We start from the raw sequence: 57,671 nt of genomic DNA, 5'->3' as shown, positions 1-57,671 counted from the left end.
GATTGACGTCCTTGTCCAGCGACAGCTTCACCGCCGCGTAGAACGTCCCGTCGGCGCGCTGGACGGCGTCGATGCCCGACACACTACCCACGGTCACATCGTTGACCATCACCGGTGAGTTTTGCGGCAGCGTCGCCACGTCCGGCAGCTCGACGGTCACGGTGTAGGAACCCTCGCCGTGCCCGGCGGTGCCCGGCATGTCCAGCGAGTTCAATCCTCCGAATTCACACCCGGACACCAGCACCGTCAGGGTGCCGAGGGCCAGCGCAGGCCGAATGACCTTGCGGATCATGAGCCTCCCCCCACGGTCGGAACGGGACCGGGTGCCGGACCCGAACCCTGTGCCGCAGCGGGACCGGGTGCCGGACCTGCACCCTGCGCCGGAGCGGTAGGCAGGAACATCGACGCCAGATCAGCTGTACCCGGACCGATCGGCGGCGGCGTCGTTCCAGGGGCGTTCTGCCACTGCAGGTACGGCACCGGCGTCTGGGCCTTGGCTTCCGTCGCCGGGGTGTCGTACTGGATCTGGCCCTTGTACGCGGTGATGCTGTTGATGGGGTGGAACAGCAGCGGTGGGAAGTTCATGGCGATCCGCTTGAACACCGGGCCCATCCGCTGGCGGCAGATCTCCGCGCGCTTGTAATTGTCCGGGTTCGCGCCGACGTCGAAGGTGCCACCGCAGATAAACTGGACGGGATTAGAGAAGTTCGGCAGCGTCAGCAGACCGCCGACGGTGCCCTGCGCGGGGTTGTAGATGTTGTAGAAGTTGGCCAGACCGTTCGGCGTGATGTGCAGGACCTGCTCGATGTCGTCGCTGTGCTCGGTGAGCAGGTTGGTGAAGTCCGCCAGCTTGCCCACCTGATCGACGAGCGCCTTATTGTTGTCCCCCAGTAGGCCTTTCACGTCTGACAGGGCCTGATTCAACGTTCCGAGCGTGTTGTCCAGGTCGGCGGAGCTGTCGGCGAGTACCTGCGACACCGACGCAACGTGGTCGGTGAACTGCACGATCTGCTGGTTGCTGTTGGACAGAGCGTTGACGAGCACCTGCAGATTGCGGACCGTACCGAAGAGGTCGGTTCTGCTGTCGCCGAGACGACCCGCAGTCTGGGACAACTCGCGAATCGCCTGCCGGAACGACTCACCGTTGCCATCCAGGGTGTCGGCGGCCTGGTCGACGAACGCCTTGAGTGGGCCCTGCACGGAGTTCTGCTGCGGACCCAGCTGGCTGCTCAGCTGGGTGAGCTGCTCCTTGACCTCGTCCCACTCCACCGGGACAGCGGTGCGGTCCGGCCCGATCTCGGCGTCGTCCGCCATCACCGGGCCACCGGTGTAGGCCGGTGCCAGCTGGATGAACCTCGCCGCGACCAGGTTCGGAGAGATGATCAGCGCCTGCGCGTCGGCCGGGATCTTGACCCCGTCGTCGATGGACATCGTGATCTTGACGTCCTTGGCACGGGGTTCGATCGAGTCGATGCGACCCACCGGGACGCCGATGACCCGCACCTCGTCGCCGGAGTAGAGACCGACCGCAGACGAGAAGTAGGCCACCACCTTATTGCCGCCCCGCGACGGCCACACCAGGTACACGGCCGACACCAAGGCGACGACGAGCACGGCCGCCAGCGCGATACGCAGCACGCGGGCCTTCTTCGGAGACAAATCGTTGTGTGTCATGGCGACTTCGGCCTGATGATCAGTCGCTCGGAGATGAATCCGCGCAGGTAGTCGGCAAGGCTGTCGGGCAGTTTGCCCGGCTGGAAGTAGGTGTCGAGCAGGACTTCGGACAGCGAGGCGGGCGGCAGACCGTAGAGGTTGATCTGGAATCCGGGGCCCGAGCCGACCACTTCGCCGAGTGTGGTCGCGTACGGCGGCAGCCGCTTGAGCGCCTCGCCGATGTGCTCGCGCCGCTCCAGCAGGTTGTCCATCACCAAGTTCAGCTGCTTCAACGCCGGGCCGAACTCCCGCTTGTTGTCGGCGACGAAGCCCGAGAGTTGTCGTGAGACATCGTCGATTCCGCCGATCAGATTGCTCAGCGCCTGCCGACGCTCGTCGAGGGCGGCGAACAGCATGTTCCCGTCGACGATGAGCTGGTTGACCTGGCCGGACCGCTGGGCCAGCGTGTCGGTGATGCGCTTGGCGTGGGTGAGCAACTGTTCGAGCGCTTCGTCGCGCTTGTTCAGGCTGCGCGACAGGTTCGTGACGCCGTCGAGCGCACCGCGCAGCTGCGGCTTGGCATCACGCAACGAGTCGGTCAGCGTCTGCAGCGCCTGCTCGAATCGCGGCTTGTCCAATTCACTGGCGTTCTGCCCGAGATCCTGCAGCGCAGTGTTGAGGGTGTACGGAGTCGTGGTGCGCCCCACCGGGATCGAGGTCACCGACCCGCCGCCCCTGGGGGTCACGGCCAACGACTTCTCGCCCAGCACAGTATCGGTCTTGATCGCCACCAGCGACTGGTCACCCACCATGATCTTGCGGTCGACGGTGAACGTCACCTTCGCGGTGTCGCCGGCCAGGGCCACGCTCTCGACCTTGCCGACGTTGATCCCCGAGACGTTGACATCGTTGCCCGGCGAGATGCCGCCGGCATCGGTGAAGAACGCCTCGTACGGCTTGCCCTGCGGCATGAACGGGAGGTTGCTGTAACCGAACGACACCAGAACCAGGCAGGTCACCAGCACGATGCCGAAAATGCCGGTGCGCAAGGGGTTTCCACCGTCAGGTCTAGCCATTCTCAGAGCACCTCCCCTTCGACGGATCCGGTGGGCCACCGAACGGGATGAGGATGTCGCTCCCGGCCGGCCCGTTGATCTTCATGCGGATCGAGCAGTAATAGATGTTGAAGAACGAGCCGTACGCGCCGAGTGCGTTGAGCCGCAGGTAGTTCTCCGCGAGCGGCTCGATGACCTTGTTGATGTCACCCTTGCGCTCATCCATACGCTGCGCCAGGGGCCGCACGTTCTCCAGCACCCCCTGCAGCGGACGGCGACTCTTCTCCAGCGTCTCTGTCAGGTCGTTGGTGGCCGTGGACAGCGGGCCGATGGCGCCGGCGATCGGATCGCGCCCCTGCGCGAGACCGGTGAGCACCTTCTGCAGCTTGTCCACGGTGGCGTCGAACTCGGCCCCCTTCTCGTCGACCGTGCCGAGCACCGTGTTCAGATGAGTGATCAGGTCCCCGATCAGTCGATCGCGCGCGGCCAGGTCCTGGGTGAACGCACTGGTGGACGACAGCATCTGCGACAGCGCGCCGCCTTGGCCCTGCAGCAACTCGATGATCGCATTACTGACCTCGTTGATCTTCCGTCCGTCCAGGCCCTTGAAGACCGGCTTCAGACCGCCGAGCAAGGCGTCCAGATCGAGCGCGGGCGCGGTGTTGGTGATGGTGCCACCCGGCGGGAGCTTGATCAGATCGCCCGGGCCCGAGGCGATCTCGAGGTAGCGATCGCCCACCAGGTTCTCGTAGCGGACCAGCGCCTTGCTGGAGGTGTAGAGCTGATAGCGCTCGTTGAGCGCGAACGCGACGTCGACGGTGTTGTCGTCGTTGAGCGTGACGTCTTTGACCGCACCGACGGGCACGCCCGCGATACGCACGTCTTGGCCGGCCTTGAGCCGCGAGGCGTCAGTGAAGGTGGCGTGATAGTCCTTGTCCGAACCGAACCGGAACTCGCCGAACACCACGATCAGCATGGCGGCGACGAGCAGCATCACCACGGTGAACACCCCGACATTGATCATGGTGCGGTCCTGCGCACCGAGTCTGCGTGCCACTAGAAATCATCCCGTTCCGCGAAGGCCCCGTTGAACAGGAACTGCAGCGTCGAGGGTGCGTCGAACTGCAGCTCGGTGTTCGGCTGGTAGGGCACGTAGGCGTTGTCGGTCACCAGGAACGGGCTGTGATACCACGATCCGCCGAACTGCTTGCTCGGAGCGTCCGGTAAGCCGCGACAGTTCGGGCCGCCCGAGGCATTCACGATGGGCAGGCTCTCGGGGTAGGTGTACGCGGGCGAGCCGGGAATGAAACTCGACGACACGAACAGGCCGGGACGAATCCCACCGATGATCGGCGCGAACCGCTCGATCGCGATCGAGATGCCCTTGACCAGGCAGCCGAACTCGGGCGAGTAGTCGCCGACCACCTTCAGCGGTGCCCGCAACCGCTGAATGGCCGCGATCAAATCGTCTGCCCCTGGTTCGAGGGTGTCGGCGGCATTGTTGCCCAGCCCCGTGGCGGCCAGCAGTGTCGCGTTCAGGTTGTCCTGCTCGTCGACCACTGTCTTGCTGACGGTCGGCGCGTTGTCGAGGATCGTCGCGAGATCGGGGGCGGCGTCGCCGTAGATGTTGGTGACGACCGCCGCCTTGCGGAAGTCGTCCTGCAGGGTCGGCAACTTCGGGTTCAGCTGTTGCAGATAGTAATTGAGTCCCGACAACCCGGCGCCGAGGTCGTCTCCGTGCCCGCGCAGACCTTCGGCCAGCGCGGACAGCGTCGCGTTCAGGTTGACCGGATCGATCTTGCCGAGCACGTCGGTCAGCGTCTGGAACAGGGTGTTGACCTCCAGCTGAACATCCTTGGCTTGCACCTGGGTCCCCGCCCGCAGCGGCGTCTTGTCCGGGTCGGGCGGTGTCAGGAACTCCACCGACTTGGCGCCGAAGATGGTGTTGCCCGCGATGCGGACCTGCGCATTGCTCGGGATGTAGCGCATGTCGTCGCTGCGGATGGCCAGTGTCAACTTGGCGTCCTGCCCGGCGTAGTCGATCGACTCGACCTCGCCGACCTGGATGCCGCGATATTTCACCTTCGCCTTGGTCTCCATCACCAGACCGGCGCGCGGCGAGAGCACCGTCACCTTGTCGGTCGAGGTGAAGGCCGCGGTGTACGACAGGTACGTGAAGACGACGGCGGCGAGCACCACCACAGCGAGTATCGCTGCAGCGATCCTCACGTGGCTGCGCTTGGCGTCACCGTTGGCCATGAAAGCTGTCGTCCTATCCGGAGAGGTTGAAGTTGCCCGAGGCGCCGTAGACGGCCAGCGAGATGAACAGCACGATCGTCACCACGACGATGAGCGACGTACGTACGGCCTGCCCCACGGCGATGCCCACCCCGACCGGGCCGCCGGATGCGTTGAAGCCGTAGTAGGTGTGAACGAGCATCACCGCCACCGACATCACGATGGCTTGCAGGAACGACCAGAGCAGATCGCTGGGCACCAGGAACGTGTTGAAGTAGTGGTCGTAGAGGCCCGCGGACTGACCGTTGATGTAGACGGTGGTGAAGCGGGCCGCGAAGAACGCGGCGAGCACCGACAGTGCGTACAGCGGGACGATCGCGATCAGTCCGGCGATCAGGCGCGTCGACACCAGATACGACACCGCGTGCACGGCCATCGACTCCACGGCGTCGATCTCCTCGGCGACCCGCATCGCGCCCAGTTGCGCTGTCGCGCCGGCACCGATGGTCGCCGCGAGCGCGATGCCCGCGATGACCGGCGCCACGATCCGCACGTTGAGGAAGGCCGACAGGAACCCGGTGAGCGCCTCGATGCCGATGTTCCCCAGCGACGAATATCCCTGCACGGCGATCACGCCGCCGGAGGCGAGCGTCATGAACGCCGCCACGCCGACCGTTCCGCCGATCATCACGAGAGCGCCGGTGCCCATGGTCATCTCGGCGATGAGCCGGATCGTCTCCTTGCGATAACGAGTGACCGCGTTGGGGATGTATTTCACCGATTCGCCGTAGAACAGCGCCTGCTCGCCCACGGTGTCGACGGCGCGCGGCACGCCACTGAACGCGCGCCGGAACCGGAGGGTGAGGTCGTAACTCATCAGCGGGCCAGCACTCTCACCCCGACCGCCGTCATGATCACGTTGATCACGAACAGGCAGATGAACGCGTAGACCACGGTCTCGTTGACCGCGTTGCCCACGCCCTTGGGGCCGCCCTTGACGGTCAGGCCGCGGTAGCAGCCCACCAGCCCGGCGACGACGCCGAACAGCAGCGCCTTGATCTCGGCCAGCACCAGTTCCCCGAGCCCGGTCAGCACCGTCAGTCCGTTGATGAACGCCCCCGGGTTGACACCCTGCAGGAACACCGAGAACACGTAGCCGCCGGCCAGACCGATCAGGCAGACCAGGCCGTTGAGCAGAAGCGCCACGAACGTCGACGCCAGCACGCGGGGCACCACCAGCCGCTGGATGGGGTCGATACCCAGCACCCGCATGGCGTCGATCTCCTCGCGGATCGTGCGGGCCCCCAGGTCGGCACAGATCGCGGTCGCCCCGGCACCGGCGACGACCAGCACCGTCACCACCGGCCCCAGCTGCGTGATCGTGCCGAACGCGGTACCGGCGCCGGACAGATCCGCCGCACCGATCTCACGCAGCAGGATGTTCAGCGTGAACGCCACCAGAACGGTGAACGGGATCGCCACCAGCAGGGTGGGGACCAGGGACACGCGCGCGATCATCCACGTCTGATCCAGGAATTCGCGGAACTGGAACGGTCGGCGGAAGGACTTGGCGAAAGTGTCCAAGGACATCTCGACGAACCCGCCCACGGCCCGCGCGGGCGCCGCAAGCTGTTCGATCAAACGCGTGCTCCGATCTCGGTCCGAAGGTGTCGACAACGTACGCCTGGCGAACTCTTACCGAGAAGCTGCCTGCGTGGGGTTCCCACCCCCGCACTCGGCGCTGCCTCCCGTGAGCCGGATCATACTAACTAGAACACGTTCGCAGTGTCAAAGACCGGCAATCCACGTCATTTTGTTATGTTTGCACTGCTCAGACCATGTGTGACACAGGTCATTCTAGAACACGTTCTACCTGCGGATCGCCTGTGACAACAGAGACTGTCAGTCTCGGTCGCCGAGCCCCATCGCCGCCGAGAAGCTTTTCTCCGGGTCACGATCAGCAAAGTATTCCTGCAGAGTTGCCGACAATGCGGACGGGTCCCACTCGTCGCCGTCGGCACTGAATTGCTTTTCCGCCGTCGGCGCCGCGAGGAGCGTCACCGTCGGACCATAGACGATGAACAGCTGTCCGTTGACGGCTTCGGCGGCAGGAGATGCCAGGAACCGCACCAGGTTCACGACGTGCTCGGGCGACAGCGGGTCGACCACACCGTCGGGCAACTCCGGGGCGTCACCGAACACGCCGGCCGTCATCGCGGTCCTGGCCCGCGGCGCGATGGCATTCGCGCGGACACCGAAGCGGCCCAGAGCGCGCGCCGCGGACAGCGTCAGCGCAGTGATTCCCGCCTTCGCCGCACCGTAGTTGGGCTGGCCGACCGGGCCGGACAGACCGGCCTCGGACGATGTGTTGATGATCCGGCCGTAGATCTGACCGTCTCCGGCCTTGGCCTTCGACCGCCAATAGGTGGCGGCGTTGCGGGTCAGCAGGAAGTGCCCGCGCAGGTGCACGTTGATGACCGCATCCCATTCCTCGTCGGTCATGTTGAACAGGATGCGGTCGCGGGTGATGCCGGCGTTGTTGACCACGATGCCCAGCCCGCCCAGACCGTCGGCGGTCTCGACGAGTTCATCTGCTGTCGAGCGCTCGCTGATGTCGCCGGCCACGGCGACTCCCTTGGCGCCGGCCTGGGCGATCTCGTCGAGAACGTCAGAGCGGTCCAGGGCGGCGGCGATGTCGTTGACCACCACCGTTGCCCCTGCCCGAGCGAGTCCGACGGCCTCGGCCCGGCCCAGCCCGGCGGCGGCTCCGGTGACGACAGCGACGCGTCCGGAGAGATCGATGTCTGCTGCAGAAGAAGTCACTTATGAATACCTCTAGTCGTGCCGGATCAGGGCGGCCCTGGGGCATTCGACGATCGCCTGCTCGGCCACCGCCTCCTCGCCTTCGGGGACGGGGTCGGCCTTGACCACCGCGTAGTCCTCGTCGTCGAGGTCGAACAGGTCGGGCGCTATTCCGACGCACACGGCATTGCCCTCGCAACGGTCACGATCCACTTCAACTCGCATGACTTCCTCCTGACGGTCTGGGGCTGTGGGCCGATTCGCAGAGCACCCAGTGTGACACCAGCCTGGACCCCAAGACTAGAACGTGTTACAACCGGGGAAGACCTGAGGTATCCACGCGGGCGTCCGGGATGGCACCGGGTACAGGCTCGCAGACTAGTGAGGATCGCGATGCGGATCGGCTACACCCCCGAGCAAGAGGAGCTGCGCCGCGAGCTGCGCGCCTACTTCTCGAAGCTGATGACCCCCGAGCGTGCCGAGGCGCTGGCGAGCAACGACGGCGAGATGGGGCGCGGGAACGTCTACCGCGAAACCGTCGCCCAGATGGGCAAAGACGGCTGGCTGACGCTGTCGTGGCCGAAAGAGTACGGCGGCCAGGCGCGACCGCCGATGGACGGTCTGATCTTCAACGACGAAGCCGCGATCGCCAACGTGCCGGTTCCGTTCCTGACCATCAACAGCGTCGCGCCGACGATCATGCATTTCGGCAGCGACGAGCAGAAGAAGTTCTTCCTTCCCAAGATCGCCGCGGGCGAGCTCCACTTCTCGATCGGTTACTCCGAGCCGGGCGCCGGCACCGACCTGGCCTCGCTGCGCACCACCGCGGTGCGCGACGGCGACGAGTACGTGATCAACGGGCAGAAGATGTGGACGTCGCTGATCGCCTACGCCGACTACGTGTGGCTCGCCGCGCGCACCAACCCCGAGGCCAAGAAGCACCGCGGCATCTCGATGCTGATCGTGCCGACGACGGCCGAGGGGTTCTCCTGGACTCCGGTGCACACCGTTGCGGGCGTGGACACCAGCGCGACCTACTACCAGGATGTCCGGGTCCCGGTCAGCAGGTTGGTCGGCGAGGAGAACGCCGGCTGGAAGCTGGTGACCAACCAGCTGAACCACGAGCGGGTCGCGCTGGTCTCGGCGCAGCCGATCTTCGTCGCCCTGAACGCGGTGCGCGAGTGGGCCCAGAACACCAAAGACGTGCACGGCAGCCGGTTGATCGACGCGCAGTGGGTGCAGCTCAATCTCGCGCGGGTGCACGCCAAGGCCGAGGTGCTCAAGCTGATCAACTGGGAGCTGGCCTCCACCGAAGACGCGGCGCCCTCCCCTGCCGACGCCTCGGCGGCCAAGGTGTACGGCACCGAGCTCGCCACCGAGGCCTACCGGTTGCTGATGGAGGTGATGGGCACCGCGGCCACGCTACGTGCGGACTCTCCGGGTGCACTGCTGCGCGGCCGGATCGAGCGGATGCACCGGTCCTGCCTGATCCTCACGTTCGGCGGTGGCACCAACGAGATCCAGCGCGACATCATCGGCATGGTGGCGCTCGGGCTGCCCCGAGTGAACCGGTAAAGGAGACCTTCGACATGGATTTCTCGACGACAGAAGCCAGTGACGATCTCGGCGGGCTGGTTCGCACGATCACCGAATCGGTCTGCACGCCCGAGCATCAGCGCGAGCTCGACGGGTTGGGGCCGCAGCAGGGGGGGCGCTTCGATGACACCCTGTGGCGCAAGCTGATCGACGCCGACATCCTGTCGACCACGGCGCCGGAAGCGCTGGGCGGCGGCGGTTACGGCGCGCTCGAAGAAGTGGCGGTACTCGTGGCGCTGGGACGGCAGCTGGCGGCCGTGCCGTACCTGGAGTCCGTCGTACTCGGTGCGGGCGCGCTGACGACGTTCGGCTCGGACGCCATCGCGCAGGAGTGGGCGGCGCCGGCCGTGCGCGGCGAGAAGGTCCTCACGGTCGCGCTCGACGGTGAGATGGGTGAGGGCCCGGTGCGGGCACGCGCCGAGGGATCGGAGGTCACGCTGACCGGGGCCCGGACGCTGGTGGCGTTCGGGCCGAAAGCCGATGCCTTCCTGGTGCCGGCCGAAACCGATTCAGGTATCGGTGTTTTCCTCGTCGCGGCGAGCGACGGCGGGCTGACCGTCACCGCGCTCGACACCACGGGGCACGGCAGTGTCGGGGCGCTCGAGTTGCGCGAGGTCACGGTGCCCGCGGACCGCCGTATCGGTGGGCCGGAGGTCGTGGACTGGCTCGTCACCCGCGGCGCGCTCGGCCGCAGCGCCTACCAGTTGGGCGTCGTGGAACGCGCGCTGGAGATGACCGCTGCCTACGCCCGCGAACGCGAGCAGTTCGACCGACCCATCGGCAGCTTCCAGGCGGTGTCGGCCCGATTGGCCGACGGATACATCGACATCAAGGGGCTGCGGCTGACCGTGACCCAGGCGGCATGGCGGGTCTCGGAGGATCTGCCCGCCGACATCGACGTGGCCAGCGCCGCGTTCTGGGCCGCCGAAGCGGGACATCGCGTCGCCCACACGGCTGTCCACGTGCACGGGGGTGTGGGTATCGACACCGATCACCCGATCCACCGCTACTTCCTGGCCGCCAAGCAGACCGAGTTCGCACTCGGCGGAGCCACCGGACAGTTGCTGCGGATCGGTCGCGAGTTGGCCGACACGCCGGCCTGAGACACGGTGGCCATCACCGTCGCACCCACCGTCGCCGCGCTACTGGCGCCGTTGGCCGACGTGGAGGACGGCGGCGTGCACGGTATCGACGGCTCGGGAGAGGTGTCGTTCGTCTCGTGGCGTGATCACCTCGCCGACGCCGCGGCCCTGGCGGCTGCACTGCAGGCGCGGCTGGATCCGGATCGCCCACCACACATCGGTGTGCTCGCGGGGAACACACCGTTCTTCTCCTGCATGCTGGTTGCCGCGGCGATGTCGGGAATCGTTCCGGTCGGCCTCAACCCGACGCGCCGCGGGGCAGCGTTACAGCGCGACATCGAGCACGCCGACTGCCAACTCGTGCTGGCCGACCGTGACAGCGCCGTACCCGGCATCTCCTCGATCGACGTCGAATCCGATTCCTTCGCAACCGAATTGGCCGACCACGCCGGCGCGGACGTGCAGTTCCGCGATGCCGCACCCGACGATCTGTTCATGCTGATCTTCACCTCGGGCACCAGCGGAGACCCGAAAGCGGTGCGGTGCACGCACGACAAGGTCGCGTTCCCGGGAGCGATGCTGGCCGAACGGTTCGGCCTCGGCCCGTCGGACACGTGCTATCTGTCCATGCCGCTGTTCCACTCCAACGCGATCATGGCCGGCTGGGCGCCGGCCGTCGCCGGCCGTGCGTCCGTCGCTCTGCGGCGCAGGTTCTCTGCCTCGCAGTTCTTTCCCGATGTCCGCAAAGTCGGCGCCACCTACGCCAACTACGTCGGTAAGCCGCTGTCCTACGTCCTCGCGACGCCCGAGCGCAGCGACGACGCCGACAATCCCCTCAGGGTGGCCTACGGCAACGAGGGCGCGCCGCGGGACCTGAGCCGCTTCGCGGAGCGCTTCGCCGTCGAGGTCGTCGACGGATTCGGTTCGAGCGAAGGCGGCGTCTCGATCGCACGAACCCCCGACACACCCGACGGGGCACTGGGCCCGCTCGTGGGCGGGGTCGCGATCGTCGACGTCGAGACGGGGCGGCCGTGCCCACCCGGTGTGGTCGGCGAGCTGGTCAACACCGAGGGCCCCGGTCAGTTCCGCGGCTACTACCACGATCCCGAGGCCGATGCCGATCGGATGCGCGGCGGGGTCTACCACAGTGGAGACCTCGCCTACACCGACGAACGCGGCTTCGCGTACTTCGCAGGGAGACTGGGTGACTGGCTGCGGGTCGACGGTGAGAATCTCGGCACCGCCCCGATCGAGCGCATCCTCATGCGCTATCCCGGCGTCACCGAGGCCGTCGTCTATCCCATTCCCGACGACACCGTGGGCGACCGTGTGATGGCTGCGCTGGTGCTGCCCGACCCCGCGTCGTTCGATCCGGTGGCGTTCACGCAGTTCCTCTGCGCGCAGGACGATCTGGGGCCCAAGCAGTGGCCGGTGTATGTGCGCGTGGCCACCACGCTGCCGCGCACCCAGACGTTCAAGGTGATCAAGCGGCAGCTGTCGGCCGAAGGTATCGACTGCTCCGACGACGTGCACGAGATCGACCGGCCGTGACCGGACACGCCGACATCGCGTCGATGCTGCTGGCACGGGCCGACGACACGCACCCCGGGTTACGCACCCGCGAGCAGGCCTGGACCTGGGACGACGTGGTGACGTGTTCGGCGGCCCGGGCGGCGCTGGCACTGGCCCGAAAGCCCGGGAACGCACCGTTTCACATCGGTGTGCTGTTGCCCAATGTGCCCGAGTTCGTGTTCTGGCTCGGCGCAGCGGCGTTGGCCGGCGCCACCATCGTCGGCCTGAATCCCACCCGCGGTGCGCGTGATCTGGCGGCTGACATCCGGCACGCGGACTGCGCGATGGTCGTCACCGACACGGCCGGCGCCGAGCGCCTACGCACTCTCGACCACGGCGTCGATGCCGAGCTGATCTGGTGCGTCGACGATCTGCGGTACCGCCACCTCGTCGATGGACATCGCAGGGCACCGGCCGAGGCTGCGCCCGGCGTGGACGCGACGACGCTGATGCTGCTGCTGTTCACCTCCGGCACCACCGGCACATCGAAAGCCGTCCGATGCACGCAGGGCCGGCTGGCCCGCATCGCCTACACGGCCACAGAGAAGTTCGGTCACCACCGCGGCGACGTCGACTACTGCTGCATGCCGCTGTTCCACGGCAACGCCCTGATGGCGCTGTGGGCGCCGGCCCTGGCCAATGGCGCGACCGTCTGCCTGACCCCGACGTTCTCGGCGTCGGGCTTCCTACCCGACGTGCGCTTCTTCGGCGCCACGTTCTTCACCTACGTCGGCAAGGCACTGGGCTACCTGCTGGCGACCCCTGAGCTGCCCGACGACGCCGACAACCCGCTGCAGCGCGGCTTCGGCACCGAGGCCTCGCCCGAGGACCAGAAGGAATTCCGCCGCCGGTTCGCAGCCGAGCTGTTCGAAGGGTACGGCTCCAGTGAGGGCGGCGCGGTGGCCGCACCCGATCCGGACGCGCCGCCGGGCGCGCTGGGCCGACCCGCCCACGCGGACGTCGTCGTCGTCGACCCGGACACGCTACGAACCTGTCCAGCAGCGGTTCTCGATGAGACAGGTCGGGTGTGTAACGCCGACGAGGCGGTCGGCGAGATCGTCGACCGCCGAGGCGCCCGTGACTTTGAGGGCTACTACCGCAACGACGCGGCCGAGGCCGAGCGCACCCGCAACGGGTGGTACTGGTCGGGTGACCTCGGCTACGTGGACGGCGCCGGGTTCCTGTACTTCGCGGGCCGGCGCGGCGACTGGATCCGGGTCGACGGCGAGAACATCTCGGCGCTTACCATCGAACGCGTGCTGCGCCGGCACAGCGGCGTGATCGCCGCAGCGGTGTACGGCGTGCCGGACCCCCGCTCCGGAGATCAGGTGATGGCCGCGGTGGAGGTCGCCGACCCGCGCGGGTTCGACCTCTGCCAGTTCACCGAGTTCCTGGGCGCGCAGCCGGATCTCGGCACCAAAGGCGCGCCCCGGCTGCTGCGGGTGTCTGCCGACCTACCGGTGACCGGGTCGAACAAGGTGCTCAAGCGGCACCTGCAGGCGCAGCGGTGGCACACCGATGAACCGGTGTATCGCTGGGTGGGTCGGGGCTCGCCGGTGTACCGACTGATGACCGTCGCCGACAAGGAGGCGCTCGACGCGGAGTTCGCCGCCCACGGAAGGGAACGCCATGTCTGACGGGATGAGCGCTCGCGCGAAGACCAATCAGCACGGGATGAGCGCTCGCGCGAAGACCAATCAGCACGGGATGAGCGCTCGCGCCAAGACCATCGAGTACTGGGACGCCGAGACCGACGTCGTCGTCGCCGGGTCGGGCGCCGGCGGCGTCACGGGTGCCTACACCGCGGCCCGCGAAGGTCTCGACGTCGTGTTGGTCGAGGCGTCGGAGACGTTCGGCGGCACCACGGCCTACTCCGGTGGCGGCGGAATGTGGTTCCCGTGCAACCCCGTTCTCCAGCGCGCCGGTTACGGCGACGCACAGGATGACACCATCGACGACGCGCTCGAGTACTACAACGCCGTCGTCGGCGACCGCACCCCGGCCGCGATGCGCGAAACCTATGTCCGTAGCGGAGCCCCGCTGATCGCCTACCTGGAGGCCGACGAGCAGCTGAAGTTCTCGCTGCTGCCCTGGCCGGACTACTTCGGCCACGCACCGAAGGCGCGCGCCGACGGCATGCGACACATCGCCGCCAAGCCGCTGAAAGTCGCGGCCGCGCCGGATCTTCGAGAACTCATTCGGGGTCCTCTCGACACCGATCGTCTGGGGCATCCGCAGCCGGACGACTACTTCGTGGGCGGTCGGGCGCTGATCGCCCGGTTCCTGATCGCGCTGCGGCGCTTCCCGCACGCGCAGACGCGGTTGAGCACGGCGCTCACCGAGCTCGTCGTCGACAACGGTGCCGTGGTCGGCGCGGTCGTCACCGACGCGCAGGGCAGCCGCGCAATCCGCGCACGGCGTGGGGTTCTGTTGGCCGCCGGCGGCTTCGAGCGCAACGACGAGATGCGGGAGCGATACGGCGTGCCGGGCAGCTCCCGCGACACGATGGGGCCGCCGTCGAACCGTGGGCTCGCGCACCTGGCCGGGATCACCGCCGGCGCCGCCACCGACCTGATGGATCAGGCGTGGTGGTCACCGGGTCTGATGCATCCCGACGGCACAGCCGCATTCGCGTTGTGGTTCACCGGCGGCATCTTCGTCGACGATCACGGCAGGCGGTTCACCAACGAATCCGCGGCCTACGACCGGTTGGGACGCGCCGTGCTGACCGCGATGGCCGACGGGTCGGTCACCCTGCCGTACTGGATGGTGTACGACGACGGTGAGGGTCCGGTGCCGCCGGTCAAGGCCCCCAACGTGTCGATGGTGGACACACAGCGTTACGTCGACGCCGGATTGTGGCGCAGCGCAGACTCTCTCGAGGAGTTGGCCCGAGTGATCGGCGTTCCGCCGGACAATCTCGTTGCGACGGTGCGGCGGTTCAACGATTTCGCCCACCGCGGGGTGGACGAGGATTTCGACCGGGGCGGCGAACCCTACGATCGCGCGTTCTCCGGTGGCGCGTCCCCGCTGCGCCCGATCGAGCGACCGCCGTTCCACGCTGCCGCCTTTGGCGTCTCGGATCTGGGTACCAAGGGAGGTCTGCGCACCGATACGTCGGCCCGGGTGCTCGACACCACTGGAGCAGTGATCCCCGGCCTGTACGCGGCAGGCAACACCATGGCCGCCCCCAGCGGAACCGCATACCCCGGCGGCGGCAACCCCATCGGCACCTCCATGGTGTTCAGCCACCTGGCCGTGCTGGACATGACAGGAAGGACCACGCCATGACTGAGCCCGTTCGCGAGATCGACACCGGCGCCGCGCCGACGCGCTTCGCCCGGGGCTGGCACTGCCTGGGCCTTGCGCAGTACTTCCGGGACGGAAAACCACACGGCATCAACGCTTTCGGCACGCTGCTGGTGGTCTTCGCCGATTCCGCCGGCGAGCTGAAGGTTCTCGACGGCTACTGCAGACACATGGGCGGCAACCTCGCCCAGGGCACCGTCAAAGGCGACGACATCGCGTGCCCGTTCCACGACTGGCGGTGGCGCGGAGACGGCCGGTGTTCGTTGGTGCCGTATGCCAAGCGCACCCCGCGGATGGCGCGCACCCGTGCCTGGCTCACCACCGAGGTCAACGGTCAGCTGCTGGTCTGGCACGACCCGGAGGGCTCGACGCCGGCCCCGGAGCTGACCCCGCCCACCATCGAGGGGTACGACGAGGGCCGGTGGTCGCCGTGGCAGTGGAGTTCGGTGTTGATCGAAGGGTCGCACTGCCGCGAGATCGTCGACAACAACGTCGACATGGCGCACTTCTTCTACATCCATCACGCATATCCCACGTACTTCAAGAACGTGATCGAGGGCCACACCGCCAGCCAGTACATGGAGTCCAAGCCTCGGCCCGACTACGTCGCCGACCCGGAGAAGCTCTGGGAGGGAACCTATCTGCGATCAGAGGCCACGTACTTCGGACCCGCGTACATGATCAACTGGCTGCACAACGACCTCGCGCCCGGCTTCACCGTCGAGGTGGCGCTGATCAACTGCCACTACCCCGTCACCCACGACTCGTTCATGTTGCAGTGGGGCGTGTCCGTGGCCGCGATGCCCGGCCTGCCCGCGGACAAGGCCGCCAAGCTGGCCGGGGCGATGAACCGTAGCTTCGGCGAGGGCTTTCTCGAAGACGTGGAGATCTGGAAGAACAAGTCCCGCATCGACAACCCGCTGCTGACCGAGGAGGACGGCCCGGTGTACCAGCACCGGCGCTGGTACGAACAGTTCTACGTCGACGCCGCCGACGTCACCCCCGACATGACCGACCGCTTCGAGCAGGAAGTCGACACCACCCACGCCAACGATCTCTGGCAGCAGGAAGTGGAAGAGAACCTGCGGGCTGACGCGGCCGGGCAGACCCCGCGAAGTTAACCCAGCAGGGACGGCACCATCGCCTCGATCAGGTGCGGGCCCGGCTCGGCGAACGCATCGGCCAGCGCGGCGGCGAACTCCTCTGCGGTACGCACCCGCCGGCCGGGCACCCCGAAACCCTCGGCGACACGCACGAAATCGACGGCAGGCGAACGTAAGTCGAGCAGCTCCCGAGCCTTGGGGCCGGGCTCGGTCCCGCTGGTCGCCCCGACCCGCTGCAGCTCGATACGCAGGATGTCGTAGGCACCGTTGTTGAAGATGACCGTCGTCACGTCGAGGTTCTCGCGGGCGTGCGTCCACAGCGCCGAGATCGTGTACATCGCCGAACCGTCGGCCTGCAGGGCCAGGACGGGACGGTGCGGTGCCGCGAGCGCCGCACCGATCGCGGCGGGCAGGCCGTAGCCGATGGCGCCGCCGGTCAGCGTCAGGACGTCGTGGGCCGGCGCGCCGGCCGTCGCCGCGGCGATGCCCACCCCCGCGGTGTTGGACTCGTCGACCACGATGGCGTCGTCGGGCAGCAGGGCGCCGATCACCGCGGCCGCGGAGAACGCGGTGAGCTCGCCGCTGGGCAGCGCCGGGCGCTGGGCCGGCGCCACCTTCGCGGTGGTGCCCGGTGCCACGTCGTCGGCGAGACGTTCCAGTGCGGCTGCCGCTCCGCGATGCGACGCCAGCACGTGCACCGCACAGCCGGCGGGCACCAGGTCGCTGGGCTTGTCCGGGTAGGCGAAGAACGACACCGGCGACGGGGCCCCGGCGAGGATGAGGTGCCGGGCACCGGCCAGCTGTTCGGCGGCGGCCTCGGCGAAGTAGGCGAGTCGGTCGACGGCCGGCACGCCCGCGCCGCGCTGGAGCCGGGCGGGAAACGTCTCGCACAGCACCGTCGCCCCCGTGGCATCGCCGATGCGCACGGCAGCTGCCAGTCCCGGCCCATGGGTGGCGTCGCCGCCGATGAGCAGCACCGCACGCTCGCCGGAGGAGAGCGCGTCGGCAGCGGCGCGCACCGCTTCGTCGTCGTCTACGGCGGGAGCGGGCGGCGCCGCGGCGGACTGTGCAGAATCCGCCCCGTCGCTCCACGACACGTCGGCGGGCAGGATCAGCGTCGTGACCGCGCCGCGGCGCGCGGCGGTGAGGGCGGCCACGGTGTCGGCGGCGACGTCCTCGGGGCGCATCGTCCGGTGCACCCAGCCCGAGACCGTGCCCGCGACCGCGTCGATGTCGGATTCCAAAGGGGCGTCGTACTTCTTGTGATAAGTGGCGTGGTCGCCGACCACGACGACCATGGGGCTGTGCGCGCGGCGCGCGTTGTGCAGGTTGGCCAGGCCGTTGCCCAGGCCAGGCCCAAGGTGCAGGAGTACCGCCGCGGGCGTGCCCGCGATACGCGCGTAGCCGTCGGCGGCACCGGTGGCGACACCTTCGAACAGCGTCAGCACCCCGCGCATACCGCCGACCGTGTCGAGCGCGGCGACGAAGTGCATCTCCGACGTCCCGGGGTTGGCGAAGCAGATGTCCACGCCGGCGTCGACGAGCGTGGTGAGCAGGGAGTGCGCGCCGTTCACCCCTGCTTTATACGCCGGCTCAGGCCCCGCGGATGCCGTCCAGACGTTTCGTGGCCTCGTCGAAACCGCTCACCAGTTCGGCGATGATGTCGGCGACGGGCCGGATCTCGTTCATGCGGCCCACGATCTGCCCGACGGGCATCGCGACCGCGGTCGGATCGCTCGATTCGCTCATCCGCTGATGCGCCTCGCTGACCAGAATGTTCTGCAGTGGCATCGGAAGCGGCTCGGGTGCGCCGTCGGCGTCCCACGCGTCGGTCCAGCGGCTCTTGAGCAGCCGCGCCGGCTTGCCTGTGTAGATGCGGCGGCGCACGGTGTCGGCCGACGTCGCGGTCAGCATGGCCTCCTGGATCACCGACCGGCCCGAGTCCAGGCGGACGCCGAGGTCGTACTCGGCCGAGGTGAGGAAGGCTGAGCCCATCCAGACTCCCTGCGCGCCAAGGGCCAGCGCCGCAGCGACCTGCCGCCCGGTGCCGATGCCGCCGGCGGCGAGCACCGGCGTCTTGCCATCGAGGGCGTCGACGATCTCCGGCCACAGCACCATCGACCCGATCTCGCCGGTGTGCCCGCCGGCCTCGTGGCCCTGGGCGACGACGATGTCGACGCCGTTCTCAGCGTGCCGCAGAGCATGTTTGGCCGAGCCCGCCAGCGCGGCGATCGGCACGCCGGCTTCGTGGACCTGGTCGATGACGTCCTTGGGCGGGGAGCCCAGCGCGTTGGCGATCAGCTTGATCGGGTGCTTGAGCGCGACCTCGACGTGGCTGCGCGCCACCGAATGCAACCATCCCAGAACGCCTTCGGAGCGTTCCTCGTCGGCGGGCAGCGGCGGCACCCCGAGGTCGGCGAGGGTCTTGTCGACGAACTCGCGGTGCGCGGCGGGGATGAGCTTGTTGATGTCGACCGACGTGCCCTCCGTCGGCACCTTGGCAGGCATGACGATGTCGACGCCGTACGGCTTGCCGTCGGTGTTGGCGTCCATCCACTGCAGGACGTTCTCGAGGTCGTCGGCGTCGTTGAAGCGCACGCACCCGAGCACCCCGAGTCCACCGGCCTTGGTGACGGCTGCGGCCACCTTCTCCGACGGGGTGAAGACGAAGATCGGGTACTCGATGCCGAAGCGATCGCAGAGTTCGGTTCTCATGATGGTTCCTGCCTAGGAGCTGGTGGCGACGTGCTTGGAGTGGACCTCATCGGCCGGCCGCGCCTCGGTCACGTCCTTGGCCCACCGGTAATCGGGTTTGCCTGCCGGCGATCGCTTCACCTCGTCGACCAGCCACAGGCTGCGCGGCACCTTGTACCCCGCGATCTCACTGCGCACGAACGCGTCGAGGTCGGCGAGCGTCGGCTTGCTTCCCTCGCGGGGATGCACCACGGCTGCCACGTGCTGCCCGAACCGGGGGTCGGGCACACCGACGACGAGCGCGTCGAACACGTCGGGATGACCCTTGAGCGCGGCCTCCACCTCCTCGGGGTAGATCTTCTCCCCACCGCTGTTGATCGACACCGAACCGCGGCCCAGCATCGTCACGGTGCCGTCGGCCTCCACCTCGGCGTAATCGCCCGGAATGGCATATCGCACACCGTGATACGTGCGGAACGTCTCGGCCGTCTTCTTCTCGTCCTTGAAGTAGCCGACCGGGATGTGGCCGCACTTGGCGATGATGCCGCGCTTACCCGATCCCGGCTCGATCTCGTTGCCGTCCCCGTCGAGCACCTTGGTGTTCTTGTCGATCGTCACGCGCGGGCCGCCGGTGTGCGACTGCCCCTTGGCCACCACGCTGGTGCCGCCGAAGCCCGTCTCCGACGAGCCGATCGAATCGGTGATGATCCGGTTGGGCAGCAGCTCGAGAAACTTCTCCTTCAGGCTGGTGGAGAACAGCGCGGCGGTGCTGGCGAGCAGGAACAGCGAATCGAGGTTGTATTGGTTCCCGGCGTCCTGATGTGCGAGCAGCGCGTCCAGCAGAGGACGGGCCATTGCGTCACCGGTGAAGAACAGCAGGTTGACCTTGTGTTCGTGGATGGTGCGCCACACCGCGTCGGCGTCGAATTCGGGCGCGAGCACGGTGGTGTGGCCGGTGAACAGTGACATCCAGGTGGCGGACTGTGTGGCGCCGTGGATCATCGGCGGGATCGGGTAGCGCACCATCGGCGGATTCGCCGCCGCCTGCTTGGCGAGGTCGTACTCGTCGGCGATCGGTTCGCCGGTGGCGAAGTCGGTGCCGCCGAACAGGACTCGGTAGATGTCCTCGTGGCGCCACATCACGCCCTTGGGGAAGCCGGTGGTACCGCCGGTGTAGAGCAGATAGATGTCGTCCTCGCTGCGCGGACCGAAGTCCCGCTCGGGTGAGCCCTGCTCGAGCGCCGCGTAGAACTCCACCCCGCCATAGCGTTGGAAGTCCTCGTCGGTGCCGTCCTCGACGACCAGGATGGTCTTCACGTTCGGGGTCTCGGGCAGCACGTTGGCCACCCGGTCGGCGTAGCGGCGCTCGTGGATCAGCGCGACCATGTCGGAGTTGTCGAACAGGTACTTCAGCTCGCCTTCGACGTAGCGGAAGTTGACGTTCACCAGGATCGCGCCGGCCTTGATGATGCCCAGCATGCCGATGACGATCTCGATACGGTTGCGGCAGTAGAGCCCGACCTTGTCGTCTTTCTTGACGCCCTGATCGAGGAGGTAGTGCGCGAGCCGGTTGGCTTTCTCCTCGAGCTCGGCATAGGTGAGCTGCTCGTCGCCCGAGATGAGGGCGACACGGTCAGGCACGGCGTCGATGGCGTGCTCGGCGAGATCGGCGATGTTCAGGGCCACGGCTCTAAACTAGAACGTGTTACATTTCCAGACAAGTCTATGGCAACGACGCTGGAAGGCGGCCTGATCCGTGAGTGACGCGCAGAATTCGCAAGAGCAGCCCGACTGCCTGGTTGAGCAGCGCGGACACACGCTGATCGTCACGATGAACCGGCCACAGGCACGCAATGCGCTGTCCGGCGAGATGATGGCGATCATGGTCGAGGCGTGGGATCGCGTCGACGACGATCCGGAGATCCGCAGCTGCATCCTGACCGGCGCGGGTGGCTACTTCTGCGCCGGCATGGACCTCAAGGCCGCCTCGGCGAAGCCGCCGGGCGACTCCTTCAAAGATGGCAGCTACGACCCCTCCTCGATCCCGGCGCTACTGAAGGGCCGGCGGTTGACCAAGCCGCTGATCGCGGCCGTCGAGGGGCCCGCGATCGCAGGCGGTACGGAGATCCTGCAGGGCACCGATATCCGCATCGCCGGTGAGAGCGCGAAGTTCGGCATCTCCGAGGCGAAGTGGAGCCTGTACCCGATGGGTGGGTCCGCCGTGCGGCTGGTGCGCCAGATCCCCTACACGATCGCGTGCGATCTGCTGCTGACCGGTCGTCACATCACCGCCGCCGAGGCACTGTCCTACGGTCTGATCGGTCACGTGGTGCCCGACGGCGGCGCGCTCGACAAGGCGCTCGAGATCGCTGAGGTGATCAACAACAACGGTCCGCTCGCTGTGCAGGCGATCCTCAAGACGATCCGCGAGACCGAGGGCATGCACGAGGAGGAGGCGTTCAAGCCCGACACCGCCAACGGCATCCCGGTGTTCCTCTCCGAGGACGCCAAGGAAGGCCCGCGGGCGTTCAAGGAGAAGCGGGCCCCCAACTTCCAGATGAAGTAACCCGCCGCGAGTGTGCGGTTTTATCCGCCACACGCCCGCGGCGGGCGTATCAGGACGCACACTCGGCGGCCGGGGTGAGTGTCAGAGCACCTTCGCCGACGGCGTGAACACCACCGGCATCGACTCCAGTCCACTGACGAAGTTCGCCGGCCGTAGCGGCAGCATGCCCTCGTCGGCCAGCCGCAGGTCGGGTAGCCGCGTCAGCACCTTGCTCATCATGATCTTGAGCTCGAGGCGCGCCAGCTGATTACCCAGGCAGAAATGGGTGCCGAAGCCGAAGGCCAAGTGGCTGTTCGGGTTTCGATCGATCCGGAAGGTGTGCGGATCGTCGAACACGGACTCGTCGAAGTTGGCCGACTCGAACATCAGCATGATCTTCTCGCCGGCGTTCAACGACGTCCCATGAAACTCGGTGTCCGCGGTCAGCGTCCGGCACATGTTCTTGACCGGCGATGTCCAGCGGAGTGTCTCCTCAATGGCACCGGGCAGCAATTCCAGATTGGCACAGAGCCGCTGCCACTGATCCTGGTGCCGCAGCAGCTGTTCTGTGCCGCCGGAGAGCGTGTGGCGAGTGGTCTCGTCGCCGCCGATGAGGATCAGCAGCGTCTCGAAGACGATCTCGTCGTCACTCATCTTCTGGCCTTCGACCTCGGCGTTGACCAGCACCGAGAACAGGTCGTCGGTCGGGTTGGCGCGCCGGTCGGCGATCACCTCCATGGTGAAGGCGGTGTAGGCGGCGAAGGTCTCCATCAACTTCTGGATCGTCTGCTCGTCCACCGTGGACGACAGCCCGCACACCAGGTCGTCGGACCATTCCAGCAGTTTGTCGCGTTCGGACGGCAGCACCCCCAGCATGTCGCCGATGACGGCCATCGGCAGCGGTGCGGCGATGTCGCGGACGAAGTCGGCCTCCCCGCGCTCGCACACCGCATCGATCAGCGCGTCGCAGAGCCGCTCGATCGAGGGCACCTTGTCCATCACGCGCTTACGGGTGAAGCCCGAGTTCACCAGTTTGCGCCGCAGGATGTGGGCTGGGTCGTCCATGTCGATCATGTACGGCATGCCGGGCTGGTCGGGGCGGATGCCGCCTGTGCTGGAGAACAATTCGGGGTTGCGCTCGGCGTCGAGCACCGCCTGATAGGTCGTCGCGGCGGCCAGGCCGTTGCGGTCGCGGAACACCGGCTGGTTGGCGCGCATCCACGCATAGGCCTCGCGCGCTGCCCGTCCGTCGGCATAGAAGTTGCCGTCGGCCAGATCGACGTCGGGCTTGGCGGGGGCAATGCCCATCTGCATGGCGGTCACACGATCTCCTTGGCGTCGGCAAAAGTCATGTCCACGTTGTCAGCCGAACTGGACACCAGGGCGCGTTTCGGCAATCCCAGTGCCGCGAGTTCGGCGGCGTAAGGGTGGGTGCCCAGGCGGACGCGGACGCCGCCGGGTCGATAACGCACCCCCGTCATCCGCATCTCCCCCGGCGTCTCCCGGATCACACCGTCGGCGTAGGAGTACGTCGAATGCACCTGCGGGCGCGCGGTGAACCGGCCGGGCACCGGCAGACCCGGCGCGAAGTCCATCGAGATGACGTGCGCGCCGTCGATGGTGACGTCGAAGCCGTACCGTCGGCCGTCACGAATGGTGAAGTCCGCCATCACCTTCGGATAACCCCAGATGGTGCGGCCCGCCTCCAGCGTGAACGACTGGTCGACGGGAAGATGGTGAACGAACGCACCGGCCGACTGCAGCGCGGCGAGGCCTGTCGCATCAGAGCCCGGCGGGTTCACCATCACGTTGGTGCCGTACTCCCAGTACTGCCCGAGGTCGGTGTCCTCGTAGCGCATCAGCATGAGCACGGCCATCGCGCGATTGCCCAGGAAACGGCACACCCGTAGCCCGCTGTAGTCGATCATTCGCTGCGCGGCATCGGCGTCGACGACGAACATGGCGGTGTGCTGGTGCGCGGTGCGCACCCGCACCGGCATCGTCAGCACGGTCCCGGCAATGGTGTGTTGGCTCACACCGCCAATCTAGAACGTGTTCTAGACAGTCAGCAAGATCTGTCTACACCAGCGCGGCGAGATCCCGGATCTGGTCGGTCGACCGGGCACCCACCACCATCATCGTCACCCCGGCGGCCTCCCAGGCCTTGATCTGCTCCTGCACGAATGCCAGGTCGCCGACGATCGCGGAATCGTCGACCAGCTCGTCGGGAATGATCTTCGCCGCCTCGTCTTTGCGGTCACTGCGGAACAGTTTCGTCACGTCGTCGACGACCTCGGCGTACCCCATCCGGCGATACACGTCGGCGTGGAAGTTGGTGTCCTCGGCGCCCATTCCGCCCATGTAGAGCGCCAGGTGCGGCTTCATCAGCTCCATGATCGCGGGCCGGTCGTCGGTGACGACGACCTGCGCGGTCGCGCAGATCTCGAATGTCTCCCGGGTGCGTCGCGCACCGGGCCGCGCGAAGCCCTCGTCGAGCCACTCGTTGTACATCGACGCGATGCGCGGCGAATAGAAGATCGGCAGCCAGCCGTCGCAGATCTCGGCGGCCAGCGCGACGTTCTTGGGTCCCTCGGCGCCCAGCATGACGGGGATGTCGGCGCGCAGCGGATGGGTGATCGGCTTGAGGTTCTTGCCCAGCCCTGTGGTCCCTTCACCGGTCAGCGGCAGCGGATAGTGCGGGCCGTCGCTGTGCACCGGGGCCTCGCGCGCCCAGACCTGGCGCAGGATGTCGACGTACTCGCGGGTGCGGGCCAACGGCTTGGGGAACTTCGCGCCGTACCAGCCCTCGACGACCTGCGGCCCGGACACACCCAGCCCGAGGATGTGCCTGCCGCCGGAGAGGTGATCGAGCGTCAGGGCCGCCATCGCACACGCGGTGGGGGTGCGGGCGGAGAGCTGGATGACCGACGTGCCCAGCCGCATCCGGCTGGTCTCGCGGCCCCACCACGCCAGCGGCGTGTACGCGTCGGAGCCCCACGCCTCGGCGGTGAACACCGTGTCGAAGCCCGCCTCCTCGGCGGCCGCGACGAGTTCGGCATGGTTCTCCGGCGGCTGTGCGCCCCAGTATCCGAGCTGCAATCCCAACTTCATGCGGTCGCCTCCACACCCGTTCTTGAAACCATTCTTAGAACCTGTTCTACTCGATGCCGTGACCACCAGCCAAAGCAGTCCGGTGCAGATCGATCCCCATGAGCCGCCGCTGTCAGCGCCGCTGAGGCTCTCGTTCGACTACACCCGTTCAGTGGGACCACTCCTCGGTGAATTCTTCACCGCTCTGCGTGAGCGACGCGTTGTCGGGGTCCGTGGTTCCGACGGCCGGGTCCACGTTCCGCCCGCTGAGTATGACCCCGTCACCTCCGAGGCCCTGACCGAGGTCGTTCCGGTGTCCAGCGTCGGCACCGTGCTGTCCTGGACGTGGCAGGCGCACCCGTTGGAGGGCCAACCGCTGGACCGTCCGTTCGCGTGGGCACTGATCCGCCTCGACGGCGCCGACACCGCCCTACTGCACGCCGTGGCCGCCGACGGACCCGAGGCGGTCACGACCGGCGCCCGCGTGCACGTGCACTGGGCTGAGGACACCGTCGGCGCGATCACCGACATCGCGTACTTCGAGCTCGGCGAACAGGCGGAGGAGACTCCGGCGCCTGCCGAGGGACTCGATCCGGTGACCATGGTGATCTCCCCGTCGGCGATCGAAATCCAGCACACCGCATCGTTTCCCGAGAGCACGTTCCTGCGCGCTCTCGAGAAGGGCACCCTGCTGGGGGCGCGGTCCGGGGAGGACGGGAAGGTGTACTTCCCGCCGAAAGAGGCCAACCCGGCAACCGGTCAGCCGCTCGACCAGTTCATCGAGGTGTCCGACAAAGGCACCGTCACGACGTTCGCGATCATCAACATCCCGTTCGCGGGCCAGCGCATCAAGCCGCCCTACGTCGCCGCCTACGTGCTGCTCGACGGGGCCGACATCCCTGTGCTGCACCTCGTCTCGGACATCGAGGCCGACAAGGTGCGGATGGGCATGCGCGTCGAAGCGGTGTGGAAGCCGCAGGACCAGTGGGGCCTGGGCATCGACAACATCGAGTACTTCCGGCCGACCGGCGAACCCGACGCCGAGTACGACTCCTACAAGCATCACCTTTAGAGGGGCACACACACAATGACTGACGTAGCAGTGGTCGGGTTCGCGCACGCTCCGCACGTGCGCCGCACCGACGGCACCACCAACGGCGTCGAGATGTTGATGCCGTGCTTCGCCGAGATCTACGAGGATCTCGGCATCACGAAGTCCGACATCGGCTTCTGGTGCTCCGGATCGTCGGATTACCTTGCCGGGCGCGCCTTCTCGTTCATCTCGGCGATCGATTCGATCGGCGCGGTGCCGCCGATCAACGAATCCCACGTCGAGATGGACGCCGCGTGGGCGCTGTACGAGGCCTACATCAAGATCCTCACCGGTGAGGTGGAGACGGCCCTTGTGTACGGCTTCGGCAAGTCCAGCGCGGGCACGCTGCGCCGCGTGCTCGCCCTGCAGACCGACCCATACACCGTGGCCCCGCTGTGGCCCGACTCCGTCAGCATGGCCGGCCTGCAGGCGCGTCTGGGCCTCGATTCCGGGAAGTGGACGGCCGAGCAGATGGCCCAGGTGGCGCTGGACGCCCAGCAGGCGTCCCCCCGCGTGGACCGTCTGCAGTCCGGGAGCAGCGTCGACGAGCTGCTCTCCCAGCCCTACTTCGCAGAACCGTTGCGCCGCCACGACATCGCGCCGATCACCGACGGCGCATCGGCGATCGTGCTGGCCGCCGGCGATCGGGCCCGCGAGCTCCGCGAACGACCCGCATGGATCACCGGCATCGAGCATCGCATCGAGACCCCGGTGCTCGGCGCCCGCGATCTCACCGCCTCGCCGTCCACGGCAGCATCGGCCCAGGCGGCCACCGGCGGGGACACGTCGTCGATCGACATCGCGGAGATCTACGCGCCGTTCAGCCACCAGCACTTGATGCTGAAGGAGGCGATCGGGCTGGGTGATTCGACGACGATCAACCCGAGCGGCGGTGCGCTGGCCGCGAACCCGATGTTCTCGACGGGGTTGGAGCGGATCGGTGAGGCCGCCCGCCACATCTTCGCCGGTGAGGCCTCCCGCGTCCTCGCACACGCGACGAGCGGGCCTGCGCTGCAACAAAATCTGGTCGCCGTCCTGGAGGGTAAGTGATCATGGCCAAACATCTCGCCGCCGTGCTGGGTACGGGCCAGACCAAATACGTCGCCAAGCGCACCGACGTGTCGATGAACGGCCTGGTGCGCGAGGCCATCGATCGCGCGCTGGCCGATGCCGGCGTCACGTTCGCCGACATCGACGCCGTCGTGGTGGGCAAGGCGCCCGACTTCTTCGAGGGCGTCATGATGCCCGAGCTGTTCATGGTCGACGCGACGGGGGCGACGAACAAGCCGCTGATCCGCGTGCACACGGCGGGATCGGTGGGCGGTTCCACGGCGATCGTGGCCGCGAGCCTGGTGCAGTCGGGCAAGTACCGCCGGGTGCTCACGATGGCGTGGGAGAAGCAGTCGGAGTCCAATGCCATGTGGGCGTTGAGCATTCCGGTGCCGTTCACCAAGCCCGTCGGTGCCGGGGCGGGCGGGTACTTCGCCCCGCACGTGCGCGCCTACATCCGCCGTTCCGGTGCCCCCACGCACATCGGCGCGATGGTCGCGGTCAAGGACCGGCTCAACGCGGTCAAGAACCCGCTGGCCCATCTGCACCAGCCCGACATCACGCTGGAGAAGGTGATGTCCTCTCCGATGCTGTGGGATCCGATCCGTTACGACGAGACGTGCCCGTCGTCGGACGGCGCGGCGGCGATGGTGATCGGCGACGAGGCCAGCGCGGATGCGCGTGTCGCCGAGGGACACCCGGTCGCCTGGGTGCACGCGACCGCGTTGCGCACCGAACCGCTGGCCTACGCCGGCCGCGATCAGGTCAATCCCCAGGCCAGCCGCGACGCGGCAGCGGCGCTTTGGAAGTCGGCCGGAATCACCAGCCCGATCGATGAGATCGACGTGGCCGAGGTGTACGTGCCGTTCTCCTGGTACGAGCCGATGTGGTTGGAGAGTCTCGGTTTCGCCCCGGAGGGCGAGGGCTGGAAGCTGACCGAAGCCGGGGAGACCGCCATCGGTGGGCGCATCCCGTTCAACCCGTCCGGTGGGGTGCTGTCATCCAACCCGATCGGCGCATCCGGCATGATCCGGTTCGCCGAGTCCGCCATCCAGGTGATGGGCAAGGGCGCCGACCACCAGGTGCCCGGTGCCCGCAAGGCTCTCGGGCACGCGTACGGCGGTGGGGCGCAGTACTACTCGATGTGGGTGGTCTCCAGTGACAAACCCGGCGACAAGCCGGGCGCGTGATGAAGTACACCTGCAGCGTGGCGATGGGTCCCATCGACCAGCTGCTCGAGATCGCCCGGACCGCAGAAGAGGTCGGATTCGACGCAATCGCGCTGCCCGATTCGCTGTTCTACATGGAGAAGCAGTCGGCGGACTACCCGTACACACCCGACGGGTCGCGGATGTGGGACGAGAACACCCCGTGGGTGGACCCGCTGATCGCGGCCGGCGCGATGGGTGCGGTCACCTCGACGCTGCGCTTCTACACCAACGTGATGAAGCTGGGCTCGCGCAATCCGCTGCTGTTGGCCCGCCAGGTGGGCTCGGTGGCCAACCTCACCGGCAACCGGTTCGGCTTCGGCGTCGGAATCGGCTGGGCGCCGGAGGAATTCGAGTGGTGCGGCGTTCCCTACGCCAAGCGGGGCAAGCGTGTCGACGAGATGATCGACGTGATCAAGCTCGTGCTCGGCGGCGGCATGGTCGAGTTCCACGGCGACTTCTACGACTTCGACCGGCTGCAGATGAGTCCCGCCCCCAGTGAGCCGGTGCCGTTCTACGTGGGTGGTCACACCGACGTCGCGCTGCGACGGGCGGCACGGATCGGCGACGGGTGGACCAGCGCGATGATGACCGGGGCGGAGCTGGCGGAGACGATCGGCAAAATCGAAGCGCTGAGGGCCGAATACGGCCGCGCCGACGGACCGTACGAGTATCAGGCCGTCTGCATCGACAAGTTCGGCGTCGACGGGCACCGGGAGCTGGCCGAGTCCGGCGTCACCGATAACATCGTGATCCCGTGGGTGTTCGACGGCTTGGGCTTCGACGCTCCGATCGAGCAGAAGAAGGACTCGCTGAAGCGGTTCGCCGACACCTACATCCACTCCGGCTGGCAGGACACCTAGGAGCAGCCGGTCCACACCGCGTCGACCAGCGCACGCACCCCGTGCTCGGACAGCGGCGGCATCCCGAACACGAGCCGGTAGTACGGCGGTGACACCAACGCGTCCACCACCACCTCGATGTCGGTGTCGCCCGACAGTTCTCCGACCGCGACCGCGTCGGTCAGCGCGTCCACGACGGCACCGCGCCGGGGTTCGATCCACTGGGCGAGCAGCGCCGTCTGGATCGCCGGATCGCCGGCGGCCGCCGCGATCACGTTGCGCAGCAGCGCCCCGACGCCGGGATCGGCCAGGATGGCGTTGAGTGCGCTGACGTGATGGATGAGCGCCTCGATCGTGGTGCTGCCCGGAGGCCGCACGATCGACTCCCGCACCGACTCCAGTAGGCCCTCGAGCACGATCGCCGACGCCGATGGCCACCATTTGTAGATCGTCGTGCGGCTGACCTCGGCCCGACGGGCGATCGCGTCGATGGTCGCCGCGCCCGAGCCACCTTCGGCGGCCAATTCGGCTGCTGCGGTGAGGATGGCGCCGCGCACGGCCTCGCTCCGCGGACGTCCGCGACGGTTGGCCATGGACAAACCCTAGGACCGTCGGGTGCCGCTCATCACCACAATCAGGCAGCCGAGGGCCAACACGGCGCCGGCGCCGAACATCGCGGGATAGGACACACCGGCCTCCGCCAGCAGAGACAGTGCGGCAGGAATGCCGAAACCCAGGTAACTCAGGCTGTAGAAGATCGCCGTCATGCCCGCCAGATCGTCGGGGCCGGCGAGCCGTTGCACCTCCTGAAGGCCCGCCAAAAGCGCCATGCCGTAACCAGCGCCGAGCACCGCGGCGGCGATCAGCGCCGCCGTCACCGTCAGCGCGGCGGCCGCCCACGCAGCGCACACCATTCCCGCCGCCAACAGCAGCAGCGCGGTCGGCACACCCCGCGGACCGTCAGCGCCCAGCGACCGTCCGGCCTGCTGCACGCCGAAGCCGACCCCGAGCGCGACGACACACAGCAGCGCGGAGAACGCGATCGGCGCGTGCGGCACACGGTCCGTCAGCAGCGCCGGCAACACGGCGTACGCCGAACCCGCGGCTCCGAAGACCCATGGCGCGACGGGCAGGACGACGCGCAGGAAGCGACGCCGCGCCGCCGTCGGGATCACCAGGTCGGCCCACCACGGACTCGAGGTCTCGTGGCGTTCGCGCGTCTCGGGCGCGACGGTGAGCACTGCCGCCGCCGCGAAGGCCAGGGCCGCGTTGCTCGCATAGGAAAGTACGGTCGGCGCGGGGCCCCACTGTGCGAGCGCGCCCGCGGCGGCGGCGCCCAGACCGAAACCGGCGGTCAGGCTCATCGCCGCGCGCCGGGCGCCCGCGGTGCCGTCGCCGTAGGGCGGTGCGGACAGTTCCTTGAGCCAGCTGCCGCCGACGGCCATCGCGAGTCCGAGCGCCAGCCCGCTGAACACGCGGCCGACAGCGAGGACCACCGCGGAGTCGGCGCCGGCGGCGAGGATGAGCGAGCCCCCCGCGGCCAGCAGCGGCGCAGGGAGCATCAGAGGGCGGCGCCCGAAGCGGTCCGACAGCGGGCCGCCGATGAGCAGGGCCGGCACGATGCCGAGCACATAGGCGAACAGCAGCAGGTCGACGGTCAGCCCGGAGAAGCCCTCTCCCGTGCGATACATGACCAGCAGAGGGGTGAACTCGTTGCCACCCCAGGCGATCGCGAACGTCGCCGCGGCGACCGCCAGCCACCGACGGGTCCCGGTCAGCCTGGCCGGGTCGGTAATAGTGGACACGGTGTGCACTATATCGAGGAACGTGTGATCACGGCCAGCCGGGTACCCCGATGATCAGGGTGAGATGCGCAACGTTTTGCCCTGGTGACAGTCCGCCAATTGCGCGGCGGCGGCGAAAAACTGTAACGTGTTCTAATTCGAGCAAGATTGGGGAGGCCCCAGGTGAGCACCGACACGGCGGGAACCGCGAGCATTCGCGAGATCGACACCGGCACGCTGCCCGACCGCTTCGCGCGCGGCTGGCACTGCCTGGGACCGGTGAAGGACTACCTCGACGGCAAGCCGCACGGCATCGAGATCTTCGGCACCATGCTGGTGGTCTTCGCCGACTCGGCGGGCGAGGTGAAGATCCTCGACGGCTACTGCCGGCACATGGGCGGCAACCTCGCCCAGGGCACGATCAAGGGCGACGAGGTGGCCTGCCCGTTCCACGACTGGCGGTGGGGCGGCGACGGCAAATGCAAGCTCGTGCCCTACGCCAAGCGCACGCCACGGCTGGCGCGCACGCGCGCCTGGCACACCGATGTCCGGGGCGGCCTGTTGTTCGTGTGGCACGACCACGAGGGCAATCCACCCCAGGACGAAGTGCGCATCCCCGAGATCCCCGAGTGGGCCAGCGGCGAGTGGACCGACTGGAAGTGGAACTCGATGCTCATCGAGGGCAGCAACTGCCGCGAGATCATCGACAACGTCACCGACATGGCGCACTTCTTCTACATCCACTTCGGCCTGCCGACGTACTTCAAGAACGTCTTCGAGGGCCACATCGCGTCTCAGTACCTCCACAACGTGGGCCGACCCGACATCAACGACATGGGCACCGCGTACGGCGACGCCAAGCTCGACTCCGAGGCGAGCTACTTCGGCCCGTCGTTCATGATCAACTGGCTGCACAACACCTACGGCGACTTCAAGGCCGAGTCGATCCTGATCAACTGCCATTACCCGGTGACCCAGGATTCGTTCATGCTGCAGTGGGGCGTCATCGTCGAGAAGCCCAAGGGGCTGGACGACAAGACCACCGAGAAGCTGGCCGACGCCTTCACCGACGGGGTCAGCAAGGGCTTCCTGCAGGACGTGGAGATCTGGAAGCACAAGACCCGCATCGACAACCCGCTGCTGGTGGAGGAAGACGGCGCGGTGTACCAGATGCGCCGGTGGTACCAGCAGTTCTACGTCGACGTCGCCGATGTGACACCGGAGATGACCGACCGGTTCGAGATGGAGGTCGACACCACGGCTGCGGTGCAGAAGTGGAACGTCGAAGTCGAGGAGAACCTGAAGGCAAGGGACGCGGAGAAGCAGTCGACGTGACAGACACTCCGGATGTGGACCGCCTCGCCAAGTCGATGCTGCTGTTGCACGGCCACGACGACGAGGAGCACGAGCACGGTCACAATCCGGGTTCGAGCCGGAGTTGGGGTAAGGCACCGGATTTCGCGTCGGATCCGGAGCGTGCGGCCGCGGTGCGTGCGAGCAGTCAGGCCGATCGCGAGCGCTACCTGAACTCCGGGCTGGCGTCGGTGGACTGCCGTTTCTGTCATGTCGCGGTGCGCGTCAAGAAACTCGGGCCGGCGCACACCTCGGTCCAGTGGACGAGCGAGGCGACGCAGCGCTGCGCGCATTTCGCCGAGATCCGTTCGTCTGGAGGCGATCCCGCCCGCGAACGAGCATGCCCGCGACTGGCTGACAGCATTCGCCACGCCGTGGCCGAGGGGTGTCTCGAGGAGTACTCGAGCGCACCCTCCCCAGGCGACGGCTGACGGGCTGCCTGTCCACTCTGGCCCAAACTCACGTTCAGGCGGATTCGTGCGAGTGAAGTTCGCCATTTCGTCGATCTCGAGCGTGGCGCCGAGATCGACGAAATGGCGCGATCCACCCGCACAAGTGCGCCCATTCGTTGGTTTGGGCGGAAAAGGGCCGGGCTACAGGCCGGCGAACTGTTCTTTGACCTGGTCTTCGGTCAGCCCGTAATCCGCCAGTGAATAAGTGTGTTTCGGGGCTCGTGGGCCCTGCTGGCTCTTCTCGTGGGTCTGCACGACGGCGTGCCGTGCCTCGTCGGTGAACTCGATACCAAACGCCTGGTAGATGTCCTCGACGGCGGACACCGGATCCTTAATCAGCGCGAAGTAGTCGAGATCGTAGAACTGCGCCGGATCGTGCTTGGCCCGCTCGGCGCTGAACAACCGCAGCCCCCGAGACCACGTCTCGAGCGAATCCTCCCCGATCACCCTGCCGTGGAAGCTGTGCGACCACCCCTCGGTGGTGTGCTGTGCCAGTGAGCACATCGACGCCATGATCGTCTCTGCCGGTCGGTGGCACTGGATCACCAGCGCGTCGGGGTATGTCGCGAACAGCGCATCGAGCGCGAACAGATGACTCGGATTCTTCAGCACCCAGCGCTTCTCGGCGTCGTTGAGCCCTATCAGCTGGAGGTTCTTGCGGTGCCGCTGGTAGGGCTTCGTCCAATCCTGCCGCGCGAGCCACTGCGAGTAGGTCGGCAGGTGAGCCAACGTCTCGTAGCTGACCGAATGCAGCGACTGCCGCAGCAGCTGCCAGCACTCCTCCACCTCGTCGGCGGTCATGTAGTGCAGGCCGGTGTAGTCCGGGTTCTCCGCATGCGCCTTGCTGAACTGCGCATCCAGCTGCTGGAAAACCGGGTTTTGCGACCAGGTTTCGCGAGGCGGCCGGGGCTGCGGAAACTCTGCGAGCCACAGCTCCAGGCCCTGGTGACGCGGATCGGCGGCCAGCAACCGGTGCACCGCGGTGGTGCCGGTGCGTGGCAGGCCGGTGACGAAGATCGGCCGCTCGATCGGCACGTCGACGTGTTCGGGATACTGCTTGAACGCCGCCTCCGACACCAGCCGCGCCACCAAAGCGTTGCGCACGAAGAACCGCTGCATCTTACTGCCGAACTCGGTCAGGTCGGCATCGCGCTGATAGGACTCGAGCAGGACGGCCAGCGCTTCGCGATAGTTGTCGTCGTCGCTACCGAAATCGTCGAGTCCGCAGGCCTTCACCGCTGAGGCGTGCAGATCCTCGACGGTGCCGACATTCGTGCGGGCGGAGGAACTCACGCCTTGTACTCCCCGCAGTTGACATCCAATGCCTGTCCGGTGATCCCACTGGACAGGTCGCTGGCCATGAACAAGATCGCCGAAGCCACTTCGTCTTCGGTGGGCAGCCGTTTGAGATCGGAGTTGACCGCCGCCGCTTTGTAGATCTCATCGACGGTCGTGCCGTACTTGCCGGCTTGGTGCTCGAAGTAACCCTGCAGCGTGCCGCCCCAGATATAGCCCGGCAGAACCGAGTTCACCCGAATACCCTGGCCGCCCAGCTCGCTGGCCAGCGATTGCGACATGGCCAGCAGCGCCGACTTGGCCATCTTGTACGCGCCCTGCTTGGGATCGGAATGCCGCACCACCATCGAATTCACGTTCACGACTGAGCCCTTGGCCTGGGCCAGCGTCGGCGTCAGCCCCTGGATCAGCCGGAGCGCCCCGAGCACCGTGAGCTCGAACGTCTCCCGGATGTGGTCGAAGCTGGTCTTGGCCAACGGCTTCATCGACGGCACCTTGAACGCATTGTTGATCAACACATCGACCCTGCCGTACGCCTCGAGCGACTTCTCGACGAGATTGCTCACCTGCGCCTCGTCGGTGATGTCGGTACCCACCGACACCGCGCGCCGACCGAGGCCCTCGACCTCCCCCGCTACACCCTCGAGCCGCTCGACGGTCCGTGCGGCCAACACCAGATCAGCGCCCTCCTGTGCGCATCGCCGCGCCAGCGTGGTGCCCAGCGCCGGTCCGACGCCGCTGATCAGCACGACCTTGTTCTCGAGCATGCCCATCGCTATCCCACCATCCTGTAGCCGATCTGCCGCTGACGCAGAGCGATTCGCGCCCGCCAGTCGTCGGAGGAGATCACGTTGTCCTTGTGGTACGGCAGTGCACCGGCGACGTCGTCGAGGTCCATCACCGCCACCGTCGGACCGTCGGCCTCGGTCATCTGCCGCGACACCCGTTGCCACCGGAACTGCAGGTAACCCTTGCGGTGTCCGAGTGTTTCGACCCAGTTCGTCACACCGGGATTGTCGTCCGACACGACGATTCGGATGAAGCCGTCCGGATCCGCCTGCGCCTGTGTCCCGTTCAACGAGGTCTGGTGGTTGATGTAATCCAGCGAGATGTACCAGAGACTGCCGAGCTGGAAGCCCATGTAGGGCGCATCGGAGACCGGCACGGTGATCACCATGGCCTGATCGGGCGCCAGATCGAAGTGGCCGACCGACGAATACTGGGTGGCCAACCCACCCGGGGTGAGCCGCGGCGGCACCATCGTGTTCACCGGCAGCGTGTCGTAGAACCACTGCGGAAACTGCAGCCAGGTCTTGACCCGCTGCACCAACTGCTTGCCCGCGACCGAGAACCGCTTCTCCATCAGCTCAGGGGTCAGCGGCGGCGGTGCGGTGCCCGCAGTGTCGGTGCGTGCGATCGCCAACGTGCCACGCTGCGCCGACCAATCGTTGTACACCTCACGAATCACCAACTGCGCGGGCGATTTCGGCACCACCCGCCACTCGAAGGTGCCGTCGGGCGCGATGTCGAGTTCGCGATCGTCGAACGCCGTCTCGCTGTCCGGGACGTTGTCGTCGGTGTACTCGCCGCCGAGCATCTGGAAACTGAGATCGGTCGTCGTGCCGCGACGACCGGTCACCACGTACTCGTGGCCCGGCACGACGCGGGTACCGAAGTACAGCGTGTCGGGATTGTCGAGGCCCATCTTGGTGAACGGACCGGTTCCGCTGTGCAGGAACGGGTGGTCGCGGTCGTAGTCGAAGGCGACGTGCGTGCAGGCCGCCACGCATCCGGCGAAGTACTGCAGACCTTCGAGGAGGTCGGCGTCGGATTCGATGAAGGGCGCGGCGACGACGAGCGCCTCGGCCTCGGCGATGGCGTCGATCAGCGGCTGTGCGTGCACGCCCCCGAAATTAGAACGCGTTCTAACAGGAGTCAATATATCGACCGTGGCGTTCCAAATATGTACCGTTCGTAAGGTGCCGCCGACTGCCCGCCGCGTCTCGCCGCCCACCGACCGGGTCGTCGCGATCCTCGAATTCCTCGGTGCACGACCGACGGAACGCTTCGGTGTCTCGGATCTGGCACGCCGCCTCGGCCTGAGCAAGCCCACCTGCCTGGGCATCGTCACCTCGCTTGCCGAGGCCGGCTACCTGGTGCGCGACGACACCGACAAGACCTATCGGCTGGGACCGGCCCTGATCACGCTCGGCCACCGCGCCCAGGAGGCGATGCGGGTCAGCCCGGCCGCGCGCGACGAGCTACGCCGCCTGTCCACCCGGTTCGGGGTCACCGCAGCGCTGTCGGCGGTGATCGACGATCGCATCACCGTGCTCGACCTGGTCAGCCCGGCCGGAGCGCACCCCGGTGTCGAAGTGGGCCAGAGTTATCCGTTCGCGCCGCCGGTCGGACTGATGTTCGTGCTGTGGGACGATCTCGCCGCCCGGGCGTGGCTGGCCAAGGAACCGACGATTCCGTTGCGCACCGACACTCAGCGGTTGCACCGCGTGATCACCGCGTGTCGCGCGGACGGCTACCTGGTGGAACGACAGACGCCGGCCGGTCGGCGGCTGTACGCGCTGATGGCCGGGATGTCGGCCACGCTGCCCGACGAACTGCGGGCGCTGCTGGGCGAGCTGGTCTCCGACATCGGCGAACGCGTGTCGTTGCAGGAGGACAGGCGGGCACGGACTCGCCACGACATCAGCGTGATCTCCGCCCCCGTCTTCGATCAGCACCGGCGCCAGGCCATGGTGGCTTCGATGCACATCGGCACGGCGCTGACCGAGCGCGAGATCGGCGAACGGGCGCGCGCGGTGGTCGCCGCCGCCGACGCGGTGACCGCGCAGCTCGGCGGCGCCAGACCCGGACGTCCGGCACCGGCTAGGACGTAGCGGCCAGCGCGAACGGGAGCACGTCAGCGGCGCCGGCCGCGCGTACGACGCGGGCCGCCATCGTCATCGTCCACCCGGTGTCGGTGCGGTCGTCGACCAGCAGCACCGGGCCGTCGGGCACGGCGTCGGGAACCGACCACGCGCCGTGCAGTGCCGCGACGCGGTAGGCCGAGTTCGCGGCGCCGACGGGCCGGTGGCCTGGGGTGTACTGCAGAGTGCCGAGATCGGTGAGCCTGCCCAGCTCGGCCAACCGCGCGCGCAGCGAGGTGATCAGCAGCGGATGCGTGGCCGAGTCGAGCGCCATCACCGCGGTCGGCCGCGTCGTCCAGTTCCACGCCGCGAGCACCTTCACCGCGGCGCTCACCACATCGTCTGGCACCTCGGCGTCGGGCCCGTCGAGCAGCGCCCGTAGCCGTGCACCCCAGCCCAGGTCGGTGAGCCGCCCGACGACGCGGCCGGGCGACGGTCCGTCGGTGATCCGGCCCGACAGCTCGATCCCCAGCTTGGCGAGGCCGGTCGGCCACTGCTTGCGCGGCGCCAATTCGACCCCGGGACGCATCAGTGCGGCGCGGATCTCCTCGGAGTCGGACGCGGCGACGTCGCCGCTGACACGTTCACCGGTGCAGTTGTCGCACCGTCCGCAGCGCTCGTCGGGCGTCAGTGTCGGATCGTCGAGTTGGGCGCGCAGGAACGCCATCCGGCACCGCTGGGTGGCCTGGTAGTCGAGCATGGCCCGCTGCTCTCGGCGGCGTGCCTCGTCGAGAGTCCGATAGCGCTGCTCGTCGTACTCCCACGGCTCGCCGGTGCCTGTCCAGCCGCCTTTGACCCTGCGGACCGCCCCGTCGACGTCGAGGACCTTGAGCACCATCTCGAGCCGGGAACGATTGAGGTCGACGAGCGGCTCAAGCGCCGCCGTCGACAGCGGACGGTCCACGTCCAGCTCACGAATCACCTTGCGCACCAACTGTTCCGGCGGAAACGCCAGAGACCCGAAATACCGCCAGATGTCGGCGTCCTCGTGGCCGGGCAGCAGGATCACCTCGGCACGCTCGGTGGCACGGCCGGCGCGGCCGACCTGCTGGTAATACGCGATCGGCGACGACGGCGCACCGAGGTGGACCACGAATCCCAGATCGGGTTTGTCGAACCCCATGCCCAGTGCCGACGTGGCGATCAGCGCCTTCACGCGGTTGCCCAGCAGATCCGCTTCGAGCTGCTCCCGTTCGGCGGCGTCGGTGGCGCCCGTGTACGCCGCGACCGGATAGCCCCGCTCGCGCAGCAGCGCAGCGACGTCCTGAGCCTGGGCCACGGTCAGGGTGTAGACGATGCCCGAGCCGGGCAGCTCGCCGAGATGTGCGGCCAGCCAGGCGGCGCGCTGCGCGGGGTTACCGGCGGTGACGACCGACAGCCGCAGGGATTCCCGATCCAAACCCCCGCGGAGCACCAGCGTGTCACGGCCGCCGACGCCGAGCTGCGCAGCGACGTCGGCGACCACTCGGTCGTTGGCGGTGGCCGTCGTGGCGAGGACCGGAACATCGCTGCCGAGGTCGGCGAGCAGCGTGCGGATGCGGCGGTAGTCGGGGCGGAAATCATGGCCCCAGTCGGAGACGCAATGCGCCTCGTCCACGACGACGAGGCCGGCGTCGCGTGCGAGCTCGGGCAACACGGAGTCACGGAAGTCGGGATTGTTCAGCCGTTCCGGGCTGACGAGGAGGACGTCGAGATCGCCGTCACGCACCCGAGCATGGATGCCGTCCCAGTCGGTCATGTTGCTCGAGTTGATGGTTGCGGCACGCACCCCCGCCTTCTCCGCCGACGCGACCTGGTTACGCATCAACGCGAGCAACGGCGAGACGATGACCGTGGCGCCGTGACCGTTGCGACGCAGCAGGGTGGCCGCGATGAAATAGACCGCCGACTTCCCCCACCCGGTACGTTGCACCACCAGCGCACGTCGCCGGTGTACCACCAGCGCCTCGATCGCCGTCCACTGGTCGTCGCGCAGCTGCGCACCCGGACCCGCCAGCTGTTCGAGAATCTTCTGCGCGTCGTCGCGGGTCACCATGACCCCATCGTCTCCGACACCCCCGACACACACTGATCGTGCCTCCCGCAGGAACGCACGGTCAGTGGTCGGCGGTCGACGATCAGGCCGTCGGCGCCTCGGAGTCCCCCGCGTTGTCGGGCTCCGGCGCGCTCGGGAGCTGCGGGGTTTGTACGGTCCACACCGCCTGGGCGACGGGAGTGGGCGTCACAGTGATGCCGCAGCGTTGCTTCAGTGAGCCGACCGGTTCGTAGATGGCCTCCAGTTGACGCTGGACCTGCGGGTTGTCCTTGAGGTACGTCACATACGCCTGCTGGGCCTCCGGCTGAGGCTGGGCCGACATCGTGGAGAGCGCCTCGTTGGTCTGCGGGTTGGCCGTCAGGTACGCACCCTCCGAGGCTGCTGCGGTGCTCACGGTGCCGGCGACACTGGCGGCCGAGCAGTCCGAGGTGAAGACCGGCCCCAGAGCCGGCTCGGCGCGGGCCACCGGGGCGATGATCGCGACCGCGCCGAAGGTGAGCAGGCCGCCTGCGAACACGCCGAACAGTCCACGGCGAACGGTGTCGGTGGAAGTCACGGGCAATCACTCCTCTGGGTCTGCGAACGAACATTCGCTTCCCTTTTTGCTAGCCGATCGCCGCAGAAGCTAAACACCGCGCAACCGCCAGAAGCCGGCCGTCTGCTCACGTTCACCGGCTGACGGTCGTCCTGCGCGCGGGCCTACGTGGTCGCCGCCGCGTCCATCTCCCGTTTGATCTCCAGGGCGATGTCGATGAGCTGGTCTTCCTGGCCGCCGATGAGTTTGCGCTGCCCGGCGCGGTGCAGCAGCTTGTGCGCGGGCACCCCGTAGCGCTCGGACTGGCGGATGGCGTGTTTGAGGAAGCTGGAGTACACCCCGGAGTAGCCCATGATCAACGCGTTGCGGTCCAGCAGGCACTCGGCCGGCATCGCCGGGGCGACGACCTCTTCGGCGGCGTCGGCGATGTCGAAGAAATCGATGCCGGTCTTCACCCCGATCTTGTCGAACACCCCGATCAACGCCTCCACCGGCGCGTTACCGGCCCCGGCACCGAAGCGGCGGCACGACCCGTCGATCTGCTTGGCCCCGGCCCGCACCGCCTCGATCGAGTTGGCCACCCCCAACCCGAGGTTCTCGTGCCCATGGAAACCCACCTGCGCGTCGTCACCGAGTTCGGCGACCAACGCCGCCACCCGATCCCGCACCCCCTCCAACACCAAGGCACCGGCGGAGTCGACGACGTAGACGCACTGACACCCCGCATCGGCCATGATCCGGGCCTGCTTGGCGAGCTTGTCCGGGGAGATGGTGTGACTCATCATCAAGAACCCGACGGTCTCCAACCCGAGTTCGCGGGCCAGCCCGAAATGCTGGATCGAGACGTCAGCTTCGGTGCAGTGCGTGGCGATCCGGCAGATCGACCCGCCGTTGTTCTGCGCCTCTTTGATGTCTTCCTTGGTGCCCACCCCGGGCAGCATCAGGAACGCGATCTTCGAGTCTTTCGCCGTCTCGGCGGCGAGCTTGATCAGTTCCTGCTCCGGGGTCTTGGAGAACCCGTAGTTGAAGCTCGACCCGCCCAACCCGTCACCGTGGGTGACCTCGATGACCGGCACCCCGGCCGCATCCAGGGCCGCGACGATCGCACCCACCTCGTCTTTGGTGAACTGATGCCGCTTGTGATGGGACCCGTCACGCAGCGACGTGTCCGTCATCCGCACATCCCACATCGGATCGAAATAGATGCCGCTCATGCGTGACCTCCGGTGGTCGCTGCCAGGACTTCCTTGGCGATCTCCTCGCCCACCTTGGTGGCCGCGGCAGTCATGATGTCCAGATTTCCAGCGTAGGGCGGCAGGTAGTCGCCCGCACCCTCCACTTCGATGAACGTCGTGACGACATGGGTGCCGCCGTTGACCACCGACGGCTCGTCGAACTGCGGCTCGTTGAGCAACCGATAGCCGGGCACATAGGTCTGCACCTCGGCCACCACCTCTTTGATCGACGCCGTGATCGCGGCGTGGTCGGCGTCGTCGGGAATCGCGCAGAAGATGGTGTCGCGCATGATCATCGGCGGATCCGCGGGATTGAGGATGATGATCGCCTTACCCCGCTGCGCGCCGCCGATCGTCGACACCCCGGCGCTGGTGGTCTTGGTGAACTCGTCGATGTTGGCCCGTGTCCCCGGACCTGCCGACGCCGAGGACACCGACGCCACGATCTCGGCATACGGCACCCCCACCACGCGGGACACGGCGTAGACGATCGGAATCGTCGCTTGCCCACCGCAGGTCACCATGTTCACGTTCGGCGCGTCCAGATGCTCGCGCAGATTCGCCGGCGGGATCACCCCCGGCCCCACCGCCGCGGGGGTCAGATCGATCGCCCGGATACCGGCCTCGGCATAGCGCGGTGCCGCATCCCGGTGCACGTAGGCACTGGTCGCCTCGAACACCATGTCCGGCATCTCATCACGTGCGAGCAGCCAGTCCACCCCCTCGTGCGAGGTCTCCAGACCGAGCTTGCGGGCGCGGGCCAAACCCTCACTCTCCGGGTCGATCCCGATCATCCAGCGCGGCTCCAGCCACTCCGAACGCAGGAGTTTGTACAGCAGGTCGGTACTGATGTTGCCCGACCCGACGATCGCCACGGTTGCCTTGTCAGCCATATCAGGCTCCTATTCGAAATCCAGTCGTACCGAACCCAACCCGGAAAAATCGGCGACGAAACGGCTACCCGGCGGCGCGTCGATCGCGCGGGTGCACGACCCCGGCAGCACGATGTCACCGGCCTTCAGACGGACGCCGAACCCCTCCACCTTGCGCGCCAGCCACGCCACCGCGGTGACGGGGTTGCCCAGAACCGCGTCGCTGCGCCCTTCGGCGACCACCTCGCCGTTGTTGGTCAGCACCGCGTCGATGCTTCGTATGTCGATGTCCTTGGGCGAGACCCGCGCCTCGCCCAGTACCCATCCCGCCGACGAGGCGTTGTCGGCGATGGTGTCGCACAACTTGATCTGCCAATTCGTGATGCGCGTGTCGATCAACTCGATCGCCGGCGCGAACGCCGCGGTCGCCGCCAGCACGTCGTCCTCGGTGCAACCGGCGCCCGGCAGGTCGTCGGAGAGGATGAAGCCGACCTCGACCTCCACCCTGGGGTACAGATACCGGGCCGACTCCACGGGCCGATCCTCGAACACCTCCATGCCGTCGAGCAGATGCCCGTAGTCGGGCTCGTCGACGTTCATCATCTTCTGCATGGCTTCCGAGGACAGCCCCACCTTGTGGCCGATCACCCGCGCGCCGTCGGCCACCTTCGACCGGATGTTGATCAGCTGAATCTCGTAGGCATCGACGACGTCGATGGCTGGATGCGCGTCCGTGAGAGGTGAGATGGGCTGACGTGTGCGCTCGGCTTCGGCCAGGTCGGCGGCGAGCTTTTCGCGCACCTGCGCGGGCAACATGTGAATTCCCCTCGTTTCGTCCACCGGCACAGTTGTTAGTCGGCCGGGCAATTCTATAACGTGTTCTACATGACCGAGCAGGAGTATGACGTCGTCGTGGTGGGCAGCGGCGCCGCGGGTATGGTCGCCGCCCTCACGGCCGCTCATCAGGGTCTCTCGACGATAGTCGTCGAGAAGGCTCCGCACTATGGTGGTTCGACCGCCCGCTCGGGTGGCGGGGTGTGGATTCCGAACAACGAGGTTCTCGAGCGGGACGGGGTCAGCGACACCCGCGAGGCCGCCCGCACCTACCTGCACTCGATCATCGGCGACGTCGTGCCCGCCGAGAAGATCGATACCTACCTCGATCGCGGTCCGGAGATGCTGTCGTTCGTGCTCGAGCACTCACCGCTGAAGCTGTGCTGGGTGCCGAACTACTCCGACTATTACCCCGAGGCACCCGGGGGCAAGTCGACCGGGCGATCGGTGGAACCGAAGCCGTTCGACGCCAAGAAGCTGGGACCCGACATGAAGGGCCTGGAACCCCCGTACGGCAAGGTGCCGCTCAACGTGGTGGTGATGCAGCAGGACTACGTGCGGCTCAACCAACTCAAGCGTCATCCCCGCGGGGTGCTGCGCAGCCTGAAGGTCGGCGCGCGCACGATGTGGGCGCAGGCCACCGGAAAGAACCTCGTGGGCATGGGTCGCGCGTTGATCGCGCCGCTGCGCATCGGCCTGCAGAAGGCGGGGGTGCCGGTGCAGCTGAACACCGCGATGACGGACCTCCACGTCGAAGACGGGGTGGTTCGCGGCATCTATGTGCGCAACACTGCCGAACCCGAGAGCGCAGAGCCGACGCTGATCCGGGCCCGGCGCGGGGTGATCCTGGGCAGCGGCGGTTTCGAGCACAACGAACAGATGCGGGTCAAGTACCAGCGCGCCCCGATCACCACCGAGTGGACGGTGGGCGCGGTGGCCAACACCGGCGACGGCATCCTCGCCGCCGAAAAGCTCGGTGCCGCATTGGATGTCATGGAAGACGCGTGGTGGGGCCCCACGGTGCCGCTGAAGGGTGCCCCGTGGTTCGCCCTCTCCGAGCGCAACTCCCCCGGCTCGATCATCGTCAACATGAACGGCAAGCGGTTCATGAACGAGTCGATGCCGTATGTCGAGGCGTGCCACCACATGTACGGCGGGCAATACGGGCAGGGTCAGGGTCCCGGCGAGAACATCCCGGCGTGGCTGATCTTCGACCAGCAGTATCGCGACCGCTACATCTTCGCCGGATTGCAACCGGGGCAACGGATTCCGAACAAGTGGATGGAATCCGGGGTGATCGTGAAGGCGGACACGCTCGAGGAGCTGGCAGCCAAGACCGGTCTACCCGTCGCAGCCCTGTCCGAGACGGTGCAGCGCTTCAACGGATTTGCTCGCAGCGGCGTCGACGAGGATTTCAAACGCGGCGAGAGCGCCTACGACCGCTACTACGGCGATCCCACCAACAAGCCGAACCCCAACCTCGGCGAGATCAGCCACGCCCCGTACTACGCCGCGAAGATGGTGCCGGGCGATCTCGGCACCAAGGGCGGCATCGTCACCGACGTCCACGGACGCGCCCTGCGCGACGACGGCTCGGTGATCGACGGACTCTACGCAGCGGGTAACGTCAGCGCCCCGGTGATGGGGCACACCTATCCCGGACCCGGCGGCACGATCGGCCCCGCGATGACGTTCGGGTACCTCGCGGCACGGCACCTGGCCGGCAAGGAGTAAGCATGCCCATCAACCTCGACGAGGCGATCGGTGCCGAACTGCCCCCGGTCGAATTCTCCTGGAGCAGCAGCGATGTGCAGCTCTATCATCTCGGGCTCGGTGCGGGTGCCGATCCGATGGATCCGCGCGAGTTGCGCTATCTGACCGACGGCACACCACAGGTGCTGCCGACCTTCGGCAATGTCGCGCAGAGCTTCCACCTGACCGAACCCCCCGTGGTGAAGTTCCCCGGCATCGACATCGAGCTGTCCAAGGTGTTGCACGCCAGCGAGGCGGTGACCGTGCCCGGTCCGATCCCGCCGTCGGGGACGGCCACCGCGGTCACCCGGTTCACCGAGATCTGGGACAAGGGCAAGGCCGCGGTGATCTGGTCGGAGACCGAGGTCAAAGACGCTGACGGAACCCTGCTGTGGACGCAGAAGCGCTCGATCTTCGCCCGCGGTGAGGGCGGCTTCGGCGGCGACCGCGGCCCGTCGGGATCGTCCGCCGCGCCCGAGGGTGCGCCCGACATCGAGCTGACGCTGCCCACCTCACCGCAGCAGGCACTGCTCTACCGTATGTGCGGCGATCGCAACCCTCTGCATTCGGACCCGGAATTCGCTGCGGCAGCGGGCTTTCCACGCCCGATCCTGCACGGGCTGTGCACCTACGGCATGACCTGCAAGGCGCTGGTCGACAACCTGCTCGACGGCGATGTCGCTGCCCTGAAGTCCTACGGCGCGCGCATGGCCGGTGTCGTGTTCCCCGGCGAGACGCTGAAGGTCAGCGTCTGGAAGGACGCCGGAGCCTATCGGGCGGTGGTCACCGCGCCGGAACGCGATGACGCCGTAGCACTGGCCGGTGTCGACTTTGTGCCTGCCTGATTGGCTAGCGGCACATCTCGTCGATCTTCGTCGCGGTGTCCTGCGCGCTCTGCTGCCGCTGGGCCTGAGCGGGGTCGTCGCCGGGGGCGCCGGCAAGCTGGCCCATGCCGATGTAGGTGAGATCGTTTGCGAACGACCGCACCGCGTCGGCCAGATCACTGGGCACAGCGGCGTTGAGCCGGGAGAGCAGGTACTGGCCGCCTCCGAGTGTGGCGAGTCGCGCATTCGCGGCCACTGCCTGACGAGCGACCTTGTCGGTGCCGAGATTCGCGTTGGTCTGCAGTGACACCGCGTTGCGCACCGTGGTGAACGCCTGACAGATCTCGGTCTTGGCGTCACCGGTGGACGGGAGCGCAGCGGTGTTCGCGCTGTCGGTCGACGACGGGCGCAGCAGCCCCCATGCGGCGAGGGCAAGCGCGACGACGGCGACGACGAGCGCGGCCGGGGCCATCCACGCCGGTTTGGTGTCAGACATGCCAGCGATGATAGACCATCCAATCAGGCTGGCAGCCAGCGACTTTGACGAGAGCACACAGCAATCAGCCGGGTGCCGACCGTGGTCGACACCCGGCTGATGCTCAACCGTGCCGGTTAGGTCGAGGCACCGGTCCCACTGCCGGTGCCGTCGGCGCCGTCGTTGCCGGACTTTCCGGCGAAGCCGCCGCCGCCGCCGGTCCCACCGGCACCGCCCTTGCCGGTGCCGGTTGCGGACGTGCCGTTGCCACCCTTGCCGCCGTCGCCGCCCTTACCGACGATGCCGGTCGCGCCACCGCCGTCGCCGCCGTCACCGCCGGTCGCGTCTCCCCCGGCCGCGCCGGCGTTGCCGCCTGCGCCGCCGGCGCCGGCCTGGCCGTTCTTGGTACTGCCGCCGGAACCACCGTCGCCACCGTAGGTGTCGTTGTCGTTGTTGCCGGTCGCGGCGCCACCGGTGCCACCGGCACCGCCGGTGCCGTTCTCCGAGCGACCGCCGGAACCACCGTTACCACCGACGGCGATCTCGTCGGTGCCCGTGGTGTCGGCGCTGCCGCCGTTGCCACCGTTACCGGCGGTGGTCTTGCCGACCTCACCGCCGTCGCCACCGGCGCCGCCCTTGCCGCCCTGCGACGAGCCGTTGGCGGAGGCGGCGCTGCCACCGTTGCCACCGTTGCCGCCCTTGCCGCCCCATCGGCCACCGGAGCCGCCGGCACCACCGTTACCGCCGAAGGCGTTGTTGACGGCGGACTCGTCCTTGTCCTTGGTTGCCGGGTCGTCGACGACGTTGGCGGTGTTGTTCACACCCTTGCCGCCGTTACCACCGTTGCCGCCGTTGCCACCGAACTTGCCGCCGGCGCCACCCGCGCCGCCGGCGCCGCCGTTGCATGCAGCGCCGGTGCAGTCAGCGGCCGCGTCGACACCATCCCCGCCGTTACCGCCGTTGCCGAACCACTTGCCCGCGTTTCCACCGGAGCCGCCATTGGCCCCGTTTCCGCCGTTGCCGCCCAGCAGACCGGCGTCGCCGCCGTTGCACGCGGCGCCGGTGCAGTCGGCGGCGGCGTCGACACCGTCTCCATAGAGCCAGCCGCCCTCACCGATCATCGGCCGCAGCGCAGGCTTCACCGGGGCGCTCGGGGCGTCGGCCGCGTTGACCTTCTTGCTCTTATGGCCGACCTGCGCCCACCACAGCACGTGCTCGTCGTTCACGAGTTGGATCTGATGCGTCACCTGCGCCGGCGCGGCGTCGTAGTCCAGCATCAGCGTGCCGATGCCGGCCATCGCGACGCTGGTCACGCCCGCAGTGACCCCCGCCGCGAGATAGGTGCGCACCGACATCGACCGTGCGCCGCTCTTGGAGTGCTTGCCCATGAAAAATGATCCCCTGTTCGTGATCGAAATCCCCGTCAGCCGGGGACGATAGTCCGTCGGGGGCCCGTTCCGACGTCAATCACGAGATTTGCTGCTCGCGGTCGTGTCGGCATGCCCGTTGCGCTCGATGCCGCCAGCTCAGTTCGACTGTCCGCTAAGGCCGAAGCCACCTCATCGAACAAATTGGTGCGCGGGGGTGCTTCTGGGAGCTGTTAGGTTGCTCGTGAGGTGTATCTCGCTGCTCGCTCAAAGAAAGTCGGGAGGACAATTCAGTGAAATTCAAGCCCGCAGTGATCGCTGCCGCCGCAGCGGCTGCGATCGGCGTTTCCGGGGCACCGATCGCGTCGGCTGACGCGGAGGTGCAGTACCTCGGCCAGCCCGGTGAACTCGTCAACGGCAACGTCGTGCAGCACTGGACGATCACCGGCCTCAAGCCCAGCAGCGACATGATCCCCTATCAGCCCGTCGGCACGCTGTGGGAAGCCACCGCCACCGACGAAGCGATCGCCGGGTCGGTCACACCCATCGTGTCCAATCTCAATGCGCGCGCCCGCAACGGTGACACCTACCGGGTGCTGTTCACCGTGGCCACACCTCAGGGCGTGAACCCCTCGACGCTGGCGCAGGGCGAGAAGACCACCGGCAAGATCTACTTCGACGTGACAGGTGAAAAGCCCGACAGCGTCTTCTATTCCGACGGCGGTCCCGACCAGCTGCTGCTGTGGGTGGAGCCCCCGCCGCCACCGCCGGCGCCCGCAACGGGCGGCTACAGCGCCCCTGCATCGTCGGGCTCCACGTCCTCCGGCGCCGCCGAGACGGCCACCCCGGAGACCGCTACCACGTCGACGCCGCCCACCCCGGGCGCAGCTCCTGCCTCGGCCACCGAGACGCCCGCCCCCGTGCCTGCGGGCAGCGCGGGCACACCGCTGCCGCAGGGCAGCTCGGGCACTCCGTTGCCTGCGGGTAGCGCCGGGACACCGCTGCCGGCGGGTGAGGCCGGAACTCCGATGCCCGCCGAGATGGCTCCGGCCAGCCCCGCTCCGGTGCCCGCCGCGGCCACTCCGGCGCCGGCACCCGCCGCAGTGAGCCCGGCGCCTCAGGGCAGTTCGGGCACCCCGCTGCCCGAAGGCAGCAGCGGTACCCCCGCACCGATGCAGAGCCCGGCCACGACCACCGTCGTGGTGCCCCCGCCGTCCTGACAGCACCTCACCTGGTGGGCCGCGAACTCCGCTAGGAGTGCGATGCCCACCAGGTGTAGAGCTGGACCATGTTGGGGCCCGTCGGCCCGGACTGCACCTGACTGATCAGCAGGTTCGCGTCGGTGCTCCAGCCGACCGTCGGCTTGCTCTGCTGGAATCCGCACACCAGCGTTCCCGCTGTCTGCTGCGGGGTCGCGTTGCGCCGCCACGGTCCAGGCGACTGGATGTTGCCCGGGCAATCGACCACCGATGACGTGGCCACGATGTTGTCGAACAGGTCCTCGGCGGCAGCCTTGTCGGTAGCCAGCGTGTAGGTGGCCGTCAGCGGACCACCGGCATCGGTGTTCTGGCCACAGCTGACCTGGGCCAGTGCCCCCTGCGCGGGCACCACCGTCTCACAGGAGTCCGGGGCGTACCCCGGCGGCAGCATCCGCATCAACCGTGCCTGCGCCTGTTCGGGAGTCTCCGTCGGCGACGTCGCCGCAGCAGCACCGTCCGCGGCATCCGAGCCCTGCGACGACGGCCAGAACAGCCACGCGAGGACCCCGAGCCCGACCACTGCGACGGTGGCGACCGCAATCAGAACCAACGGCCGGTTGTTGCGGTGCACGGGCCGTGGATTCACCGACAGCGGGGCATCGAACCGACGATCCGCCCGCGCCGACGGCGGCACAGGCGAGCCGATCTGCAGCGGCCCGGTGTCCTCGTCGTCGGGTTGCGGCGCGTCGGAACTCATTCCGTCAAGGTTAGATGACGTTCCGCACGCGGTGTAGGACCGTTCGGCGTGGCATCAAGGCCATCGAATACGCGTCGAGGCGTGGCGCCGGCCATCGAAGCTTGACAGAATCCCGGTGTGGGGGAAACACCTCGAGGGGGAACATCACGCTGCGGTGGCCACTGATGTGTGGCATCTGCGGCATCTGGAGTGACGGTGAGCTCGACGCGCGCTCGCAGCGACTCGAGCGCATGCTGACGACCATCGTGCACCGTGGCCCCGACGGCGACGGAAGCTTTCACCGACATCGGGTTTCGATGGGAATGCGCCGGTTGGCGATCATCGACCTGCGCGGCGGCGACCAACCGATCTTCAACGAGGACGGCACGGTCGCCGTCGTCTTCAACGGCGAAATCTACAACTTTCGCGGACTGCGGACCGAGCTCGAGCGCCACGGCCACCGATTCACAACTCACTGCGACACAGAGGTTCTCGTCCACGGGTACGAGCAGTGGGGCGATGACGTGCTCCATCGACTCGTGGGCATGTTCGCGGTGGCGCTGTGGGACGACAACCGTCGCCGGCTCCTCGTGGCCCGCGACCGCTTCGGCAAGAAGCCGCTGTACTACTCACGCAGCGGCGGTGAGGTCGTCTTCGGCTCGGAGATCAAAGCCCTACTGGCCGCGGGTGTTTCTGCAGAGGTGGATGACGAAGCGCTGCAGGCCTATCTGACTCTGCGTTACGTCCCGAACCCGCGGACCCTTTTCCGATCCGTCCGGCAACTTCCCCCCGGCCACAAGATGATCATCGGCGATGACGGGTTGTCCATCGAGCGCTGGTGGCGGCTGCGCTATGACGAGAAACCGACGATCACCATCGGCGAGGCCGCAGACGAGGCGGAGGGTCTGATGCGCACGGCCGTCGAGCGTCGCCTCGTCAGCGATGTGCCGCTCGGGTGTTTCCTGTCCGGCGGACTGGACTCGAGCACCGTGCTGTCGTTCATGTCGGAGCTCTGCGACGAGCCGGTGCAGACCTTTTCGGTGGGCTTCGACCAGAGTTGGGCAGGCGACGAGTTGGCAGCCGCCCGCGCGACGGCCGAGACGTTGCGGACCCGCCACCACGAGACGCGACTCGGGCCCGACGAATTCCTTCGGCTCATGCCGCAGGCGATCTGGCATCGCGACGAACCGTTGGCCGAACCGTCCGAGATCCCGCTGCTCGCGCTGTCTCGCCTGGCACGGGAACACGTGACGGTGGTCCTGTCCGGGGAGGGTGGCGACGAACTGTTCGGTGGTTATCCGAAGTATCGCGTTGACGCCTTGCTTCATCGCGCGGGGTCGCCCGCCCGTGCCCTCCTCGGCGAAGAACGGCTGAACACCCTGGCCGCGTGGCATCGGTTACCGCGCCGGGCTCGAATGGCACTCAGAGCTCTGGCGTCCAGGACACCTGACGATCGATGGCCGGCGTGGTTCGGCGCCGACCCCGTGGCCGGGCTCTCGGACAACGACCTGCGCCCGCTGGCAGCTGCTTTGGCGGACATCGACCCCACCATGAGCTCCCTCGATCGCATGCTGGCGCTGGACGTGGAGAGCTATCTCGCGGACAACCTTCTCGTCCGGGGCGACAAGATGACCATGGCGGCATCCATCGAGGGACGGATGCCGCTGCTCGACCACGAGCTCGCCGAATTCGCGGCTCGCCTCCCCGGTGAACTCAAAGTCTCGCCGCGACGCACCAAGATCGTCATCCGCGAGATCGCCAGCCGGCGCCTGCCGGCTGAGCTGCTGTCGCGCAAGAAGATCGGTTTTGCGGTGCCCATCGGACCGTGGTTTCGCGGCGGGCTCGGAGATGCATTGGAGCGGCTCACACTCGGGCCCGAAGCGCGGCCTGACCCGCTGGTGGACCCCGACCGCGTGCGGCATGCTCTCGCACTGCACCGCGCCGGTCGCTACGACTTCGGCAAGGAGCTCTGGAGCGTCCTCACGCTCGACGTCTGGGCGCGAATCTTCCTCGACGGAGCCGAGCCGGCGAGTCTGGTCCTGCAGAGCTGAGCGGCAATCGTCTACGGATCACAGTCCATTCTCGTCGATGGCCGCCCGGAACCCGGTGTGGTACACGATTCCTGTGGGCTGCATGGCTTCTCGGTAGTAACCCTCTTTGTAATAGCAGTTCGTCGAACCGGGGACCAGCGTGCTCAGCGCGAGGGTATCCGAGCCGCCGGCGAACAGTTGACGAACACCGTTGTGCCACAGACGTATCCACCCCACACTTGGGTCGGTCGACCACTTCACCTGCATGATCACGTCATGCCACCTGCCGACGTCCAACGGCGTCTCGAAGACGGTGTAATCGCGCACGTACACCCCCGGGCGGGTCTGCTCGTCGACGACAAGAGACCAGAAGCCGTTCCTGGCGCCCACACCCCACTCGAACCCGGCACTCCCCACGCTGGAGTCGGGATGCCATCCGTTCGTGACGCCCCACCCCAGATCGGCGTGGTTCTGCGGGAAAGTGGGATCGAACATCGTGGAGAAGCGGTACCACCGGACCTGCCCCTCCGTACCGCCTGTCTGACCCTGGTCAGAACCGACGTCCGAGCGCTCCCCTCCGGCGAAGCCGGGCCAGTCTCCTGCCCGCACCTCGAATCGCGCCGCCCGCCCTTTCACCGGATCGTTGACCACGGTGGCGGAATACGTCGGCCGGTAGTCTGCCCCGGGTCCGTTGAATGACTTGTTCTGCACACTCGACCACTGGCTGAAGTCACCCGTCGAGTAGTCGCCGGTGAACATCGTCTGCGACGCAGCCTCCGGCAGCGCTTGTCCACTCACACACCCCGCGATGACCGCCAGAGACGTGACCAGTGCGACGAGTGAGATCCTGCGACATTGCGCCATGGCAGTTCCTTTCACCGATCTACGCGCTTCGATTCCGCATTTGACGTGCGACCGTGGAGATCTCATGCCACGCCGAGGGAACGAACCAGGAGAGTCCGACCGCACAGAGAGCGAGGTATCCCGCGGCCTCCAGAGCCAGGAGCGGCGCGGCAACGAAAACCGTGCGCTCGTCGACATGAATGAGCAGGTGCTCGATGAGGCCGACGCCGACGGCCGGCGCAGCTGCCACCAATACCGGTGGACCCAGCAAGCGGACGAGCTCGCCGATGGTCAGGCCGACCGGCCGACGCGCCAGCAGCAGGCTGAGAAATCCTGCCGCAAGCGTTGACAACGACAGGGCCAGGCCCACTCCGGCGAGGCCCAGGGGCAGCAGAGCGAACAGCAGTCCGAGGCCGAGTGCCGTGCTGACGATCGTCACCCAGTGCAGGGGCGCAGTGCGCCCGACACCTTTGATCGATTCCATGCCGACGGCCATCATCGCCACTCCGGGTCCGATCCCGGCCAGCGCCACGAGCATGACGCCTGCGCCCCTCCACTTCTCGCCCAGCAGCACCACCACCGCAGGCTCCCCGATTGCGATGATCAAGCAGGCGACCGGCAGGGTCAGACACCACAGCACCTGGAGGGCACGGCGGAACGCCGAACGCAACCGCGCCGGGTCGCCGGCCAGCCGGGAGAAGGCCGGAAACAACACGTAGGATGCGACGTCGATCACCGCGACCTCCGGCAGAGCACCCAGCCGGCGACCGTAGCGGTAAAAACCCAACGCGGTCGGGTTCAGGGCACCTCCCACGATGGCCGTCTCGATCATGTCCCTGGCCCGGTTGACGATCGTCCACGTGACCAACGGCAGCGAGAAGGCTGTCAACTCCCGCCACACCGCCAGCGAGGGGCGCCCCCGCGCTACGGAGCGGAAACCGGCCAGGGTCCACGTCGCGACAAGCCAGGCCGCGACCGAGCAGTAGGAGCCGATGACCAGACCCCACACGCCGAAGCCGTTGGCGCACAGCGTCACCGATGTGACCGCGAAGGTCACCACGATGACGGGTTGGACGATGTACCTGGCCCGGAAGTCGAAGCGACGTTGCAACAGGGCATCCGGCACATAGGTCAAGGCGTGCAAGACGATGGAGCCCGCCGAGACGGCGCAGATCGATCCCACGATCGCGCTCCCGAACAGTCTTCCGATCAACGGCGCACAGGCCACCGCCACGAGCGCCCATGCCAGACCGGTCGACAAGGTCGCCCAGAACACCGTGACCGTCGCGTCGTGGAGCCTGCCCTCGCGTTGCACCAGTGCATTGGCCAGTCCGCCCTCTGCGAATGTGATCAGGAAGCTGGAAAGCACCGTACCGGCTGCGAACCAGCCGACCTCCTCCGGCGAGAGCAGCCGAGCCAGGACGAGGGTCTGAACGAGGGATACGAGTTGGGTGAACACCAGCATCGCCGTCGATATCGCCGCACCGCGACGCAGCGTGCCCGCCATCGAACCCGGCCCGCTGAGATCTGGCGTGTCGACATCAGCCCCGGAGGTGCCAGTCACCGTCGACCTCGTCCCGCGGTGACATCGCCCCCATCGACCATGGTCCGCCACGGTCGACCGACCACGTCCCAGCGATAATGCTCGTGAAGCAGTGCATTGGCGTTGGTGCGCAATCGAAGTCGGCAGTCCGCGTCATCGAGCAGTTCCAGCACCGCCGCGGCGAACTCCCGGCTCTCCTCGGCGATGACGAGGTGCTTCCCATTGCGGACCGCACTGAGCGCCTCGACCCCGAGGGGCGTCGAGACCACCACGACACCGAGACCGAAGGCCTCGAGCACCTTGTTCTTGACCCCGCTTCCGGTCTGCATGGGGTTGATCATCACGGGGTAGCGCGACACCGTGGATCGCAGGTCCGGCACGAAACCAGCCAGCCGAACCAGAGGTTCGCGTTCAGCGAGCTCGACCAACCACGGCGGGGCATTGCGTCCCACGACCTCGACAGCTACCGCGGCATCACGCAATGTGGGGAACCACACGTCGTCGAAGAAGTACGCGAGCGCATCCGCATTGGGCGCGAAGTCCAGGTTGCCCCAGAACACCACGGCGCGGCGGTCCGCCGGCGGTGGCATCGCGGCGAGATAGCTCTCGTCGACGCCGTTGGGCACGGTTTGCACGTTCGACGCGGTGCCGCTGAGGGCGATGATGTGCGTCGTGTCGGCGTCGCTGGCGGTGACCACCCGGTCGAACAGCTGCGGCAGCCGCGCTTCCGTGCGGCGGGCCCGGATCAGATCGATTGCGTCCTGCCACCGTCGGCTACGGAAGCCGCCGGCGTATCCGAAGGCGCGGCTGCGCCGCAGTGCCATGCTGTCGCAGACGTCGAGCACGGCGTGTTCGACGTCGATGTCGGCGACCAATTCGACGAGTTCCTCCCCGAACACCACGATCTGCGAGATCGCGTACTCGACGATCAGGGCTTCGAGTCGTTGCCGTACGGCGGCGAATTCTCTGGCCCGACTGTGCCGCAGATAGTGGAGATCGTCGAGGCGGAAGTGCCGGCGCGGTGAGAGTGGACCGGTGAGCATCGGTCCGCACTCGGTGACACTGGTGAACAGAGTCGATCGGTCGATCGTCGACGGTCGCTCAGGAGGAGAATGCAGCGGGGCTACGAACAGATGCCGCTCGTCGGGAATGAGCGCGCAGAGCTGCGCGATCCTCAGATCGGTTCCGTTGGACATGGTGTCCACGCGTGTCGCTGTCACGATGAGCGTCGTCACGTCCGCCCACTCCACGACTTGTGGCCGGTCACGGCGAGCGCCGGCTCCGGTCCGCCATGGTCCGCGGTGCGTCGTCGCGCGCCGGATCTGCGCCGGCGGCGTGGTCGCAGAGCCAGGCCCGATGTTCTGCGGACGAACTGCGGGAAAGTCTGATGCGGCGAAACACCGATCCGGGGCAACAGGAAGGGATCTGATCCGGAGTCCGCGAACCCTTCGATGGTGGACAGCGCCCACCGGATACCGTTCCGCTCCAGTGCTTGCCGAGTACGTTCGTCGATGTCCTGCTCGCCGCCGTTGGGATAGGCGAAGATCGTCGGCGTCCGACCGGTGTTGATTCTCAATGCCCGGCACGACTCTGCGACCTCGAATTCCACCTTGGCGTCGTCGCAGCGCGCGAGAATAGGGTGCGTCACGCTGTGCGGGTGCAGGCTCACCAGCCCGTCGCAGGCGAGATCACCGGCCTCCGGCCAGGACAGCAGTCGGAAGAGCTCACCGCCGGCGGCGCAGTCTTGACCGAGAGCCTCGAGGACGGTCCGCATTTCGGCGAGACGTTGCGCATCCGGCAGTTCCTTGAGCCGCGCGATGGTGACATCGCGTGCGGCGGCGCGGTCGATGTCTGCCGTCACGGGGCGTGTCCCGAGACCCAACGAGGAGAGGTCGACCTCGGATCGGGTCGTCTGCGCGAATGCCAACCACAGGCGGTCAGCCCACAGCAATTCCGCGGTGCCCATGGGACCCGTGGCGAGGAACACCGCTGCCGGCACACCGAGGTCGCGCAGGACGGGTGCGGCATGGGTCAGCAGGTTGGCTGTGCCGTCGTCGAAGGTCACCACCGCGGCCCGCCGCGGCAGCGATCCGTCACCGAGCCGCTCGAGCGCCTCTGCAAGCGGCAGGACATGGTAGCGACGGCGCAGCCACGTCAGGTTTCGCCGCAGTGCCGCAGCGTCGATCACCCAGTCGCACGGAGGGCTGGGTGGCTCCGCCTCCACGCCATGGAACATGAGAATGACAAGCTGACGGGAGTGTATCCGGCGGGCCACTGCCGCCATCCCGCTGGCGCACAACAGTTTCGATGCCAGTTCGTCGATGCTGGTCATCATTTCGCCCTCACGACAACACTTCTCGATACGCTGCCACGGTCTTCTCCGCGACAGCCGCTGCCGTGAAGCGGTCGACGGCGACCTCATGTGCCCGCCAACCCATCCGTAGAGCCAGGGCCTGATCGCCGAGGAGCCTCACCATCCCGTCGGCGAGTGCCGGCTCGTCGTCAGGGTCGACCAGGAAGCCCGTCTCGTCATCGCTCACCATGTCGGTCACCCCACCCACGCGGCTCGCGATCACGGGCTTGCCGGCCGCCATGGCTTGGGCCAGGATCGTAGGGGCGTTCTCCTCCCGAGAGAACAGTGCCACGGCTCGGGCAGCAGCGATCTCTTCGCGCATGCGCTCGACCCCGACCAGGTCGGCGATCTCGACACAGCCGCGCAGGCCGAGATCCTCGACCCTGTTGCGGACAGCTCGCAGGTAATCGGGGTCAGGGTGGGGACCGACGAGCGTCAGCGTCGCTGACGGCACGAACGCCCGTGCCAGGGCGAACGCGTTGATGACTCCGATCGGATTCTTGCGCTCGGTGAAAACCCCGGCGTAGAGAATGTGGGGTCGTGTGAGCCCCGATGGTGCCAGGCTGAAGAACTCCCCACCGATCGGATTGGCTATCAGCACCCGTTCGCCCTGCATGGGTACGTCGAGGATCCTCGCATCCCAATTCGAGATCGATATGACGAGTCTCGCGCGGCGGAGCACCGACTGCTGCATTCTGCGCATGAGGCCGTCCCGCAGAACTCGACGCAGGCACCGCATGCCGTGCCCCTCAGAGCTCATGTCGGACAGCAGGAGCCCGTGGACAGTGACCGCGGTCTTCGGGCTGCAGCGCAGCGCGATGGCGCCGCTCAATCCGACCTCTTGGCCGTGCACCACATCTGGGTGAAGCCGTCGTACCAGTCGGCGTGCTCTGCACAGGTCGAGATAGGAGCCGGTGAGGGTGCGTAACCACCGCTGACTGCGTACGTAGTGAACGTCCACCTTGTCCCCCTCCCGACGGAAGGGCACGGGCGCGTCACCGTCGTGAAAACGCACCACGGTGATGCTCTCGACATCGTCCCGCTCTGCCAGCGCCGGAACGAGAACGCTGGTGACCGCTTCGATGCCGCCGCGCACACGCCCCGGTTCGAGCGGGTAGGGACCGATCATCAGCACCCGCAGACCCGAGCGCCGGCCCGGCACACCGGTCCCGCCCGCATCCAGCGGGCGGGACCGGCGTCGGGGGCGGGTATTCGACGCGTCGGTGAGAGACAGGCTGTTCATGGTCACCACCCGATCCCCTGATAGTTCGGCGTCCCGCGCAGCGTCGCGGCGGCAGGCAGACGCACGAGATCGACGATGTACCGGTCGGATCCGGCCTGCTCGATCACCTCGACGACTTCCGGTCGGCGCGATCCGACGATCAGGACCTCGCCGTGATCGAACACCGCGCCCGCGTCGTCACTGAGCAGGTCCCCGATGTGAGGGAGCTGCTCGCTGATGTACTGGCGGTTCGCGCCCGTCAGGCGGGACAGCACGACGGTCGGATCATAGATCTTGACGTCGAAACCCTTGCCGATGAGACGCTCGGCGAGTTCGACCAGTGGACTGTCACGCAGGTCATCGGTGCCCTGCTTGAAGGACAGACCGAAGATCGCGACTTTGCGACGGCCCGCGGCCAGCACCAAGTCGACCGCGCGGCGCATCTGACTTTCGTTGGAGGTCAGCAGATTGGCCAGAAGCGGGACGTCGAGGTCATTCTGTCGCGCGGTGTGAGTCAGTGCGCGAACGTCTTTGGGTAGGCAGGATCCGCCGAAAGCGAAGCCCGGTTTGAGGTACGCGGTGCTGATGTTCAGTTTCGTGTCGGTGCAGAAAATCTCCATGACGTCATAGGAGTCCAGAGTCAACACCGAACAGATCGCTCCGATCTCGTTGGCGAAGTCGACCTTGAGTGCGTGAAAGCTGTTGTCGACGTATTTCGCCATCTCGGCAACTCTGATCGGCACCTGAAACCGCTTCCCGGGCAGCTCGTCGTAGAGCCCGAGCACCATCGAGGCGCTGCGCGACTCATTGGTGCCGACAACGGTTTTCGCCGGATCGAAGAAGTCGCGTACGCTCGTACCCTCCCGGAGGAACTCCGGGTTGACGCAGACTCCGAAATCGATGCCGGCACGCTTTCCGGACGCCGCTTCGAGGCGAGGGATGAGCAGATCCTCGCACGTGCCGGGCACCATGGTGCTGCGGTAGACGACCACGTGCCAGCCTGCCTTCACGGCCAGTGCGGCCCCGATGGCGTCGGTGACCTTCTCCAGTGCGGTGGTGGACAGCCCGCCGCCCG

General features: G+C 67.3%; 52 protein-coding genes (2 of these 52 cut by a window edge). 18 read left to right on the top strand and 34 right to left on the bottom strand.

Annotation, left to right across the window (positions count from 1 at the left end; all coding sequences use genetic code 11):
• The 9 genes from MHN84_RS15910 to MHN84_RS15870 form a co-directional block, all read right to left on the bottom strand.
• Window positions 1–292, bottom strand: the start of a protein-coding gene (locus MHN84_RS15910) for an MCE family protein (RefSeq protein WP_221351495.1). The gene continues 878 nt to the left of window position 1, outside the view; only the first 292 of its 1,170 coding nucleotides appear in the window; its start codon is at window positions 290–292; its stop codon lies beyond the left edge, outside the window.
• Entirely contained in the window at window positions 289–1,674 is a 1,386-nt protein-coding gene (locus MHN84_RS15905; protein WP_221351498.1) for an MCE family protein, read from the bottom strand. The genes MHN84_RS15910 and MHN84_RS15905 overlap by 4 nt, the downstream gene beginning before the upstream one ends.
• Window positions 1,671–2,729, bottom strand: a complete 1,059-nt coding sequence (locus MHN84_RS15900) for an MCE family protein (RefSeq protein ID WP_221351500.1) — start codon at window positions 2,727–2,729, stop codon at window positions 1,671–1,673. The genes MHN84_RS15905 and MHN84_RS15900 overlap by 4 nt, the downstream gene beginning before the upstream one ends.
• Window positions 2,722–3,732, bottom strand: a complete 1,011-nt coding sequence (locus MHN84_RS15895) for an MCE family protein (protein WP_221353739.1) — start codon at window positions 3,730–3,732, stop codon at window positions 2,722–2,724. Before MHN84_RS15895 ends, MHN84_RS15900 begins: the two co-directional genes overlap by 8 nt.
• Before the next feature lie 32 nt (window positions 3,733–3,764).
• The gene (locus tag MHN84_RS15890) at window positions 3,765–4,967 is read right to left on the bottom strand and encodes an MCE family protein (protein ID WP_221351502.1); all 1,203 of its coding nucleotides are present in this window, start codon (window positions 4,965–4,967) and stop codon (window positions 3,765–3,767) included.
• 13 nt (window positions 4,968–4,980) lie between these two features.
• On the bottom strand, window positions 4,981–5,823 hold the full coding sequence (locus MHN84_RS15885; RefSeq protein ID WP_221351504.1) for an ABC transporter permease: 843 nt from the start codon (window positions 5,821–5,823) through the stop codon (window positions 4,981–4,983).
• Entirely contained in the window at window positions 5,823–6,587 is a 765-nt protein-coding gene (locus MHN84_RS15880; RefSeq protein WP_046365488.1) for an ABC transporter permease, read from the bottom strand. Before MHN84_RS15880 ends, MHN84_RS15885 begins: the two co-directional genes overlap by 1 nt.
• A gap of 261 nt (window positions 6,588–6,848) precedes the next feature.
• Window positions 6,849–7,769, bottom strand: coding sequence for a 3-oxoacyl-ACP reductase (locus tag MHN84_RS15875; protein ID WP_221351506.1), 921 nt, complete (start codon window positions 7,767–7,769; stop codon window positions 6,849–6,851).
• A gap of 12 nt (window positions 7,770–7,781) precedes the next feature.
• On the bottom strand, window positions 7,782–7,973 hold the full coding sequence (locus MHN84_RS15870; RefSeq protein WP_221351507.1) for a ferredoxin: 192 nt from the start codon (window positions 7,971–7,973) through the stop codon (window positions 7,782–7,784).
• 168 nt (window positions 7,974–8,141) lie between these two features.
• Between MHN84_RS15870 and MHN84_RS15865 the strand changes: the two genes are divergently transcribed.
• From MHN84_RS15865 to MHN84_RS15840, 6 genes are all read left to right on the top strand, one after another.
• The gene (locus tag MHN84_RS15865; protein WP_221353741.1) at window positions 8,142–9,323 is read left to right on the top strand and encodes an acyl-CoA dehydrogenase family protein; all 1,182 of its coding nucleotides are present in this window, start codon (window positions 8,142–8,144) and stop codon (window positions 9,321–9,323) included.
• Window positions 9,324–9,337: 14 nt separating this feature from the next.
• A complete protein-coding gene (locus MHN84_RS15860; RefSeq protein ID WP_221351509.1) occupies window positions 9,338–10,447 on the top strand; it encodes an acyl-CoA dehydrogenase family protein in 1,110 nt (369 codons plus the stop codon).
• Window positions 10,448–10,453: 6 nt separating this feature from the next.
• The gene (fadD17, locus tag MHN84_RS15855) at window positions 10,454–11,977 is read left to right on the top strand and encodes a long-chain-fatty-acid--CoA ligase FadD17 (protein WP_241205489.1); all 1,524 of its coding nucleotides are present in this window, start codon (window positions 10,454–10,456) and stop codon (window positions 11,975–11,977) included.
• Between the two features lie 23 nt (window positions 11,978–12,000).
• Window positions 12,001–13,635, top strand: coding sequence for an AMP-binding protein (locus MHN84_RS15850; protein WP_241205502.1), 1,635 nt, complete (start codon window positions 12,001–12,003; stop codon window positions 13,633–13,635).
• Window positions 13,636–13,705: 70 nt separating this feature from the next.
• On the top strand, window positions 13,706–15,289 hold the full coding sequence (locus MHN84_RS15845) for an FAD-binding protein (protein WP_241205501.1): 1,584 nt from the start codon (window positions 13,706–13,708) through the stop codon (window positions 15,287–15,289).
• Window positions 15,286–16,428 (top strand): Rieske 2Fe-2S domain-containing protein, encoded by a 1,143-nt coding sequence (locus MHN84_RS15840; RefSeq protein WP_241205488.1) that lies wholly within the window; start codon window positions 15,286–15,288, stop codon window positions 16,426–16,428. The genes MHN84_RS15845 and MHN84_RS15840 overlap by 4 nt, the downstream gene beginning before the upstream one ends.
• Here MHN84_RS15840 and MHN84_RS15835 read toward each other — a convergent pair.
• The 3 genes from MHN84_RS15835 to MHN84_RS15825 are packed head-to-tail and all read right to left on the bottom strand — an operon-like array spanning window position 16,425 to window position 20,790.
• On the bottom strand, window positions 16,425–17,984 hold the full coding sequence (locus tag MHN84_RS15835; RefSeq protein ID WP_241205487.1) for an acetolactate synthase large subunit: 1,560 nt from the start codon (window positions 17,982–17,984) through the stop codon (window positions 16,425–16,427). The two genes, MHN84_RS15840 and MHN84_RS15835, sit on opposite strands and share 4 nt — an antisense overlap.
• 19 nt (window positions 17,985–18,003) lie before the next feature.
• Window positions 18,004–19,125: a nitronate monooxygenase family protein gene (locus tag MHN84_RS15830; RefSeq protein ID WP_241205486.1), complete on the bottom strand. Its 1,122-nt coding sequence runs from the start codon at window positions 19,123–19,125 to the stop codon at window positions 18,004–18,006.
• A 12-nt stretch (window positions 19,126–19,137) separates the two neighbouring features.
• Window positions 19,138–20,790 (bottom strand): acyl-CoA synthetase, encoded by a 1,653-nt coding sequence (locus MHN84_RS15825; protein WP_241205485.1) that lies wholly within the window; start codon window positions 20,788–20,790, stop codon window positions 19,138–19,140.
• 70 nt (window positions 20,791–20,860) lie between these two features.
• Here MHN84_RS15825 and MHN84_RS15820 point away from each other — a divergent pair, with 70 nt between their 5' ends.
• Complete coding sequence (locus MHN84_RS15820; RefSeq protein ID WP_241205484.1) at window positions 20,861–21,670, top strand: crotonase/enoyl-CoA hydratase family protein; 810 nt, start codon at window positions 20,861–20,863, stop codon at window positions 21,668–21,670.
• An 81-nt stretch (window positions 21,671–21,751) separates the two neighbouring features.
• Here the strand turns inward: MHN84_RS15820 and MHN84_RS15815 are convergent, their stop codons facing one another.
• From MHN84_RS15815 to MHN84_RS15805, 3 genes are read right to left on the bottom strand one after another with little or no spacing between them, the layout of a single operon-like run.
• Window positions 21,752–22,957 (bottom strand): cytochrome P450, encoded by a 1,206-nt coding sequence (locus tag MHN84_RS15815; protein ID WP_241205500.1) that lies wholly within the window; start codon window positions 22,955–22,957, stop codon window positions 21,752–21,754.
• Between the two features lie 11 nt (window positions 22,958–22,968).
• A complete protein-coding gene (locus tag MHN84_RS15810) occupies window positions 22,969–23,685 on the bottom strand; it encodes an acetoacetate decarboxylase family protein (RefSeq protein ID WP_241205483.1) in 717 nt (238 codons plus the stop codon).
• A 43-nt stretch (window positions 23,686–23,728) separates the two neighbouring features.
• On the bottom strand, window positions 23,729–24,760 hold the full coding sequence (locus tag MHN84_RS15805; RefSeq protein ID WP_241205482.1) for an LLM class F420-dependent oxidoreductase: 1,032 nt from the start codon (window positions 24,758–24,760) through the stop codon (window positions 23,729–23,731).
• A gap of 58 nt (window positions 24,761–24,818) precedes the next feature.
• On the opposite strand from MHN84_RS15805, the gene MHN84_RS15800 reads away from it, so the two are divergent.
• The 4 genes from MHN84_RS15800 to MHN84_RS15785 are packed head-to-tail and all read left to right on the top strand — an operon-like array spanning window position 24,819 to window position 28,953.
• Complete coding sequence (locus MHN84_RS15800) at window positions 24,819–25,811, top strand: Zn-ribbon domain-containing OB-fold protein (protein ID WP_241205481.1); 993 nt, start codon at window positions 24,819–24,821, stop codon at window positions 25,809–25,811.
• Between the two features lie 15 nt (window positions 25,812–25,826).
• Window positions 25,827–26,882 carry a thiolase domain-containing protein gene (locus MHN84_RS15795; protein WP_241205480.1) on the top strand — a complete coding sequence of 352 codons (1,056 nt, stop codon included), beginning with the start codon at window positions 25,827–25,829 and terminating at the stop codon, window positions 26,880–26,882.
• Between the two features lie 2 nt (window positions 26,883–26,884).
• Complete coding sequence (locus MHN84_RS15790) at window positions 26,885–28,072, top strand: thiolase domain-containing protein (RefSeq protein WP_241205479.1); 1,188 nt, start codon at window positions 26,885–26,887, stop codon at window positions 28,070–28,072.
• The gene (locus MHN84_RS15785; protein ID WP_241205499.1) at window positions 28,072–28,953 is read left to right on the top strand and encodes a TIGR03619 family F420-dependent LLM class oxidoreductase; all 882 of its coding nucleotides are present in this window, start codon (window positions 28,072–28,074) and stop codon (window positions 28,951–28,953) included. The genes MHN84_RS15790 and MHN84_RS15785 overlap by 1 nt, the downstream gene beginning before the upstream one ends.
• On the opposite strand, the gene MHN84_RS15780 is transcribed toward MHN84_RS15785, so the two are convergent.
• Window positions 28,950–29,525 (bottom strand): TetR/AcrR family transcriptional regulator, encoded by a 576-nt coding sequence (locus MHN84_RS15780; RefSeq protein WP_241205478.1) that lies wholly within the window; start codon window positions 29,523–29,525, stop codon window positions 28,950–28,952. The genes MHN84_RS15785 and MHN84_RS15780 overlap by 4 nt on opposite strands.
• 9 nt (window positions 29,526–29,534) lie before the next feature.
• Window positions 29,535–30,728 (bottom strand): MFS transporter, encoded by a 1,194-nt coding sequence (locus tag MHN84_RS15775; RefSeq protein ID WP_374238375.1) that lies wholly within the window; start codon window positions 30,726–30,728, stop codon window positions 29,535–29,537.
• Between the two features lie 171 nt (window positions 30,729–30,899).
• Here MHN84_RS15775 and MHN84_RS15770 point away from each other — a divergent pair, with 171 nt between their 5' ends.
• Together MHN84_RS15770 and MHN84_RS15765 are read left to right on the top strand one after the other, a co-directional pair.
• Window positions 30,900–32,051, top strand: a complete 1,152-nt coding sequence (locus MHN84_RS15770) for a Rieske 2Fe-2S domain-containing protein (RefSeq protein ID WP_241205476.1) — start codon at window positions 30,900–30,902, stop codon at window positions 32,049–32,051.
• Window positions 32,048–32,500, top strand: coding sequence for a hypothetical protein (locus tag MHN84_RS15765; protein ID WP_241205475.1), 453 nt, complete (start codon window positions 32,048–32,050; stop codon window positions 32,498–32,500). The genes MHN84_RS15770 and MHN84_RS15765 overlap by 4 nt, the downstream gene beginning before the upstream one ends.
• 162 nt (window positions 32,501–32,662) lie before the next feature.
• Here the strand turns inward: MHN84_RS15765 and MHN84_RS15760 are convergent, their stop codons facing one another.
• Genes MHN84_RS15760 through MHN84_RS15750 form a run of 3 tightly spaced genes read right to left on the bottom strand, consistent with a single transcriptional unit; the run spans window position 32,663 to window position 35,720 of the window.
• Window positions 32,663–33,814, bottom strand: a complete 1,152-nt coding sequence (locus MHN84_RS15760; protein WP_241205474.1) for a sulfotransferase — start codon at window positions 33,812–33,814, stop codon at window positions 32,663–32,665.
• Entirely contained in the window at window positions 33,811–34,584 is a 774-nt protein-coding gene (locus tag MHN84_RS15755; protein WP_241205498.1) for an SDR family oxidoreductase, read from the bottom strand. The genes MHN84_RS15760 and MHN84_RS15755 overlap by 4 nt, the downstream gene beginning before the upstream one ends.
• Before the next feature lie 8 nt (window positions 34,585–34,592).
• The gene (locus tag MHN84_RS15750; protein WP_241205473.1) at window positions 34,593–35,720 is read right to left on the bottom strand and encodes a hypothetical protein; all 1,128 of its coding nucleotides are present in this window, start codon (window positions 35,718–35,720) and stop codon (window positions 34,593–34,595) included.
• Window positions 35,721–35,796: 76 nt separating this feature from the next.
• On the opposite strand from MHN84_RS15750, the gene MHN84_RS15745 reads away from it, so the two are divergent.
• Window positions 35,797–36,711 (top strand): IclR family transcriptional regulator, encoded by a 915-nt coding sequence (locus MHN84_RS15745; RefSeq protein WP_241205472.1) that lies wholly within the window; start codon window positions 35,797–35,799, stop codon window positions 36,709–36,711.
• Here MHN84_RS15745 and MHN84_RS15740 read toward each other — a convergent pair.
• From MHN84_RS15740 to MHN84_RS15720, 5 genes are all read right to left on the bottom strand, one after another.
• Window positions 36,701–38,776, bottom strand: a complete 2,076-nt coding sequence (locus tag MHN84_RS15740) for an ATP-dependent DNA helicase RecQ (RefSeq protein WP_241205471.1) — start codon at window positions 38,774–38,776, stop codon at window positions 36,701–36,703. The two genes, MHN84_RS15745 and MHN84_RS15740, sit on opposite strands and share 11 nt — an antisense overlap.
• A gap of 82 nt (window positions 38,777–38,858) precedes the next feature.
• Window positions 38,859–39,332, bottom strand: coding sequence for a hemophore-related protein (locus tag MHN84_RS15735; RefSeq protein WP_241205470.1), 474 nt, complete (start codon window positions 39,330–39,332; stop codon window positions 38,859–38,861).
• Window positions 39,333–39,475: 143 nt separating this feature from the next.
• On the bottom strand, window positions 39,476–40,525 hold the full coding sequence (dmpG, locus tag MHN84_RS15730) for a 4-hydroxy-2-oxovalerate aldolase (RefSeq protein WP_241205469.1): 1,050 nt from the start codon (window positions 40,523–40,525) through the stop codon (window positions 39,476–39,478).
• Window positions 40,522–41,439: an acetaldehyde dehydrogenase (acetylating) gene (locus tag MHN84_RS15725; RefSeq protein ID WP_241205468.1), complete on the bottom strand. Its 918-nt coding sequence runs from the start codon at window positions 41,437–41,439 to the stop codon at window positions 40,522–40,524. The genes dmpG and MHN84_RS15725 overlap by 4 nt, the downstream gene beginning before the upstream one ends.
• Before the next feature lie 9 nt (window positions 41,440–41,448).
• Window positions 41,449–42,234, bottom strand: coding sequence for a 2-keto-4-pentenoate hydratase (locus MHN84_RS15720; protein WP_241205467.1), 786 nt, complete (start codon window positions 42,232–42,234; stop codon window positions 41,449–41,451).
• A gap of 69 nt (window positions 42,235–42,303) precedes the next feature.
• On the opposite strand from MHN84_RS15720, the gene kstD reads away from it, so the two are divergent.
• Together kstD and MHN84_RS15710 are read left to right on the top strand one after the other, a co-directional pair.
• On the top strand, window positions 42,304–43,986 hold the full coding sequence (kstD, locus tag MHN84_RS15715; protein ID WP_241205466.1) for a 3-oxosteroid 1-dehydrogenase: 1,683 nt from the start codon (window positions 42,304–42,306) through the stop codon (window positions 43,984–43,986).
• A gap of 2 nt (window positions 43,987–43,988) precedes the next feature.
• Window positions 43,989–44,849, top strand: a complete 861-nt coding sequence (locus MHN84_RS15710) for a MaoC/PaaZ C-terminal domain-containing protein (RefSeq protein ID WP_241205465.1) — start codon at window positions 43,989–43,991, stop codon at window positions 44,847–44,849.
• 4 nt (window positions 44,850–44,853) lie between these two features.
• Here the strand turns inward: MHN84_RS15710 and MHN84_RS15705 are convergent, their stop codons facing one another.
• The gene (locus MHN84_RS15705) at window positions 44,854–45,324 is read right to left on the bottom strand and encodes a hypothetical protein (RefSeq protein ID WP_241205464.1); all 471 of its coding nucleotides are present in this window, start codon (window positions 45,322–45,324) and stop codon (window positions 44,854–44,856) included.
• Between the two features lie 116 nt (window positions 45,325–45,440).
• A complete protein-coding gene (locus tag MHN84_RS15700; RefSeq protein ID WP_241205463.1) occupies window positions 45,441–46,691 on the bottom strand; it encodes a hypothetical protein in 1,251 nt (416 codons plus the stop codon).
• A 272-nt stretch (window positions 46,692–46,963) separates the two neighbouring features.
• On the opposite strand from MHN84_RS15700, the gene MHN84_RS15695 reads away from it, so the two are divergent.
• Entirely contained in the window at window positions 46,964–47,890 is a 927-nt protein-coding gene (locus MHN84_RS15695; protein ID WP_241205462.1) for an MPT63 family protein, read from the top strand.
• A 31-nt stretch (window positions 47,891–47,921) separates the two neighbouring features.
• Here the strand turns inward: MHN84_RS15695 and MHN84_RS15690 are convergent, their stop codons facing one another.
• A complete protein-coding gene (locus tag MHN84_RS15690) occupies window positions 47,922–48,626 on the bottom strand; it encodes a hypothetical protein (protein WP_241205461.1) in 705 nt (234 codons plus the stop codon).
• A gap of 164 nt (window positions 48,627–48,790) precedes the next feature.
• Here MHN84_RS15690 and asnB point away from each other — a divergent pair, with 164 nt between their 5' ends.
• Window positions 48,791–50,656 (top strand): asparagine synthase (glutamine-hydrolyzing), encoded by a 1,866-nt coding sequence (gene asnB / locus MHN84_RS15685; RefSeq protein ID WP_241205460.1) that lies wholly within the window; start codon window positions 48,791–48,793, stop codon window positions 50,654–50,656.
• An 18-nt stretch (window positions 50,657–50,674) separates the two neighbouring features.
• On the opposite strand, the gene MHN84_RS15680 is transcribed toward asnB, so the two are convergent.
• The 6 genes in view from MHN84_RS15680 to MHN84_RS15655 are tightly spaced (at most 19 nt apart) and all read right to left on the bottom strand, a layout consistent with a single transcriptional unit that may run on beyond the window.
• Window positions 50,675–51,499, bottom strand: a complete 825-nt coding sequence (locus MHN84_RS15680) for a polysaccharide lyase (protein ID WP_241205459.1) — start codon at window positions 51,497–51,499, stop codon at window positions 50,675–50,677.
• Window positions 51,500–51,518: 19 nt separating this feature from the next.
• Complete coding sequence (locus MHN84_RS15675; RefSeq protein WP_241205458.1) at window positions 51,519–53,042, bottom strand: oligosaccharide flippase family protein; 1,524 nt, start codon at window positions 53,040–53,042, stop codon at window positions 51,519–51,521.
• Window positions 53,039–54,256: a glycosyltransferase family 4 protein gene (locus tag MHN84_RS29885; protein WP_241205457.1), complete on the bottom strand. Its 1,218-nt coding sequence runs from the start codon at window positions 54,254–54,256 to the stop codon at window positions 53,039–53,041. The genes MHN84_RS15675 and MHN84_RS29885 overlap by 4 nt, the downstream gene beginning before the upstream one ends.
• Window positions 54,253–55,353, bottom strand: coding sequence for a polysaccharide deacetylase family protein (locus MHN84_RS15665; protein ID WP_241205456.1), 1,101 nt, complete (start codon window positions 55,351–55,353; stop codon window positions 54,253–54,255). Before MHN84_RS15665 ends, MHN84_RS29885 begins: the two co-directional genes overlap by 4 nt.
• A 10-nt stretch (window positions 55,354–55,363) precedes the next feature.
• On the bottom strand, window positions 55,364–56,617 hold the full coding sequence (locus tag MHN84_RS15660) for a glycosyltransferase family 4 protein (RefSeq protein ID WP_241205455.1): 1,254 nt from the start codon (window positions 56,615–56,617) through the stop codon (window positions 55,364–55,366).
• 2 nt (window positions 56,618–56,619) lie between these two features.
• Window positions 56,620–57,671: the 3' portion of a nucleotide sugar dehydrogenase gene (locus tag MHN84_RS15655; RefSeq protein WP_255730499.1), read on the bottom strand. 274 nt of this gene lie beyond the right edge of the window; only the last 1,052 of its 1,326 coding nucleotides appear in the window; the start codon falls outside the window, past its right edge; it ends in the stop codon at window positions 56,620–56,622.

The sequence above is a fragment of the Mycobacterium sp. PSTR-4-N genome, assembly GCF_022348085.1.
Classification (GTDB): domain Bacteria; phylum Actinomycetota; class Actinomycetes; order Mycobacteriales; family Mycobacteriaceae; genus Mycobacterium.
This window is presented reverse-complemented; position numbering and strand designations above follow the sequence as displayed.

What these genes read in the sequence shown, in the direction of transcription:
- MHN84_RS15845 (WP_241205501.1), top strand. Translation starts at nt 13,706, where the DNA reads ATGAGCGCTCGCGCCAAGACCATCGAGTACTGGGACGCCGAGACCGAC.
- MHN84_RS15690 (WP_241205461.1), bottom strand. Translation starts at nt 48,626, where the DNA reads ATGAGTTCCGACGCGCCGCAACCCGACGACGAGGACACCGGGCCGCTG.
- MHN84_RS15885 (WP_221351504.1), bottom strand. Translation starts at nt 5,823, where the DNA reads ATGAGTTACGACCTCACCCTCCGGTTCCGGCGCGCGTTCAGTGGCGTG.
- MHN84_RS15705 (WP_241205464.1), bottom strand. Translation starts at nt 45,324, where the DNA reads ATGTCTGACACCAAACCGGCGTGGATGGCCCCGGCCGCGCTCGTCGTC.
- MHN84_RS15790 (WP_241205479.1), top strand. Translation starts at nt 26,885, where the DNA reads ATGGCCAAACATCTCGCCGCCGTGCTGGGTACGGGCCAGACCAAATAC.
- MHN84_RS15755 (WP_241205498.1), bottom strand. Translation starts at nt 34,584, where the DNA reads ATGCTCGAGAACAAGGTCGTGCTGATCAGCGGCGTCGGACCGGCGCTG.
- MHN84_RS15895 (WP_221353739.1), bottom strand. Translation starts at nt 3,732, where the DNA reads ATGATCAATGTCGGGGTGTTCACCGTGGTGATGCTGCTCGTCGCCGCC.
- MHN84_RS15700 (WP_241205463.1), bottom strand. Translation starts at nt 46,691, where the DNA reads ATGGGCAAGCACTCCAAGAGCGGCGCACGGTCGATGTCGGTGCGCACC.
- MHN84_RS15720 (WP_241205467.1), bottom strand. Translation starts at nt 42,234, where the DNA reads ATGTTGCCCGCGCAGGTGCGCGAAAAGCTCGCCGCCGACCTGGCCGAA.
- MHN84_RS15890 (WP_221351502.1), bottom strand. Translation starts at nt 4,967, where the DNA reads ATGGCCAACGGTGACGCCAAGCGCAGCCACGTGAGGATCGCTGCAGCG.
- kstD (WP_241205466.1), top strand. Translation starts at nt 42,304, where the DNA reads ATGACCGAGCAGGAGTATGACGTCGTCGTGGTGGGCAGCGGCGCCGCG.
- MHN84_RS15860 (WP_221351509.1), top strand. Translation starts at nt 9,338, where the DNA reads ATGGATTTCTCGACGACAGAAGCCAGTGACGATCTCGGCGGGCTGGTT.
- MHN84_RS15725 (WP_241205468.1), bottom strand. Translation starts at nt 41,439, where the DNA reads ATGGCTGACAAGGCAACCGTGGCGATCGTCGGGTCGGGCAACATCAGT.
- MHN84_RS15660 (WP_241205455.1), bottom strand. Translation starts at nt 56,617, where the DNA reads ATGAACAGCCTGTCTCTCACCGACGCGTCGAATACCCGCCCCCGACGC.
- MHN84_RS15840 (WP_241205488.1), top strand. Translation starts at nt 15,286, where the DNA reads ATGACTGAGCCCGTTCGCGAGATCGACACCGGCGCCGCGCCGACGCGC.
- MHN84_RS15905 (WP_221351498.1), bottom strand. Translation starts at nt 1,674, where the DNA reads ATGACACACAACGATTTGTCTCCGAAGAAGGCCCGCGTGCTGCGTATC.
- MHN84_RS15850 (WP_241205502.1), top strand. Translation starts at nt 12,001, where the DNA reads ATGCTGCTGGCACGGGCCGACGACACGCACCCCGGGTTACGCACCCGC.
- MHN84_RS15805 (WP_241205482.1), bottom strand. Translation starts at nt 24,760, where the DNA reads ATGAAGTTGGGATTGCAGCTCGGATACTGGGGCGCACAGCCGCCGGAG.
- MHN84_RS15865 (WP_221353741.1), top strand. Translation starts at nt 8,142, where the DNA reads ATGCGGATCGGCTACACCCCCGAGCAAGAGGAGCTGCGCCGCGAGCTG.
- MHN84_RS15785 (WP_241205499.1), top strand. Translation starts at nt 28,072, where the DNA reads ATGAAGTACACCTGCAGCGTGGCGATGGGTCCCATCGACCAGCTGCTC.
- MHN84_RS15900 (WP_221351500.1), bottom strand. Translation starts at nt 2,729, where the DNA reads ATGGCTAGACCTGACGGTGGAAACCCCTTGCGCACCGGCATTTTCGGC.
- MHN84_RS15780 (WP_241205478.1), bottom strand. Translation starts at nt 29,525, where the DNA reads ATGGCCAACCGTCGCGGACGTCCGCGGAGCGAGGCCGTGCGCGGCGCC.
- dmpG (WP_241205469.1), bottom strand. Translation starts at nt 40,525, where the DNA reads ATGAGCGGCATCTATTTCGATCCGATGTGGGATGTGCGGATGACGGAC.
- MHN84_RS15795 (WP_241205480.1), top strand. Translation starts at nt 25,827, where the DNA reads ATGACTGACGTAGCAGTGGTCGGGTTCGCGCACGCTCCGCACGTGCGC.
- MHN84_RS15815 (WP_241205500.1), bottom strand. Translation starts at nt 22,957, where the DNA reads ATGGGCATTGCCCCCGCCAAGCCCGACGTCGATCTGGCCGACGGCAAC.
- MHN84_RS15710 (WP_241205465.1), top strand. Translation starts at nt 43,989, where the DNA reads ATGCCCATCAACCTCGACGAGGCGATCGGTGCCGAACTGCCCCCGGTC.
- asnB (WP_241205460.1), top strand. Translation starts at nt 48,791, where the DNA reads ATGTGTGGCATCTGCGGCATCTGGAGTGACGGTGAGCTCGACGCGCGC.
- MHN84_RS15740 (WP_241205471.1), bottom strand. Translation starts at nt 38,776, where the DNA reads ATGGTGACCCGCGACGACGCGCAGAAGATTCTCGAACAGCTGGCGGGT.
- MHN84_RS15665 (WP_241205456.1), bottom strand. Translation starts at nt 55,353, where the DNA reads ATGACCAGCATCGACGAACTGGCATCGAAACTGTTGTGCGCCAGCGGG.
- MHN84_RS15830 (WP_241205486.1), bottom strand. Translation starts at nt 19,125, where the DNA reads ATGAGAACCGAACTCTGCGATCGCTTCGGCATCGAGTACCCGATCTTC.
- MHN84_RS15870 (WP_221351507.1), bottom strand. Translation starts at nt 7,973, where the DNA reads ATGCGAGTTGAAGTGGATCGTGACCGTTGCGAGGGCAATGCCGTGTGC.
- MHN84_RS15680 (WP_241205459.1), bottom strand. Translation starts at nt 51,499, where the DNA reads ATGGCGCAATGTCGCAGGATCTCACTCGTCGCACTGGTCACGTCTCTG.